This window comes from Kitasatospora sp. NPDC001132 (assembly GCF_053598415.1).
In genome coordinates this window covers 57,672-99,906 of the sequence record NZ_JBSFKF010000032.1, presented here as the reverse complement: position 1 = coordinate 99,906, position 42,235 = coordinate 57,672, and the positions used below count along the sequence as shown (strand labels likewise).

37 protein-coding genes, 1 tRNA gene and 1 pseudogene (1 of these 39 running past the window's edge) are annotated in these 42,235 nt (G+C 72.3%); 22 read left to right on the top strand and 17 right to left on the bottom strand.

Annotated features, from left to right (window positions below; all coding sequences use genetic code 11):
- Positions 1-155 (bottom strand): annotated as a pseudogene (locus tag ACWDBE_RS31465) (ABC transporter ATP-binding protein); the annotation flags it as partial.
- Positions 156-455: 300 nt separating this feature from the next.
- On the opposite strand from ACWDBE_RS31465, the gene ACWDBE_RS31460 reads away from it, so the two are divergent.
- From ACWDBE_RS31460 to ACWDBE_RS31450, 3 genes are all read left to right on the top strand, one after another.
- A tRNA-Leu gene (locus tag ACWDBE_RS31460) sits at positions 456-537 on the top strand.
- 138 nt (positions 538-675) lie between these two features.
- Positions 676-1,578 carry a Bax inhibitor-1/YccA family protein gene (locus tag ACWDBE_RS31455; RefSeq protein ID WP_449791190.1) on the top strand — a complete coding sequence of 301 codons (903 nt, stop codon included), beginning with the start codon at positions 676-678 and terminating at the stop codon, positions 1,576-1,578.
- 85 nt (positions 1,579-1,663) lie between these two features.
- Entirely contained in the window at positions 1,664-2,047 is a 384-nt protein-coding gene (locus ACWDBE_RS31450; RefSeq protein ID WP_449791189.1) for a hypothetical protein, read from the top strand.
- A gap of 101 nt (positions 2,048-2,148) precedes the next feature.
- Here ACWDBE_RS31450 and ACWDBE_RS31445 read toward each other — a convergent pair whose 3' ends face one another.
- The 3 genes from ACWDBE_RS31445 to ACWDBE_RS31435 all read right to left on the bottom strand — a co-directional run bounded on the left by ACWDBE_RS31445 (position 2,149) and on the right by ACWDBE_RS31435 (position 5,735).
- Positions 2,149-3,090 (bottom strand): hypothetical protein, encoded by a 942-nt coding sequence (locus ACWDBE_RS31445; protein WP_449791188.1) that lies wholly within the window; start codon positions 3,088-3,090, stop codon positions 2,149-2,151.
- Between the two features lie 290 nt (positions 3,091-3,380).
- Positions 3,381-4,601: an acetyl-CoA C-acetyltransferase gene (locus tag ACWDBE_RS31440; protein WP_392873885.1), complete on the bottom strand. Its 1,221-nt coding sequence runs from the start codon at positions 4,599-4,601 to the stop codon at positions 3,381-3,383.
- Between the two features lie 63 nt (positions 4,602-4,664).
- Positions 4,665-5,735: an SGNH/GDSL hydrolase family protein gene (locus ACWDBE_RS31435; RefSeq protein WP_449809672.1), complete on the bottom strand. Its 1,071-nt coding sequence runs from the start codon at positions 5,733-5,735 to the stop codon at positions 4,665-4,667.
- 218 nt (positions 5,736-5,953) lie between these two features.
- On the opposite strand from ACWDBE_RS31435, the gene ACWDBE_RS31430 reads away from it, so the two are divergent.
- The 3 genes from ACWDBE_RS31430 (at position 5,954) to ACWDBE_RS31420 (ending at position 9,732) form a co-directional block, all read left to right on the top strand.
- Positions 5,954-7,354 carry a cystathionine beta-synthase gene (locus ACWDBE_RS31430; protein ID WP_449791186.1) on the top strand — a complete coding sequence of 467 codons (1,401 nt, stop codon included), beginning with the start codon at positions 5,954-5,956 and terminating at the stop codon, positions 7,352-7,354.
- Positions 7,355-7,921: 567 nt separating this feature from the next.
- Positions 7,922-8,260, top strand: coding sequence for a hypothetical protein (locus tag ACWDBE_RS31425; RefSeq protein ID WP_392873876.1), 339 nt, complete (start codon positions 7,922-7,924; stop codon positions 8,258-8,260).
- A gap of 200 nt (positions 8,261-8,460) precedes the next feature.
- The gene (locus ACWDBE_RS31420) at positions 8,461-9,732 is read left to right on the top strand and encodes a L,D-transpeptidase (protein WP_449809671.1); all 1,272 of its coding nucleotides are present in this window, start codon (positions 8,461-8,463) and stop codon (positions 9,730-9,732) included.
- Positions 9,733-9,832: 100 nt separating this feature from the next.
- On the opposite strand, the gene ACWDBE_RS31415 is transcribed toward ACWDBE_RS31420, so the two are convergent.
- Both ACWDBE_RS31415 and msrA read right to left on the bottom strand, forming a co-directional pair.
- Positions 9,833-10,195 (bottom strand): cupin domain-containing protein, encoded by a 363-nt coding sequence (locus ACWDBE_RS31415; protein ID WP_449791183.1) that lies wholly within the window; start codon positions 10,193-10,195, stop codon positions 9,833-9,835.
- Positions 10,196-10,320: 125 nt separating this feature from the next.
- On the bottom strand, positions 10,321-10,986 hold the full coding sequence (msrA, locus tag ACWDBE_RS31410; protein WP_392874271.1) for a peptide-methionine (S)-S-oxide reductase MsrA: 666 nt from the start codon (positions 10,984-10,986) through the stop codon (positions 10,321-10,323).
- A gap of 232 nt (positions 10,987-11,218) precedes the next feature.
- Here msrA and ACWDBE_RS31405 point away from each other — a divergent pair, with 232 nt between their 5' ends.
- Positions 11,219-12,373 carry a cystathionine gamma-synthase gene (locus ACWDBE_RS31405; RefSeq protein ID WP_316526555.1) on the top strand — a complete coding sequence of 385 codons (1,155 nt, stop codon included), beginning with the start codon at positions 11,219-11,221 and terminating at the stop codon, positions 12,371-12,373.
- A 22-nt stretch (positions 12,374-12,395) separates the two neighbouring features.
- Here the strand turns inward: ACWDBE_RS31405 and ACWDBE_RS31400 are convergent, their stop codons facing one another.
- A complete protein-coding gene (locus tag ACWDBE_RS31400) occupies positions 12,396-12,878 on the bottom strand; it encodes a MarR family winged helix-turn-helix transcriptional regulator (protein WP_449791181.1) in 483 nt (160 codons plus the stop codon).
- A 122-nt stretch (positions 12,879-13,000) separates the two neighbouring features.
- Between ACWDBE_RS31400 and ilvA the strand changes: the two genes are divergently transcribed.
- From ilvA to ACWDBE_RS31385, 3 genes are all read left to right on the top strand, one after another.
- On the top strand, positions 13,001-14,212 hold the full coding sequence (ilvA, locus tag ACWDBE_RS31395) for a threonine ammonia-lyase (RefSeq protein WP_449791180.1): 1,212 nt from the start codon (positions 13,001-13,003) through the stop codon (positions 14,210-14,212).
- 224 nt (positions 14,213-14,436) lie between these two features.
- Positions 14,437-15,498, top strand: a complete 1,062-nt coding sequence (locus ACWDBE_RS31390; protein ID WP_449791179.1) for an ATP-binding cassette domain-containing protein — start codon at positions 14,437-14,439, stop codon at positions 15,496-15,498.
- Between the two features lies 1 nt (position 15,499).
- Positions 15,500-16,357: an ABC transporter permease gene (locus tag ACWDBE_RS31385; RefSeq protein WP_449809670.1), complete on the top strand. Its 858-nt coding sequence runs from the start codon at positions 15,500-15,502 to the stop codon at positions 16,355-16,357.
- A gap of 95 nt (positions 16,358-16,452) precedes the next feature.
- Here the strand turns inward: ACWDBE_RS31385 and greA are convergent, their stop codons facing one another.
- Together greA and ACWDBE_RS31375 are read right to left on the bottom strand one after the other, a co-directional pair.
- Positions 16,453-16,953 carry a transcription elongation factor GreA gene (gene greA / locus ACWDBE_RS31380; RefSeq protein ID WP_316526550.1) on the bottom strand — a complete coding sequence of 167 codons (501 nt, stop codon included), beginning with the start codon at positions 16,951-16,953 and terminating at the stop codon, positions 16,453-16,455.
- Positions 16,954-17,298: 345 nt separating this feature from the next.
- The gene (locus ACWDBE_RS31375; RefSeq protein WP_449791176.1) at positions 17,299-17,712 is read right to left on the bottom strand and encodes a DUF4307 domain-containing protein; all 414 of its coding nucleotides are present in this window, start codon (positions 17,710-17,712) and stop codon (positions 17,299-17,301) included.
- A gap of 243 nt (positions 17,713-17,955) precedes the next feature.
- Between ACWDBE_RS31375 and mca the strand changes: the two genes are divergently transcribed.
- A complete protein-coding gene (gene mca, locus ACWDBE_RS31370; RefSeq protein ID WP_449791175.1) occupies positions 17,956-18,861 on the top strand; it encodes a mycothiol conjugate amidase Mca in 906 nt (301 codons plus the stop codon).
- 49 nt (positions 18,862-18,910) lie between these two features.
- Entirely contained in the window at positions 18,911-19,102 is a 192-nt protein-coding gene (locus ACWDBE_RS31365; RefSeq protein ID WP_355255494.1) for a hypothetical protein, read from the top strand.
- Between the two features lie 95 nt (positions 19,103-19,197).
- Here ACWDBE_RS31365 and ACWDBE_RS31360 read toward each other — a convergent pair whose 3' ends face one another.
- On the bottom strand, positions 19,198-19,959 hold the full coding sequence (locus tag ACWDBE_RS31360) for a LuxR C-terminal-related transcriptional regulator (protein WP_449809669.1): 762 nt from the start codon (positions 19,957-19,959) through the stop codon (positions 19,198-19,200).
- Positions 19,960-20,493: 534 nt separating this feature from the next.
- On the opposite strand from ACWDBE_RS31360, the gene ACWDBE_RS31355 reads away from it, so the two are divergent.
- Positions 20,494-21,387 (top strand): LuxR C-terminal-related transcriptional regulator, encoded by an 894-nt coding sequence (locus tag ACWDBE_RS31355; protein ID WP_449791173.1) that lies wholly within the window; start codon positions 20,494-20,496, stop codon positions 21,385-21,387.
- Between the two features lie 50 nt (positions 21,388-21,437).
- On the opposite strand, the gene ACWDBE_RS31350 is transcribed toward ACWDBE_RS31355, so the two are convergent.
- The 3 genes from ACWDBE_RS31350 to ACWDBE_RS31340 are packed head-to-tail and all read right to left on the bottom strand — an operon-like array spanning position 21,438 to position 24,680.
- Complete coding sequence (locus tag ACWDBE_RS31350; protein ID WP_449809668.1) at positions 21,438-22,655, bottom strand: MFS transporter; 1,218 nt, start codon at positions 22,653-22,655, stop codon at positions 21,438-21,440.
- 1 nt (position 22,656) lies between these two features.
- Positions 22,657-24,219 carry a class I adenylate-forming enzyme family protein gene (locus tag ACWDBE_RS31345; RefSeq protein WP_449791171.1) on the bottom strand — a complete coding sequence of 521 codons (1,563 nt, stop codon included), beginning with the start codon at positions 24,217-24,219 and terminating at the stop codon, positions 22,657-22,659.
- Positions 24,216-24,680: an acyl-CoA thioesterase gene (locus ACWDBE_RS31340; protein ID WP_449791170.1), complete on the bottom strand. Its 465-nt coding sequence runs from the start codon at positions 24,678-24,680 to the stop codon at positions 24,216-24,218. Before ACWDBE_RS31340 ends, ACWDBE_RS31345 begins: the two co-directional genes overlap by 4 nt.
- A gap of 180 nt (positions 24,681-24,860) precedes the next feature.
- On the opposite strand from ACWDBE_RS31340, the gene ACWDBE_RS31335 reads away from it, so the two are divergent.
- Together ACWDBE_RS31335 and ACWDBE_RS31330 are read left to right on the top strand one after the other, a co-directional pair.
- Positions 24,861-26,471 carry an AMP-binding protein gene (locus tag ACWDBE_RS31335; RefSeq protein WP_449791169.1) on the top strand — a complete coding sequence of 537 codons (1,611 nt, stop codon included), beginning with the start codon at positions 24,861-24,863 and terminating at the stop codon, positions 26,469-26,471.
- 131 nt (positions 26,472-26,602) lie between these two features.
- Entirely contained in the window at positions 26,603-28,642 is a 2,040-nt protein-coding gene (locus tag ACWDBE_RS31330; protein ID WP_449809667.1) for a thioredoxin domain-containing protein, read from the top strand.
- Between the two features lie 157 nt (positions 28,643-28,799).
- On the opposite strand, the gene ACWDBE_RS31325 is transcribed toward ACWDBE_RS31330, so the two are convergent.
- Complete coding sequence (locus tag ACWDBE_RS31325; protein ID WP_392923894.1) at positions 28,800-29,732, bottom strand: hypothetical protein; 933 nt, start codon at positions 29,730-29,732, stop codon at positions 28,800-28,802.
- Positions 29,733-30,030: 298 nt separating this feature from the next.
- Between ACWDBE_RS31325 and ACWDBE_RS31320 the strand changes: the two genes are divergently transcribed.
- The 3 genes from ACWDBE_RS31320 to ACWDBE_RS31310 all read left to right on the top strand — a co-directional run bounded on the left by ACWDBE_RS31320 (position 30,031) and on the right by ACWDBE_RS31310 (position 32,696).
- A complete protein-coding gene (locus ACWDBE_RS31320; RefSeq protein ID WP_449809666.1) occupies positions 30,031-30,717 on the top strand; it encodes a papain-like cysteine protease family protein in 687 nt (228 codons plus the stop codon).
- Positions 30,718-30,725: 8 nt separating this feature from the next.
- A complete protein-coding gene (locus tag ACWDBE_RS31315) occupies positions 30,726-31,616 on the top strand; it encodes a hypothetical protein (RefSeq protein WP_449809665.1) in 891 nt (296 codons plus the stop codon).
- A 420-nt stretch (positions 31,617-32,036) separates the two neighbouring features.
- A complete protein-coding gene (locus ACWDBE_RS31310; RefSeq protein ID WP_449809664.1) occupies positions 32,037-32,696 on the top strand; it encodes a hypothetical protein in 660 nt (219 codons plus the stop codon).
- On the opposite strand, the gene trhA is transcribed toward ACWDBE_RS31310, so the two are convergent.
- Complete coding sequence (gene trhA / locus ACWDBE_RS31305) at positions 32,667-33,341, bottom strand: PAQR family membrane homeostasis protein TrhA (RefSeq protein ID WP_449791164.1); 675 nt, start codon at positions 33,339-33,341, stop codon at positions 32,667-32,669. The genes ACWDBE_RS31310 and trhA overlap by 30 nt on opposite strands.
- A 284-nt stretch (positions 33,342-33,625) precedes the next feature.
- Here trhA and ACWDBE_RS31300 point away from each other — a divergent pair, with 284 nt between their 5' ends.
- The gene (locus ACWDBE_RS31300; protein WP_449791163.1) at positions 33,626-35,452 is read left to right on the top strand and encodes a phosphoenolpyruvate carboxykinase (GTP); all 1,827 of its coding nucleotides are present in this window, start codon (positions 33,626-33,628) and stop codon (positions 35,450-35,452) included.
- Between the two features lie 187 nt (positions 35,453-35,639).
- Here ACWDBE_RS31300 and ACWDBE_RS31295 read toward each other — a convergent pair whose 3' ends face one another.
- Positions 35,640-36,854, bottom strand: a complete 1,215-nt coding sequence (locus ACWDBE_RS31295) for a pyridoxal phosphate-dependent aminotransferase (RefSeq protein ID WP_392873777.1) — start codon at positions 36,852-36,854, stop codon at positions 35,640-35,642.
- Between the two features lie 231 nt (positions 36,855-37,085).
- Between ACWDBE_RS31295 and ACWDBE_RS31290 the strand changes: the two genes are divergently transcribed.
- On the top strand, positions 37,086-37,838 hold the full coding sequence (locus tag ACWDBE_RS31290) for a prepilin peptidase (protein ID WP_449809663.1): 753 nt from the start codon (positions 37,086-37,088) through the stop codon (positions 37,836-37,838).
- A gap of 240 nt (positions 37,839-38,078) precedes the next feature.
- On the opposite strand, the gene ACWDBE_RS31285 is transcribed toward ACWDBE_RS31290, so the two are convergent.
- A complete protein-coding gene (locus ACWDBE_RS31285) occupies positions 38,079-39,686 on the bottom strand; it encodes a chitinase (protein WP_449791160.1) in 1,608 nt (535 codons plus the stop codon).
- A gap of 400 nt (positions 39,687-40,086) precedes the next feature.
- Here ACWDBE_RS31285 and ACWDBE_RS31280 point away from each other — a divergent pair, with 400 nt between their 5' ends.
- On the top strand, positions 40,087-40,881 hold the full coding sequence (locus ACWDBE_RS31280; RefSeq protein WP_392873769.1) for an isoprenyl transferase: 795 nt from the start codon (positions 40,087-40,089) through the stop codon (positions 40,879-40,881).
- Positions 40,882-41,138: 257 nt separating this feature from the next.
- Positions 41,139-42,235 carry the 5' portion of a PhoH family protein gene (locus tag ACWDBE_RS31275; protein WP_449791159.1) on the top strand. It continues 238 nt past the right edge of the window, so 1,097 of the gene's 1,335 nt are visible here — the first part of the coding sequence; the start codon lies at positions 41,139-41,141; its stop codon lies off the right edge, out of view.

The window sequence follows — 42,235 nt, the reverse complement described above, 5'->3', positions numbered from 1 at the left end:
CCCATGATCGCGGTGAACTCGCCCTGGGGGAAGACGACGCTGACGTTGTCGAGGGCGACGACGCGGGTCTCCCCCTCCCCGTAGACCTTGTTCAGACCGGTGGCTCGGGCGGCCGCCAGGCCGGTGTGGACGGCGGTTGCGGTCGGCGTGGTCACGGGGGCTCCTTGTGCTCGTCGTACTCGTGGACTTGTACCTCCATGTTCCGCGACGTGATCATGGTTTCGCGTCGCTCCGCCGGACGGTTGGCCCTACCACCGCTGGGCGTACGGGAGGGGTTGGCCCCTCCTCCTGCGGTATGACGTGGACCCTGATGCGGAATGGATGGCCGGAACGGATATCCTTCGTGGCCGAATCCCGGACAGATCGTCAGATGGCAGGGAAACATGACAACTTCCGGGGCTGGGAACATGCGAAAGGGTGAGTCGGGAGACTAGGCTCAGGGTGGTTTCGCAGACGCCCGGATGGTGGAACGCAGACACGGGCAGCTTAAAACTGCTTGGCCGCGAGGCCGTGCCGGTTCGAGTCCGGCTCCGGGCACCGATCACTCGGCGGGGGCGCGACGGCGTCCCCGCCGGTCATTGTTCACGGATCCTCCTCGCGGCGTATCCCGGAATTTTTGCCAAGCCATTACCCTTGTGCGAGGGCGGTGCAGTGCCGCCACGGAGGGAATGAGCAATGAGAAGCAGCAACCCGGTCTTCTCGCGGGAGGGGTCCTTCACCCGCGACGCCGGCTACGCGGGGTTCGGTACCACCGCGCAGGCCGGGAGCCCGCACGGCCAGAACCCCTACGGCCAGAACGCGTACGGCCAGAACCCGTACGCGGGTACGCCCTACGCCCAGCAGCCGCACGGCCAGGGCCCGATGACCGACGAACAGCTCTACGAGCTGTACAACGGTCCGTCGGCCGGCCCCGGCGCCACCGGGCGGATGACGCTCGACGACGTGATCGCGCGCACCGCCATGACCCTGCTGACCGTGGTCGGCGCCGGTGCGGTGGCCTGGTTCACGCTGCCGTTCAAGAACTTCGGCTTCGCGGTCGGCGCCTCGCTGGTCGCCATGATCGTCGGTCTGGTCGTCCAGTTCCGGCAGAAGATCAGCCCCGCGCTGGTCCTGGCCTACTCGGCGTTCCAGGGCTTCGCGCTGGGCGCCGTCACCCACGTCCTCAACACCATCTGGCCGGGCATCGCGATCCAGGCGGTGCTGGGCACGGCGGCGGTCTTCGGGGCGACGCTCTACGTCTACAAGAGCGGGCGGCTGCGGGTCAGCCCGAAGTACACCCGGATCGGCATCGCGATCGGCCTGGGCTTCTCGGGTCTGCTGCTGGTCAACTGCATCGCGTGGGCGTTCGGCGGCGGAGTCGACACCTGGTCGGGCCCGCTGGGCGTCGGCATCGGCCTGATCGGTGTCGCCCTCGGCGCGTTCTACCTGACGCTCGACTTCAACGAGATCGAGCGGGCCATCGCCGGCGGCGCCCAGCAGGAGGAGTCCTGGCGGGCCGCCTTCGGGCTCACCTTCTCGCTGGTCTGGATCTACTTCGAGATGCTGCGCCTGATCGCCAGCCTTCGCGGCGACGACTGACGGTCCCTTCCGCCGAGCACACTGCCGCCGGGCCCCGGAGCCACTCGCTCCGGGGCCCGGCGGCTTTTCGCCTACGCTCCTACCCATGCATGACGTGGAGCCCCTGGACGTGAATCCCCTGGTCGAAGCCGCCGAGTCCCTGGCGGATCGTTTCCGCTCGCTGCCGCAGAGCAAGCTGCTGGGCGCTGTGCCGGGGTACGCCTCGCGGGCGGCGGCCGTGCTGGAGCTGGCGCGGCGGCTGGCCGGCCTGGCGCTGGCCGCGGAGGAGGAGGAGCGGCGGGAGTTCCCGGATGCCGGGGCCTTCGCCGTGGGGGACCAGCTGGCCGTCGCCGCGCACGACCTGGCGGCCGCGCTCGCGGCGCTGCCCCGGGGGGCGGAGGTCGCGCTGCCGGACGGGCCGGTGGCGGCGGCCGAGGTGCTGGCCGGGGCGGTGGACGCGGTGCGGGAGGCGGCGGCGCTCTGCGGCTGAGGCCCCGAGGACGCGCCCACGCCGAAGGCCGGCCGGATCGGTAACCCCATGACCCGGCCGGCCTTCGGCGCGCTGCGTGCTGGTGATCCGGTGAGTCGCCGTCAGATGCTGGCGACCACCCGGTCGGCGAGCACGTAGACGGCCTCCTCCTCGGTGGAGAAGGTCAGCGAGTACGAGCCGGAGAAGCGCGAGCCGCCGAGCAGCCGGACGTGCTCGCCGGCGCGGACCGCGTCGATCAGCCGGTAGGCGGCCTCCCGGTCGCCCGGGGCCACGCAGAGGGTGGTGCCGTCGGCGAAGGCGTAGACGTCCAGGGTGCCCAGCGGGCCCGGGCGGACGTCGATCAGGGCGACCGCCTCCTCGGCGAGGGTGGCCAGCCGGCTGTCGGTCCACTCCCGGGACGGCGCCTGGCTGGGCACGAAGTCGGGGTGCGAGGGGTGGCGGCGCGGGTCGGGCATGGCGACCGGGGCTTCCTCGACGGCCGGGTCGGCGTCCAGCAGCCCGGCCTCCAGGCCGGTGGCCAGCAGGTCGGCCTCGCGGCGGGCCCGGGCGTCCTTGGTCTCGCCGACCGGGTGGCCGGGGCGCAGCGGCAGGCCGCCCTCGGTGCCGGGCTCGGCGGGGGCGGTGCCGCCGCCCTCGTTGATCAGGTCCTCCAGCGCGGAGCGCAGCGCCTCGCCGAACTCCGGGTCCATCGTCCCGGCGTTGTCGACGGCGTCCTGCGGGCCGGTGGGGCGGGGGAAGAAGAGCGGCCACTCGTCGGTGCCGGAGAACGCGCCGGAGAACGGCGAGTCGAACAGCGGCGCGTCCTCGGCCGCGCGGGCCTCCTGCTCGGCCCAGAACGCCCGGGCCTCGGTGATCTCCCGCTCACGGTCGGCGGCGAGCGCCTCGGTGACGGCCCGGCGTATCGCGGCCTCGTCCACCGGGGCGGCCGCGGTCGGGGCCGCGGCCTGCGCGTCCAGTCGGCGGGAGAGTCCGCGGAGGTGGAGCAGCACGGCGGTCGACACGGTGATCAGGATCAGTAGCAGGACGGTGTAGACGGCGCTCACGGAACGTACTCCTAGCGAGGAGCGGAACGGGGTTACGTGTCCACACTGCCGCATGCGGGGCTGTTACCGCAGTGGCGAATGTCCAATTCGTCCAGGACTTTCGCTCTTGTCCCCAAATTGTTAGGTAACACCGTTCTACGCAGTGGAGTTGATCCGCTCCGCAGTGTCGATTTCCGGGCGGAAAACGAAAGAATTGAGGGCCGGATCGACCTCGCGGTGTGATCCGGCCCTCAATTACGCTGCGTCACTCCAAATGGGTGGTCCAGACCCTTCGGAGGGTGTCCGGGGGGTCAGCTGAGGCGTTCGATGACCATCGCCATGCCCTGGCCGCCGCCGACGCACATGGTCTCCAGACCGAACTGCTTGTCGTGCCACTGCAGCGAGTTGATCAGGGTGGTGGTGATCCGGGCGCCGGTCATGCCGAAGGGGTGGCCGACCGCGATCGCACCGCCGTTGACGTTCAGCTTGTCCAGGTCGACGCCGAGGTCGCGGTAGGAGGGGATCACCTGGGCCGCGAAGGCCTCGTTGATCTCGACCAGGTCGATGTCGTCGATGGTCAGGCCGGCCCGCTTGAGCGCCTGCTTGGAGGCCTCGACCGGGCCGTAGCCCATGATCTCGGGGGAGAGCGCGCTGACGCCGGTGGAGACCACCCGGGCGAGCGGGGTGATGCCGAGCTCGCGGGCCTTGGTGTCGGACATGATGACCAGCGCGGCCGCGCCGTCGTTCAGCGGGCAGCAGTTACCGGCGGTCACGGTGCCGTCGGGGCGGAACACCGGCTTCAGGCCGGCCACGCCCTCCAGGGTGACGCCGGCGCGCGGGCCGTCGTCCGTGCTGACCACGGTGCCGTCCGGGAGCGTCACCGGGGTGATCTCGCGCTCCCAGAAGCCGGCCTTGATGGCGGCCTCGGCGAGGTTCTGCGAGCGGACGCCGAACTCGTCCTGCTCGGCGCGGGTGATGCCCTTGAGCGCGGCCAGGTTCTCGGCGGTCTGGCCCATCGCGATGTAGGCGTCCGGCAGCAGCCCGTCCTCACGCGGGTCGTGCCACTCGCCGCCGCCCTCCTCGGCCCGCTTCTTGGTGCGCGCCTGGGCCTCGTCGAAGATCGGGTTCATGGTGCCGGGCAGGCCGTCCGAGGTGCCGTTCACGCTGCGCGAGACGGTCTCCACGCCGGCCGAGACGAAGACGTCGCCCTCGCCGGCCTTGATCGCGTGCAGCGCCATCCGCGTGGTCTGGAGCGAGGAGGAGCAGTAGCGGGTGATGGTGGCGCCGGGCAGGTAGTCCATGCCCATCTGGACGGCCACGATGCGGGCCAGGTTGTGGCCCTGCTCGCCGCCGGGCAGGCCGCAGCCCAGCATCAGGTCGTCGATCTCGCGCGGGTCGAGCTGGGGCACCTTGGCCAGGGCGGCCTGGATGATGTGGGCGGTCAGGTCGTCCGGGCGGACGTCCTTGAGCGAGCCCTTGAAGGCCCGGCCGATCGGCGAACGGGCGGCGCTGACGATGACGGCTTCGGGCATGACGGGCTCCTCGCTGGGTGACGGCGGACCTGACGTCCGGGAGGAAAGTTACCGCCTGGTAGATCAGGCGTCACCCGTACCAGCGTGTGAGCTGGCCGACGTGTTCCCGGGGGTCGTACCGGCCTCCTTCCCGCCCTCCGGGCCGGGCGGGCCGATCCGCAGCCGGTGCCTCAACTGGGCCCAACGGCGGCCCGCGCCCTCCGCCAGTACGGCCGCCACCTCGGTGCCCTCCCGGTCGGCCGCCGCGGCCGCCGCGACCGCGACCGGCAGCACCGAGGTGCCCGGGACGGCCGCGGCCGGGCGCTCCTCCTCGGGCCAGAGTCCGAGCGTGGCGCAGACCGAGGGCAGCAGCGCCATCGCGGCGGTCGCGTAGCCCTGGGCCGAGGGGTGGTAGCGGTCGGCGGCGAACATCTCCGGGCGCGCGGCGAACTCCGGGCCCAGCAGCGATCCCAGCGAGACCGTCCGACCGCCCGCCTCCACCACCGCGATGGTCTGCGCGGCGGCCAGCTGCCGGCTCAGCCGGCGGGCCACCCAGCGCAGCGGCGGCCGCACCGGCTTGATCGTCCCGAGGTCGGGGCAGGTGCCCACGACCACCTCGCAGCCGTTGGCGTGCAGGGCGGCGACGGCCTCGCCGAGCTGGCGGACGGCCAGTTGGGCCGGGCTGTGCCGGGTCACGTCGTTCGCGCCGACCATGATCACGGCGACGTCCGGGTGGTGCGGCAGCGCCTGCTCCAGCTGGCCGGAGAGGTCGGCGGAGCGGCCGCCGGAGCGGGCCACGTTGACCAGCCGCACCGGGCGCTCGGCCACCGAGGCGAGGCCGGCGGCGAGCAGGGCGCCCGGGGTCTCGCCGGAGCGGGCCACGCCCAGGCCGGCGCCGGTGGAGTCGCCGAGGACGGCCAGCACGAGCGGGGCCTGGGGGCCGACGGTGCGGTCGGCGAAGGCGTCCCCGTAGACGCCGTCGGCCCTGGGCGGTTGGGTCTCCAGGACCCCGATGGCCTGGATGGCGAGCTTGCTCTCGGTCAGCAGCAGGCCGACCAGGCCCACTCCGAGCAGGCCGAGACCGCCGCCGCCGTAGGCCGCCGCGGTGGCGATCCGACGGGCCACCCGGGCCCGCGAGTCCCGTGCCCCTGGCATCCGGTGCCCCCTTCACGCGCTCCTGCCGGCCCCCCCACGGAGGCACGGCGCTGCCTGCACAGCGCTCTTACCCGCGCGGGGGGCGGGATTACCCGGGGCGCCGAAGGGGGTGGGCCATTGGGGGAGGTGTGAAAGAGGGGAGCCGAGGGACGGGTGCCACGCCCTAGGCTTTGCAGTACCGAAAAGCAGTCGCACGCCCACAGACCGGGAGGACCCCCGTGCGGTACCACAACTCGATCATCGACCTGGTCGGCAACACGCCGCTGGTCAAGCTGAACAAGGTCACCGAGGGCATCAGCGCGACAGTGCTGGCGAAGGTCGAGTACTTCAACCCCGGCGGCTCGGTCAAGGACCGCATCGCGATGCGCATGATCGAGGCCGCCGAGGCCTCGGGCGCCCTCAAGCCCGGCGGCACCATCGTCGAGCCGACCTCCGGCAACACCGGCGTCGGCCTGGCGATCGTGGCCCAGCAGAAGGGCTACAAGTGCATCTTCGTCTGTCCGGACAAGGTCTCGACCGACAAGATCAACACCCTGCGCGCGTACGGCGCCGAGGTGGTCGTCTGCCCGACCGCCGTCGCCCCGGAGCACCCGGACTCCTACTACAACGTCTCCGACCGCCTGGTCCGGGAGACCCCGAACGCCTGGAAGCCGGACCAGTACTCCAACCCGGAGAACCCGGCCTCGCACTACCACTCCACCGGCCCGGAGCTGTGGGAGCAGACCGAGGGGAAGATCACCCACTTCGTGGCGGGCGTCGGCACCGGCGGCACCATCTCCGGCACCGGCAACTACCTGAAGGAGGCCTCCGGCGGCAAGGTCAAGGTGATCGGCGCCGACCCGGAGGGCTCGGTCTACTCGGGCGGCACCGGCCGGCCGTACCTGGTCGAGGGCGTCGGTGAGGACTTCTGGCCGACCGCCTACGACCGCAACGTCGCGGACGAGATCGTCGCCGTCTCCGACAAGGACTCGTTCCAGATGACCCGCCGCCTGGCCAAGGAGGAGGGCCTGCTGGTCGGCGGCTCCTGCGGGATGGCCGTGGTGGCCGCGCTGGAGGTGGCCAAGGAGCTCGGGCCGGACGACGTCGTGGTGGTGCTGCTGCCGGACGGCGGCCGCGGCTACCTGTCGAAGATCTTCAACGACGACTGGATGGCCGACTACGGCTTCCTGCCCTCGTCCACCGACGAGGCGCACATCGGCGAGGTGCTGGCCCGCAAGGAGTCCATGGAGCAGGGCGGCGTCCCGCAGTTCGTCCACATGCACCCGAACGAGACGGTCTCCGAGGCGGTCCGGGTGCTGCGCGAGTACGGCGTCTCGCAGATGCCGGTGGTCTCCCCGGGTGCCGGGCACCCGGACATCATGGCCGGCGAGGTGATCGGCTCGGTGGTCGAGAAGCTGCTGCTGGAGGGCATCTTCGCCAAGGAGATCGAGCTCACCGACACGCTGGACAAGGTGATGTCCAAGCCGCTGCCGGTGGTCGGCTCGGGCGAGACCGTCACCAACCTGATGACCGTGCTGGAGAAGGCCGACGCGGCCGTCGTGCTGGTCGAGGGCAAGCCGCAGGGCATCGTCACCCGCCAGGACCTGCTGGGTTTCCTGACCGGTCGCGGCCAGCACTGACCCGGCGTCACCGCCGGCCGCCGTCCGTTGCCCCGTCGCTCGCCGACCGCTGCCCCGCCGCCGTCCGTCGCCGATGCTCCGTCACCGCCGTCCCGCCGTGGACGGATGCGGAGGATTCGTCCACGGGAGAAGTGGTACACCGGCGTCACCTGCCCGCAGCACGTGGTTAACAAGGCTCGGGCATCGTGGTGGTCAACGGCAGGACGCCGAGTGAGGCGACGGCAACCGTCCGGGAGCGGCTCCCCGGCGACCGCGGTCGGCTCCGGACACACCGGGCGAGCCTGACCCGGCCGCTGTGTCCTCCGCCGTGGGAGGCGCCGTCGTCCCGCCCCTGCCCGGCCCCGGCCGGCTGACAGGGTGCGGCGGTTCCCGCGGCAGCACCGCGCCGCACGGCGCGTGTCCCCGTGGCTCCCGGGTGGGGGAGCCCCGGCGGGGAACGGTGGGGCCGGTCCTTCTCCGAGGGACCGGCCCCTTCCGTTCGCGCCGTTCGCGCCGGGCGCGCGGGGTGTGCTCCGGGCGGCCGCCCGCGCACCACGCCGGGCGCGGTCGTCCCGTACGCTCGCACGCATGACCAGCACTGAAACGACCGACCAGGACACCCCGCGCTACGTCCGGGTCAAGATCGAGCTCATCGCGGAGATCACCGACGAGGGCGCGCTCAAGGCGGCCGCCCTGGAGGCGGTCACCGCGGACGAGTACCTCGACGACGAGGAGCGCGCCCAGTCCGTCGAGGCCATCGAGGTGGACCCGTCGGGTTCGCTCGCCCACTTCATCGACCCGGTCGCGCTGCTCGGCGACGTGCCCGGTGTGGAGCTCGCCTCGGCGACCTGGGAGTCGGCGCAGACCGAGTTCGACCCGGACAGCGAGGAGTGGGACGAGTACCAGGTGGACGAGTCCGCCGAGTAGGACGAAGCCGTCGGGTGACGGCGCCCGCCGCCATCACACGTGAACGCCCGGTCCGCCTCGCGGGCCGGGCGTTTCGTCCCTGTTCATCGGGAAGTTGGGTCATCTCATACGATCGCTTACCCTTCGGTGTTGGAACCGTGAACGGGTGGATTGCGTTTCTGTATCCGTAATGCCCGGGATGATCAGCAGGGAGACGCGACGTGACGGCACGGGAAGGTCAGGGGCGGGCGGCCGGAAGCGGCTGGAGCCGGCGCGGGGTCCTCGCGGGACTGATCGGCGCGCCCGTACTGCTGCTGGCGGCCTGCAACGACAACAGCGCCAGCGGTGGCAGCGGTGGCAGCGGCTCGGGCGGTTCGGGCGGCGCCCCGAGCGGCGCGAGCAGCAGCGCCCCCAAGACCTCGGCCGCGGTCATCACCGTCACCCCGGCCGACGGCGCCGCCTCCGCGAGCTTCAGCGAGCCGGTCAAGGTCACCGTCGCCAACGGCACCCTGAGCAGCGTCAAGGTCACCGACACCACCGGCAAGGAGCTGGCGGGCCAGCTCTCCGCAGACGGCACCGGCTGGACCTCGGCCACCGCCCCCGCCAGCGGTACCAAGTACACCGTCGCCGCCACCGCCTTCGACAAGGACAAGCTGGAGGCGGACTCCAACGCCGTCTTCACCACGGCGACCCCGGCCAACACCTTCGTCGGCTACTTCACCCCCGAGGACGGCTCGACGGTCGGCGTCGGCATGCCGGTCTCGATCAACTTCAGCAAGCCGATCACCGACCGCAAGAGCGTCCAGCAGGCGATCACGGTCATAGCCGAGCCGGGCGTCGAGATCGTCGGTCACTGGTTCTCCAGCACCCGGCTCGACTTCCGGCCCCAGGAGTACTGGGCCAAGGGCACCAAGGTCACCCTCAAGCTCCGGCTCAAGGACGTCGAGGGCGCCAAGGGCGTCTACGGCACCCAGTCCAAGGACGTCAGCTTCACCATCGGCCGCGCCCAGACCAGCGTCGCCGACCTCGCCACCAAGAAGCTCACCGTCACCACCGACGGCCAGGTCAGCGCGGTCTACAAGATCTCCGGCGGCTCGCCCGAGCACACCACCTGGGGCGGCAAGATGGTGATCTCCGAGCAGTACACCCAGACCCGGATGAACTCGCAGACCGTCAACCTGGGCAGCGAGTACGACATCGCGGACGTGCCGCACGCCCAGCGCCTCAGCACCTCGGGCACCTTCATCCACGGCAACTACTGGTCCTCGCCGTCGATCTTCGGCAGCCAGAACACCAGCCACGGCTGCATCGGCCTCCAGGACACCAAGGGCGCCCAGGACAGCGGCGCCGACGGCTTCAAGTTCTACAAGTCCTCGATGGTCGGCGACGTGGTCGAGGTCGTGAACTCCGGCGACAAGACGGTCGCCCCGGACAACGGCCTGAACGGCTGGAACATGAGCTGGTCCGCCTGGAAGGCCGGCAGCGCCGTCTGACCCCGCCGGACCCCGGTACGAAAGACTCCCCGGGTGGGACCGGACCTCACGGCCGACCCGGGGAGCGGGACCGGTGCGAAACGGCGGAGCCCGGTGCCGCTCAGGGCTTCGCGTAGTCCGCGAAGCCTTGCCAGTCGACGATCACACAGGCCTCCGGGCCCACCGTCCAGGCGTCGTGCCCGGGCGGGCAGAGCATGAAGTCGCCGGGGCCCACCTCGCACTCCCGGCCGTCGTCCATGACGATCTTCATCCGGCCGGAGACCACGTACCCGGCGTGGGCGGCCTGGCAGCTGTCGGTCTTGGCGATCGGCTTGACGTGCTTGGACCACTGCCAACCCGGCTCGAACACGGCCCGGCCCACCGGGCCGCCGTCCAGGTTGACCAGCCGCAGCTCCCCCGTGCCCTCCTCGAAGGGGCGGACTTCCTCGGGATCGTCGAAGTTCCGTCGGTAGGGACCGGACATGGCGCACTCCTCTCCCGTGCGGCCGGCCCGGCCACCAGAGGGTGGCCGGGCCGGCCCCGTCGGCCCTTCCAGTCTGCGCCCGGATCAGGGACCGGTCACTTTGAGTGGCCGCTCCCGGGAGAGGGTCAGCCCTGGGTGCGGGCCACGCCGATCGGGCAGGAGGCGCCGGTACCGCCCAGACCGCAGTAGCCGTTGGGGTTCTTGGCCTCCGACAGGTACTGCTGGTGGTACGGCTCGGCCGGGAAGAACGGGCCGGCCGGGGCGATCTCGGTGGTGATCGGACCGTAACCGAGCGCGGTCAGCGACGGCTGGAAGGCGTCCCGGGTGGCCGCGGCGGCCTCGGCCTGGGCGGGGGAGTGGGTGTAGACGGCGGAGCGGTACTGGGTGCCGACGTCGTTGCCCTGGCGGTTGCCCTGGGTCGGGTCGTGGGCCTCCCAGAACGTCTTCAGCAGGCGCTCGTAGGAGATCACGGCCGGGTCGTACACCACCCGGACCGCCTCGGTGTGCCCGGTCAGCCCGCTGCACACCTCCTCGTACGTCGGGTTGGGGGTGTGGCCGCCCTGATAGCCGACCAGCGTCGTCCAGACGCCGGGCAGTCGCCAGAAGGTGCGTTCGGCGCCCCAGAAACAGCCCAGCCCGAAGTCGGCCACCTCCAGGCCCTGCGGGTACGGGCCGGGCAGCGGGTGCCCGAGCACGGTGTGCGGCTCGGTGAGGGTGAAGGCCGGGGAGGGCCGGCCGGGCAGCGCCTGGTCGGCGGGGACGAGCGAGGTCTTGTGGCGGTTGAACAGCACGGCCTGCTCCAGCGGGTCGGGGAACCTGGCTCAGTGTGCAACGCGCACGGCCGCCCCCGGATTCCGGAGGGCGGCCGTACGGGCCGTTCGGGCCCGCCGCGCGGAGGCCGGGAGACCGGGGGCCTCGCGCACCCGCGGTTCCGGCCCGCCGCGCACCCGCTCCCACCTGCGGGTTCGCCCCGCTTCCCGGTTCGGGCAGGCGTGACGGCATTCGCCCATTAGGCTCGGACCCATGACCGAGCACCAGCTTCCTCAGGGCTTCGAGACTCTCGCCATCCACGCGGGTCAGGAAGCAGACCCCCAGACCGGGGCCGTCGTCACGCCGATCTACCAGGTGTCCACCTACAAGCAGGACGGGGTGGGCGGCCTGCGGGGCGGCTACGAGTACAGCCGCAGCGCCAACCCGACCCGCACCGCGCTGGAGGAGTGCCTCGCGGCACTGGAGGGCGGCGCTCGCGGCCTCGCCTTCGCCTCCGGCCTGGCCGCCGAGGACACCCTGCTGCGCACCATCCTCAAGCCGGGCGACCACATCGTGATCCCCAACGACGCCTACGGCGGCACCTTCCGGCTGTTCGCCAAGGTGCTGACCCGCTGGGGCGTCGAGTTCTCCGTGGCCAACACCCAGGACCTGGCCACCGTCCGCGAGGCGCTGCGCCCCAACACCCGCGCGGTGTGGGTGGAGACCCCGTCCAACCCGCTGCTGGGCATCACCGACCTGGCCGCGCTCGCCGAGATCGCGCACGGCGCCGGCGCGCTGCTGGTGGTCGACAACACCTTCGCCAGCCCGTACCTCCAGCAGCCGATCTCGCTCGGCGCGGACGCGGTCGTGCACTCCACCACCAAGTACATGGGCGGCCACTCCGACGTGGTCGGCGGTGCGCTGGTGCTGGCCGACGCGGCCCTCGGCGAGGAGGTCGCGTACCACCAGAACGCGATGGGCGCCGTCTCCGGCCCGTTCGACGCCTGGCTGGTGCTGCGCGGCATCAAGACGCTGGGCGTCCGGATGGACCGGCACAGCGCCAACGCCGAGAAGGTCGCCGAGCTGCTGGCGAGCCACCCGAAGGTCAGCCAGGTGCTCTACCCGGGCCTGCCCGAGCATCCCGGCCACGACATCGCGGCCAAGCAGATGAAGGCCTTCGGCGGGATGGTCTCGTTCCGGGTCGCCGGCGGCGAGGAGGCGGCCGTCGAGGTCTGCAACCGCGCGCAGCTGTTCACCCTCGGTGAGTCGCTCGGCGGCGTCGAGTCGCTGATCGAGCACCCGGGCCGGATGACCCACGCCTCGGCGGCGGGCTCGCCGCTGGAGGTGCCGTCCGACCTGGTGCGCGTCTCGGTCGGCATCGAGTCGATCGACGACCTGCTGGCCGACCTCAAGCAGGCGCTGGGCTGAGCCCGTACGGGGCCGCGGCCCCTCACTGCCCCTGCTGGTCCGCCGTGTACGACTCCATCGCGAGGTTGAAGCGGGCCAGCAGGGCGCAGAACACGCGCTGCTCCTCCGGCGGCCAGCCGTCCACCAGGCGGCGCGTCAACTCGGCCCGGCCGTCGCGGACTTCGGCGAGCCGGTCGAGGCCGCGCGAGGTCAGCGCGAGCCGTACGGCCCGGCGGTCGGCCGGGTCCTGCACCCGGCCGACCAGCCCGGCCGTGACCAGCGGGGCGACCTGGCGGGTCACCGTGGAGGAGTCCACCCCCAGCGACTCGGCCAGCGCCTTGACGTTGGCCGGCCCGTGCCGCTGCAGCCGGTCGAGCAGCAGGTAGGCGGCCCGGTCCAGGGCCCCGACCCCGCCGCCGGAGGTCCGGACCTGTTCCATGCGGCGGGCGAACACCGCCAGCTGGTACTGGAGTTGGGTGTGCACGGGGTCGGTGCGGTCGGTGGCCTGGGGCGAGGTCGTCGTCATCGCGGCTCACGATCGTCGTGCGGTGAGGAAGGCTCAGGAGCAGCAGGGTACGCGGGCCGGGCGGGCCCGGGAACAGGCCCGGCATTCCGGATCACCGTCGGCCGCGCCCGTAGTCTGGCGCCATGCACACCTGGCCGATCACCCTCGACGACGTCCGCGGCGCCCAGAAGATGCTCGCCGGGGTAGCCCGGGTGACCCCGATGGAGGGCAGCCGGCACCTCTCCGGGCTGATCGGCGCGCCGGTCCACCTGAAGTGCGAGAACCTCCAGCGCACCGGGTCCTTCAAGCTGCGCGGGGCGTACGTGCGGATCGCGGGACTCTCGCCGGTGCAGCGGGCCGGCGGGGTTGTGGCGGCGAGCGCCGGGAACCACGCCCAGGGCGTGGCGCTGGCGGCCTCGCTGCTCGGCGTGCGCTCCACGGTGTTCATGCCGGTCGCGGCGCCGCTGCCGAAGGTCGCGGCCACCCGCGACTACGGCGCCGACGTGCGGCTGCACGGCGCCACCGTGGACGAGGCCCTGCGGGCGGCGCAGCAGTACGCGGACGCGACCGGCGCGGTGTTCATCCACCCCTTCGACCACTGGGACGTGGTCACCGGCCAGGCGACCGTCGGGCTGGAGATCCTGGAGCAGTGCCCGGAGGTGCGGACCATCCTGGTCGGGGTGGGCGGCGGCGGGCTGCTCGCCGGGATCGCGGCGGCGGTCAAGCCGCTGCGGCCGGACGTGCGGGTCATCGGGGTGCAGGCGGCCGGCGCGGCCGCGTACCCGCCCTCGCTGGCGGCGGGGCGGCCGGTGTCGCTGGAGCACTTCGCCACGATGGCGGACGGGATCATGGTCGGGCGCCCCGGCGACATCCCCTTCGAGGTGGTCAACACGCTGGCCGACGGCATCCGCACGGTCTCCGAGGACGCGCTGTCGCGGGCGCTGCTGCTCGGACTGGAGCGGTTGAAGCTGGTGGTCGAGCCGGCCGGGGCGGCCCCGATCGCGGCGCTGCTGGAGCGGCCGGACTCCTTCGAGGGCCCGGTGGTGGGGGTGCTGTCCGGCGGCAACATCGACCCGCAGCTGATGCAGCGGGTGCTGCGGCACGGGCTGGCGGCGGCCGGGCGCTACCTGTCGCTGCGGGTGCGGCTGGCGGACAAGCCGGGTGCGCTGGCGGACCTGCTGGCCGTGCTGACCAGGGTGGACGCCAACGTGCTGGACGTGGCGCACGTGCGGATCGACCCGCGGCTGGGGCTGACCGAGGTCGAGGTGGACCTGCACCTGGAGACCAAGGGGCCGGAGCACTGCGCGCTGGTGGTCGGGGAGCTGCGGGACGCGGGGTACGTGGTCTCGGGCTGAGTTCCGTGCCGGACTCCATGCCGCACTTCGGCCGGGCTCCGTCCCGCACGCCGTTCCGCGTCCGGTCCTGGGCCCCGTCCCTTGACGCGATATATCGCGTACTGGAAGACTCGCGATACATCGCGTTCGAGTCCCACGGGTCGAGAATCGGGTCGCCCGTGTGCCCGGAAACGGGGCAGGGTGGGACAGATCGCCCCATACGTCCGAGGAGATGAGGCAAGGCCATGGCGCCAGCCATCCAAGCCGAGAACCTGGTGAAGACCTTCGGCGACGTACGAGCCCTGGACGGGGTCAGCCTCGACGTCCCCGAGGGCACGGTGCTCGGGCTGCTCGGCCCCAACGGCGCCGGGAAGACCACCACCGTGCGGGTCCTCACCACCCTGCTCCGCCCCGACTCCGGCCACGCGGTGGTCGCCGGGGTCGACGTGCTCAAGCACCCCGACCGGGTCCGCAGCCTGATCGGCCTGTCCGGCCAGTACGCGGCGGTCGACGAGTACCTGACCGGCTTCGAGAACCTCACCATGGTCGGCGAGCTCTACCAGATGAGCAACCGCGCCGCGAAGGCCCGCGCGCTGGAGCTGCTGGAGTGGTTCAACCTCACCGAGGCCAAGGACCGCACCGCCAAGACCTACTCGGGCGGCATGCGCCGGCGCCTGGACCTCGCCGCCGCGCTGGTCGTCCGGCCGCCGGTGATGTTCCTGGACGAGCCGACCACCGGTCTCGACCCGCGCAACCGGCTCGCGCTCTGGGAGGTCATCGAGACGCTGGTCGAGCAGGGCACCACGCTGCTGCTCACCACCCAGTACCTGGAGGAGGCCGACCGGCTCGCCCACGACATCGCGGTGGTCGACCAGGGCCGGGTGATCGCCCGCGGCACCGCCGACCAGCTCAAGGCGCAGATCGGCGGCGAGCGGATCGAGGTCGTGGTGCACCGGCCCGGCCTGGTCGGCGACGCCGTCGCCGCGCTGTCCGGCTACGCGCTGAGCGAGCCGACGGTGGAGAGGAACACCCGCAGGATCACCGTGCCGATCAGCGGCGGCGCCCGGGTGCTCGCCGACGCGATCCGCGAACTGGACTCCCGCGGGATCGAGATCGACGACATCGGGCTGCGCCGCCCGACCCTGGACGACGTCTTCCTCACCCTCACCGGCCACGTCGCCGAGGAGCGGTCCGAGGAGGAGGGCGGCGCCGACCGCAAGGCGCGCGGCCGGGGCCAGGGCGGCCCGGGTGGGCCGGGCGGGCCGGAGCCGGACAAGCAGGCCGTCGCGGCCGGGAAGGAGAGCTGAGATGAGCACCGCCACCGAGCACGCCATCGGCCCGGCGATGCCCGGGCAGCGCCGGGGGATCGTCGCCGCCCTGCACGACTCCTGGGTGGTCGCCAAGCGCAACCTGCGCAGGATGACCCGCATCCCGGAGATCGTGGTCTTCGGGCTGATGCAGCCGGTCATGTTCGTGCTGCTGTTCTCGTACGTGATGGGCGGGGCGATCAAGATCCCCGGCACCGACTCCAGCTCGGACACGTACATCCAGTTCCTGATGGCCGGCATCTTCGCCCAGACCGTCACCTTCGCCGTCGCCGGCGCCTCGGCGGGCATCGCGGAGGACATGAGCAAGGGGCTGGTGGACCGGTTCCGCTCGCTGCCGATGGCCCGGTCCGCGGTGCTGGTCGGCCGCACCCTGGCGGACCTGTGCCAGACCGCGTTCATCCTGGTGGTGCTGGCGATGGTCGCGCTGCTGGTCGGCTGGCGGATCCACGACGGCCTGCTCAACGCGCTCGCCGCCTTCGGCCTGCTGCTCCTGCTCGGCTACGCCTTCTCCTGGATCGGCGCGCTGATCGGCCTGTCGGTGCGCAGCCCCGAGGCGGCCACCTCGGCCGGGCTGATCTGGCTGTTCCCGCTGACCTTCGTGTCCAACGCCTTCGTGCCGGTCACCTCGATGCCGGGCTGGCTCCAGGGGATCGCGTACTGGAACCCGTTCAGCGCCACCGTGCAGGCCTGCCGGGTGCTGTTCGGCAACCAGGTCGGGCCGGTGGACAGCGCCTGGCCGATGCAGCACGCGGCGCTGGTGTCGGTGCTGTGGTCGGTCGTGATCACCGCGGTGTTCTCCTGGCTGGCGGTGCGCAAGTACCGCTCCTCCACCGCCTGACCGGGCGCCGCCCGGAACGGCGCGCCCGGAACGCCTGAGGGCGGCCGCGGAAGTGCTGGACTTCCGCGGCCGCCCTCGGGTCGTGTGCGGCCGGATCAGCCGGCGTGCGGCACGACCTTGACGATCTTCACCATGGCCGGCTTGCCGTTCGGCAGCTCGTAGGTGGCCTCGTCGCCGATCCGCTTGCCGTCGATGGCGCGGCCCAGCGGGGACTGCGGCGAGTAGACGTCCAGGTCGTCGGCGCCCGCGACCTCGCGGGAGGCCAGCAGGAACTCCATCAGGTCGTCCTCGTCGCCGTCGAAGGCGACCGTGACGACCATGCCCGGGGCCACCACGCCCGAGTCGGCCGGGGCCTCGCCGACCTTGGCGCGCTCCAGCAGCTGGGTCAGCTGGCGGATGCGCAGCTCGTACTTGCCCTGCTCCTCCTTCGCCGCGTGGTAGCCGGCGTTCTCCTTGAGGTCCCCCTCCTCGCGCGCCGCCTCGATCTTCTGGGCGATCTCGATGCGCCAGGGCCCGGTCAGGTGGTCCAGCTCGGCCTTGAGCTGGTCGTAGCCGGCCTGAGTGAGCCAGGTCACGTTCTCACTGGTCTGGGTCACGGGTGCTCCTCGTAGGTGCTGGGGCTGTGCTGAGGGTGTGAGTCGTCAGCAGGGGTCGGTGGTGATATCGGTCTCAACTACAAAGCAACGCCCGCTCCCGTACCATCCGGTGCGGAAGGGGCGAAACCACGAGCCTAACAAGTCCTGCTGACAAGCGGGAGGGGCGTTCACGCGTCGTTGACGGTGGCGTTGCGCCGCGGTGTACGGCAATGGAGTGCGGGACCCTCTACGGATGCCCGCTCTCCGGATCGGATATGCGTGCCGCCGGAGGCGGGTGCGCCGCCCGGGGCGCACTGTCCGGCCCGGGCGCGGCGCCCGGCGGGGGCGCGCTGCCCGGCGGGACCACTACTTGGTCGGGGTGCAGCCCAGCAGCTCGGCGGTGGTGCCGCGCGAGGTGGTGCGCAGGGTGACCACCGCGTCGTAGCTGGAGCCGGCCGCCGGGACCGGGAAGTCGGCCACCCCGACCACCCCGTGGTCGTCGCCCTGCGAGCGCACGGTGCAGGTGCCGGCCTGCCCGTCGCCCTTGCGTACGGTGAGGTGCAGCTGGACCTCGGAGTCGGAGAGCACCTGGAAGGTCGGCACCGAGCCGTTGATCTTCGACTCGCGCAGCATGTAGGAGCCGCCCAGCCAGGCGATCAGGCCCAGGCCGAGCACGCCGCAGACCGCGCCGATCACCTTCAGGCGGCGGTCCGAGTCGCGGTCGCCGCCGCGGCCGTATCGCCCCTCGGGCAGACCGGTGGCGGTGGTGTCTGCACTCATCGGACTCCGTCCTCTCCTGGGGGAGGGGCCGCGCGGGTGGTGCGGGGGAATGCGACGCTCCTCCAGTCCGTCACTATAGGAGGGGCACGCCCGCGGCCGGTCCGGCGGGGGCAGGGCTCGGCCGCGCCGGCGACGTTCCGCGGCCCGGCCCCGCGGCGACGCGGTCCCGAAGTGAGCGGTTCGTACGGTGGGCAGACCCGGACTTCGCGGAACGCCCGACAAGTGTGGAAGGAACGCAAGGCGTTGACTGAGCAGTTGCGACTGATGGCGGTGCACGCCCACCCGGACGACGAGTCCAGCAAGGGCGCGGCCACCATGGCCATGTACGTCGAGCAGGGCGTGGACGTGCTGGTGGCCACCTGCACGGGGGGCGAGCGCGGGTCGGTCCTCAACCCCAAGCTCCAGGGGGACCGGTACGTCGAGGAGAACATCCACGAGGTGCGCCGCAAGGAGATGGACGAGGCGCGGGCGATCCTCGGCGTCAAGCAGGCCTGGCTGGGCTTCGTGGACTCAGGCCTGCCCGAGGGGGACCCGCTGCCGCCGCTGCCCGAGGGCTGCTTCGCCCTCCAGGACGTCAAGGAGGCCGCGGAGCCGCTGGTCCGGCTGATCCGCGAGTTCAAGCCGCAGGTCATCACGACCTACGACGAGAACGGCGGCTACCCGCACCCGGACCACATCATGACCCACAAGATCACCATGCTGGCCTTCGACGCCGCGGGCGACCCGGACGCCTACCCGGAGGCCGGCGAGCCCTGGCAGCCGCTCAAGCTGTACTACAACCACGGCTTCCCGATGGGCCGCATCCGGGCCCTCCACACGTACCTCACCGAGCACGGCCACGAGTCGCCGTACGGCGAGTGGATCGAGGGCTGGGAGAAGAGCGGCCGCAAGGAGCGCGAGATCACCACCCGGGTCCGCTGCGACGACTGGTTCGAGACCCGCGACCGCGCGCTGATCGCCCACGCGACCCAGATCGACCCGGACGGCCCGTGGTTCCGCGTCCCGCTGGAGGTCCAGCGCGAGGTCTGGCCCACCGAGGACTACGAGCTCAGCCGTACCCTGGTCGACGTGGACCTGCCGGAGGACGACCTGTTCGCCGGCCTGCGCACGCCCACCCTGGCGGCCGAGGCCGCCGACACGCGCGACTGAACCACCCCCCGATGGCCCGGCTCCCCGTGAGCCGGGCCACCATAGAGATATGAGTGCCTCCGTGAACCTCGTCCACCTCGCCGCTGACCTCGCCGTCGACGACGCCAAGGTCACCCCCGGCCTCCTCGGCTTCGTCGTCTTCGCCGCCCTCGGCGTCGCGACCTGGTTCCTGGCCAAGTCGATGAACCGGCAGTTCAAGAAGGTCGACTTCGTCGAGCAGCCGGAGGCTCCGAAGGAGTGAGCCGACGGGCCGGTCCCACGGGGCCGGCCTTCGGTCCGCCGGATTCGGCCCGGCCCGCCGTCGGGCGCGCGGCGCCGGTCAGGCCGCCGCCTCGGTCAGGCCGCCGCGCCGATCAGGCCGAGTTGGGCCGCCCGCACGCCGGCCTGGAACCGGGAGCCCGCGTCGAGCCGGGTGAGCAGGGCGGCCACGTGCCGACGGTAGGTGCGCACCGACAGGCCCAGCTCCCGGGCGGCCCGCTCGTCGGTGTAGCCCTGGCTGATCGCCTGTAGGACGCGCACGGAGCATTCGTCGGCCGTCCAGCCCCGGTGGTCGGGCACGAGGCCGGTGGACTGGGTCCAGACGGCGTCATGGAGGAGGGAGATGGCTCGGACGGCCTCCCGACCGGAGATCACGGTGAGTGGCGCGTTGCGCTCCGAGGCCAGCAGGCCGACCAGGCCGTCGGTGATCACGGCGGTGGGCAGCCCGCAGGGGGAGACCCGGATCTGCGCCCCTGCGGTGGCGAGCTCGGTCAGTTTGGCCAGCGCCTCCTCGTCCTGGAGCAGCGTGCCGGTGACGAGCATCCTGACCTCACCTCCCCGGGCCAGGAGTTGGGTGTGCAGCCGGTCCAGGAGCGGGTCGTTGAACTCGTGCGGCCCGTCGGCGTAGCTGCTCTGGGCCCTGACCACGCGGTGGCCGCACTGCTGGATCAGGCGCGCTGCGACCGAGCGGGCGTCCTCGGGGGCCGCGTCGGGGCGGAGGCCGTACGCCACGCCTCCGGAGAGCCGGCCGGCCATCTCCGCCACCTGCAGTGCCAGGTCGCGCAGCGCCGGCAGGGTGGGAGAGCTGAGGTTCTCTAACGACTGCCCGATGCTGGTCAAGTGCCTCTCCGCGGGTCCGTATGGCCGAGCTCGTCCGGGCGCGCGCGGCGGCCCGGCGGTCGGCGGTGGTGGGGAGCAACGGTCGGACGCGCGGGGGCTCGGGCGGGCGCGACCTCCGGGCAGTCCAAGGCCGGCCACCGCGGCGAGGGGTGCGGGGCCGGTCCGGTCGGCGCTGTCAGTCCCCGCCGAGGTCCGGGGGTGGCGAGCCCGCGGACGTGGTCAGGACGTCGACCAGGGCAGCTGCGAACACCTGGCGGACGATTCTCATGACGGTCCCCCCTCAAGTCCTTCTCGTCGTCGGTTCGTGATCGACCGCAACCACTCCAGCATGCCCAGCCACAGGCGCCATTTCCCATCCGCCTGGGCTATCTTCTTTCGGCCTGCACATATCCGCCAGGGGGACGGCACGTGTCAAATCGGGAAGTTCCGGGCGTGGTTCGTGCGCCGCTCGGCGAATCCGCCGAAATCCTCTACGACTTCACGCTCCGGCAGTCCTCTCCGCCGACTCTCGCCGAGGCGGGGCACGATCTGAACTTGACTGACAGTCAAGTCAAGCTGGCAGTAGCGGAATTACTCAGGCTGAAGCTGCTACGGGCCGGTGCCGCCGATGTCGGTCGGCTGGTGGCGGTGCCCCCGGAAGCCGCCCGCATCCGGATGCTGGCACCGGTGCTGCAGGATCTGGCGCGGCGGCAGCGGGAGGCCGACCGGCTCTGGTCCACCTACACCGGCCTGGTGGCCGCCTACCAGGAGAAGGTGCTCCGTGGTGCCCGGTCGTCGCCGATCGAGCCCGTGCTGGGTGTCGGCGCCGCGCGTGGCGTGATAGCCGAGCTCGCGGCGGCGAGCCGACGCGAGGTGGTCGCCTCCCAGCCCGGCGGAGCCCGGGACCAGGAGGCCCTGGCGGAGTCGTTGGAGCGCGCCGATGAACTCCTGGCGCGCGGCGTCAAGCTGCGCACGCTCTACCAGCACCCCGCCAGGCACAGTCAGCCCACGCTGACCTTCGTCGAGCACGTGACCGGCCAGGGCGCGGAGGTGCGGACCACCAGCAACGACTTCGCGCGCCTGATGATCTTCGATCGGACGGTCGCGTTGATCGAGCTGCGCGACGATCCGCTGAGCGCGGCGGTGGTACGCGATCCGAGCGTGGTCGACTTCATGTACGCGGCCTTCGAGTTCGCCTGGTCGAGTGCGCTGCCGCTGTCCCCCGGCTACGACCGCAGCATGGTGGAGATAGCGTCGGACGACACCAAGGCGATGATCATCAGCCTGCTGGTGGACGGAGTCGACGATCGCGCGATCGCCCGCCGCCTCGGGATCTCCATGCGCACCTGCCAGCGCCACATCTCCGAGATCATGCGGCGGCTCGGCGCGAAGAACCGGCTGCACGCCGGCTACCTCCTGCACCAGCTGCAGGACCGCGAGATCCACTGACGGGTGTTCCGGGTGGGACCCACCCGACCGGCAACCGGTCCGGCGCCCCGTCATCCGCGGGCGCGGGCGACCGGGACGATGCAGAGCAGGGCGATGGCCGTCACCGCGGCGGTGAAGACGGCGGCGGTGACGAGCAGGGTGGTGGCGCCGAGCAGGAGGCCGGTGCCGACCACTGGCAGGGACAGCCCGAGGTAGGCCGAGGTGAAGTAGCCGGAGACCAGTCGGCCGGCCTGGTCGGGGCGGGCGTTGGCGGAGAGCAGGGCCAGACCGGAGCGGAAGGCGAATCCGGCGGCCCCGCCGGAGACGGCCGCCCCGACCAGGAAGAGCGACAGCGAGACGGCCGGGATCGCGGCGACGACCGACACCAGCCCGGCCGGGAGGACGGCCATGCCGGCGATGACGCCCGTCCGGGGTGCGACCCTGCTGCCCCAGACCTGGGCCAGCGCGGCCGCCGTGAAGGCGGTGCCGGGGGCGACGCCGACCATCAGGTGGTTGGTGATGTGCAGGCCGTCCCGGAGGAACGTGCCGGCCAGGGCGGCGAACAAGCCGAGGGTCGCGAACGGGCCGAGCGCGGCGAGCGCGGAGTAGGCGAACGCCGACCGGTGTTCGGCCGGGATGCGCAGGCGCTGCGGGCGGAGGGGGACCGGGCCGACGGCGCGGACGACGGTCTCCGGCAGCGCGAGCACGGCGAACCCGGGCAGGAGCAGGGCGGCCAGCGCCAGGTACGGAAGGAGCATCGGGCCGGGGCCGTACTGGACGAGGACGCCGGAGAGCATCGGTCCGATGCCGAGGCCCGCCATGTTGGTCGCCGAGGCTACCAGGGCCGCCTTGCGCCGGTCGGCCAGCAGCTCGCCGAGGTAGGCCGTCGCCGCGCCGGAGGACAGGCCCACGGCGAAGCCGCACAGCAGCCGCCCGCCCAGGATGCCGGGCAGGGTGGGCGAGACGGCGAACAGGGCGCAGCTGAGCAGGCCCAGACAGAGGGCTGCCAGCAGGATCGGGCGGCGCCCGATCCGGTCCGACATGCCGCCGAACAGCAGCAGCGTGCAGAGCGTGCCCAGTGCGTAGGTGGAGAACACCGCCGTCACCAGCAGCGGGGTGAGCCCGAGCTCGTGCGCGTAGAGCGGATAGACCGGGGTGGGCACGGTGGCGCCCGCGATCAGGGCGCCCATCAGCCAGGCCACGGCCCAGGCGGCCCGGGGCCGTCGGCTGGGGGTTGGGATGCCCGCGGGGGTTCCCGGCCCCGATCGGAGGGTCTTCTCAACCGCCATGTCAGGCTTGTCCGTGAGCTCCGTCGGCGGTGTAGGACCGGCGCATCGCCCGCTTGAGGGCCTTGCCGGTCACGCCGGTGAACTCCTCGCTCCCCTTGACGAGGATCCGGTCGGCCGGCAGCAGGGCGGCGGCGGTCAGGGTCTCGTTGATCCGCGTCAACAGCCCGTCCAGGTCGGCGGCCGGGTCGGCGGGTTCGACGGCCAGCACCAGCTCCCCGGTGTCCTCCGACTTCACCAGCGAACAGTCCTGCAGCTCGGGGAAGTTGCGCAGGATCAGCTCCTCGGTCTGGGTGCTGTAGACCGTGCCGCGGCTGGTGGTGATGGCGTCCGTGGTGCGGTCGACGTGGTAGAAGCGGCCGTCCTCGTCGCGGAAGGCGAAGTCACCGGTGAGCCAGTAGCCGCGCACCCGGTTCTTCTCGCTGAGCAGCGAGTTGTTCCAGTAACCGGCCGTCACCGTCGGCGACTTGAGGCCGAGCCGGCCGACCGCGAACGGGCCCAGCGGTTCGTCCCGGTCGTCGAAGACCTGGGCGTCTATCCAGGCGAACGGACGGCCTATGCAGCGGCCGTAGCGGTCGCTGGTCGGCGTGTGCACCTGGCGGAACATGGCGAAACCGAACTCGGACGAGCCGAAGTTGTCGATGAACAGGGACCCGGGCTGCCGCTGCCCCGAGCGGTCCGTGTGGTTGCCGAGCGCGACCAGCTTGCGGATGTGCTGCTCGTGGTTGGCGTCGCCGGTGCACATCCAGTACGAGATGGAGGCGAAGTCCGCCGGGTCCGGGTCCAGTCGGCAGAGGTCGACGAAGACCTTGGGGAATCCGACCACCAACTGCGGGCGGAAGGTGGCGAACCGCTCGACCAGCCGCTGCGGGGAGCGCTCGGTGGCGAGCATGACGTCCAGGCCGCGCAGCACACCGGACATCAGCACCGAGATCGCCGAGGCGTGGCTCTGCGGCAGCACGGACAGGATGCGCTCGCCGAGGTCCGCGTCGGCCTGCTGCCTGATGCCGAAGAAGAAGCCGAAGTGGTTGAACTGCACGGCCTTCGGCACGCCGGTGGTGCCGGAGGTGTGGGCGATCAGCACCGGGTCGTTCTCGGTGTGCTGGAAGTACGCGACCTGGTCCGGCGAGTACGGGTCCGCCTCGTAGTACGGCAGGTCCAGCGCGTCCTTGGCGAGCCGCTCGGGGTCCGAGACCACGGCCACGGCGCCGACCCGCCGGATGAAGGCGCGGGCGGTCTCAGGGTCCAGCGAGCTGTTCAGGAAGACCGGGATCGCTCCGAGCTTGTTCAGCGCGATGTAGTGGATCAGGTACCGCACGCTCTCGTCGAGGAAGACGGCCACCGGATCCTTGGCCCGGATGCCGTCGTTGTGGAAGCCGGCCGCCACCCGGTCGGTCAGTTCGTCCAGCGCGTTCAGGGTGAACCCGTGCACCTGCTCGCCGTCGAGCGTCAGGTACGGCACGTCCAGTTCGATCCGGCTCTGCGCGGCGCCTCGGGTCGCGGCCGCGGCCAGACGGAAGAGGTTCCCGGCCCCGAGTCGGGGGTCGTCAAGCAGACCACTGCTCATTCTTCGCTGTCGCCCCTCGTCGCGAGCCAGTGCCGCAGGCCGGCCTGGATGTCGTCAGGAATGGGAACGGCCCGGTGCGTCTCCAGGGAGGTGAACACCAGGACCGTCTTGAACCGCGCACGCACCTCGCCGGCCTCGGTGCCGCGGTACTCGTAGCCGATGGTGAGCGACTTGGTGCCGATCCGCTCCACCGCGAGCTCCAGCGTCAGGCTGTCGCCGAGGCGGCTGGGTGCGAGGAAGTCGCACTCCAGCCGGACGGTCGGCACGCCGAGCAGGCGCTTGGTGAACAGGGCGGCGTAGTCGACGCCGAGGCAGCCGCTGAACCAGGCCTCCTGGACCTCGTTCAGCAGTACCAGGTACTGCGGGTAGAAGACGATGCCGGCGGGGTCGCAATGGTGGAAGAAGATCCGGCGTTCCAGGCGGAACCGCCGGCCTTCCGGTTCTTGACTGGCCGGCTGCATGACCGCGTCTCCTTCTCCGAGCTCGATCTTCGCTGCCACTCTCACCCGGCTCCCGGCGACCCGGCTCGCGGCTGGCAGGAAGTTGCCATTCCCCGCCCGTGCCGCTGGCAGGAAGCGGTCGAATCGAATGCCTGATCGCTCCCGGACCCGAGGGTGGATCGTCAAGTCTCCGGAGGAGCCATGGACGCATCGATCCCATCCGCGCACGTCGACACCTTCGCCCGCGACCGTCTTCCGCCGGTCGAGGAGTGGCCCGAGATCCTCGTCGACCTGCCCGAGCTGCGTTACCCGCCGCGTCTCAACTGCGCGGCGGAGCTGCTCGACGGGACGATCGGCCGGTTCGGCGGGGACCGGCCCTGCCTGTTGGACCAGGCGGGCACGGTGTGGTCCTACGACCAGGTCGCCGAGCTGGTCAACCGGACGGCCGAGGAGCTGGTGCACGGCCACGGCCTGCGGCCGGGCAACCGGGTGCTGCTGCGCGGGCCCAACTCGCCGTGGCTGGCGATCTGCTGGCTGGCCGTGATGAGGATGGGCGGCGTCGCCGTCACCACGATGGCCCTGCTGCGCGCCGTCGAGCTGCGCGAGGTGATCGCCAAGGCCGAGGTGCGGTTCGCGCTGTGCGACGAGCGGTTCACCGAGGAACTGGAGCTCGCGGCCGGGGACGACCTGACCGTGGTCCGGTACGACGTGCACGACGGCGGCGAGCTCGGGCGGCAGGCCAAGGCCCGTACGGGCGTGTTCCCGGCCGTGCCGACGGCCGCCGACGACGTGGCGCTGATCGCCTTCACCTCGGGTACCAGCGGTGTGCCGAAGGCCACCGTGCACTTCCACCAGGACGTGCTGGCCATCGCGGACACCTTCTCCGCCCGGGTGCTGCGGCCCGAGCCGACCGACCTCTTCGCCGGCAGCCCGCCGCTGGGCTTCACCTACGGGCTCGGCGGTCTGCTGATCTTCCCGCTGCGCGTGGGCGCGGCCAGTCTGCTGCTGGAGGAGACCACGCCGGACAAGCTGTTCCGGGCGGTGGCCCGGCACCGGGTGAACGTGCTGTTCACCTCGCCCACGGCCTACCGCCGGGTCCTGGACACGCTGGACGACTACGACCTGGCCAGCCTGCGGCTGTGCGTCTCGGCCGGCGAGACGCTCCCGCTCGCGACCTGGCAGGCCTTCGAGCGGGCCACCGGGCTGCGGCTGGTCGACGGCATCGGCTCCACCGAGATGCTGCACGTGTTCATCTCGGCCGCCGACGAGGACATCCGGCCGGGCGCCACCGGCCGGGCGGTCCCGGGCTTCCGCGCGCGGGTCGTGGACGAGAGCGGGGCCGAGGTGCCGGACGGAGTGCCGGGCCTGCTGCAGGTGAAGGGCCCGACCGGCTGCCGCTACCTGGCGGACCCCCGCCAGCGAGCTCAGGTGCGGGACGGATGGACGCTCACCGGTGACGTCTTCATCAAGGATGCCGACGGCTACTTCTGGTTCCAGGCGCGCTCCGACGACATGATCGTCAGCTCGGGCTACAACATCGCCGCGCCCGAGGTGGAGAACTCGCTGTTGCGGCACCCGGCGGTCGCGGAGTGCGCGGTGGTGGGCGTGCCGGACCCGGGGCGCGGCGAGATCGTCAAGGCGTACGTGGTGCTCGCGGCCGACCACCAGCCGGGAGAGGAACTCGTCGCCGCACTGCAGTCCTTCGTCAAGAGCGACATCGCGCCGTACAAGTACCCGCGCGCGATCGAGTTCACCGCCGACCTGCCGCGCGGCAACACCGGAAAGCTCCTGCGCAGCGCCCTGCGGAAGTGAGCCGCACGGGGGAGCCCGACCGGGGCGACCCCCGTCCACCGGGCGATGGCGCTTGAGCGGACAGCGGCCGAGCGGACGGACACGCGTGGGTTCCGCCGTCGGGCTCGGGGCGCTGTGAGAGGCTGGGGCGCATGAACCGGTTGGCTGGTGTGACCTCGCCGTATCTGCTTCAGCACGCCGACAATCCGGTCGACTGGTGGCCCTGGGAGCAGGCGGCCTTCGACGAGGCGCGGCGGCGCGGCGTGCCGGTGCTGCTGTCGGTCGGCTACGCGGCCTGCCACTGGTGCCATGTGATGGCACACGAGAGCTTCGAGGACGCCGAGCTCGCCGAGTACCTCAACGAGCGGTTCGTCGCGGTCAAGGTGGACCGGGAGGAGCGGCCCGACGTCGACGCCGTGTACATGGAGGCGGTGCAGGCCGCGACCGGGCAGGGCGGATGGCCGATGACGGTGTTCCTCACCCCCGACAAGGAGCCGTTCTACTTCGGCACCTACTTCCCGCCGCGGCCCCGGCACGGCATGCCGTCCTTCCGGCAGGTGCTGGAGGGCGTGGACGCCGCCTGGCGGGACCGGCGGCAGGAGGTCGGCGAGGTCGCCGGACGGATCCGGGCCGAGCTGGCCGAGCGGGCCGCCGTCTACTCGGCCGGCGCCCACCACCCGCCCGGCGAGGCCGACCTGCACCATGCGCTGGTGACCCTCAGCCGGGACTTCGACCAGAACCGCGGCGGCTTCGGCGGCGCGCCCAAGTTCCCGCCGGCCATGGTGCTGGAGTTCCTGCTGCGCCACCACGCCAGGACCGGCTCGGAGGCGGCGCTGGAGATGGCCGTCCGCACCGGCGAGGCGATGGCCCGCGGCGGCATCCACGACCAGCTCGGCGGCGGCTTCGCCCGGTACGCGGTGGACGCCGGCTGGGTGGTGCCGCACTTCGAGAAGATGCTGTACGACAACGCGCTGCTGCTGCGCGCCTACCTGCACCTGTGGCGGGCCACCGGATCGGGCCTCGCCCGCCGGGTCGCGCTGTCCACGGCGGACTTCCTGCTGCGTGAACTCCGCACGCCCGAGGGCGCGTTCGCCTCGGCGCTGGACGCCGACAGCCTGGACGAGGAGACCGGGCAGTCCGCCGAGGGTGCGTACTACGCGTGGGAACCCGGCCAGTTGGTCGACCTGCTGGGCCCCGCCGACGCGGCCACCGCCGCCCGGCTGTTCACCGTCACCGCCGAGGGCACCTTCGAGCACGGCACCTCGGTGCTCCAACTCCTCTCCGACCCCGAGGACTTCACCGAGTACGAGACGATCCGGGCACGGATGGCCGAGGCCCGGACCGCCCGGCCCGCCCCGGCCCGGGACGACAAGGTGGTCGCCGCCTGGAACGGCCTGGCCATCGCCGCGCTCGCCGAGACCGGCGCACTGCTGGACCGCCCCGACCTGGTCGAGGCCGCCGAACGCGCCGCCGACCTGCTGCTCGCCGTCCACCTCACCCCCGAAGGCCGGCTGCTGCGCACCTCCCGGGACGGTCGGCCCGGCGCCAACGCCGGTGTGCTGGAGGACTACGCGGACACCGCCGAGGGCTTCCTCGCGCTGTACGCCGTCACCGGCGAGGCCTCCTGGCTCCAGCTCGCGGGCGGCCTGCTCGACACCGTTCTCAAGCACTTCACCGACGAGGCCTCCGGCGCGCTCTACGACACCGCCGACGACGCCGAGGAGCTGATCCGCCGCCCGCAGGACCCGACCGACAACGCCACCCCGTCCGGCTGGACGGCCGCCGCCGGCGCGCTGCTCACCTACGCCGCGTACACCGGCTCCGACCGGCACCGCACGGCCGCCGAGCGGGCTCTCGGCGTGGTCGGCGCGCTCGCCGGCCGGGCACCGCGGTTCATCGGCTGGGGCCTCGCCGTCGCCGAGGCGCTGCTCGACGGGCCGCGCGAGGTCGCCGTGATCGGCCCGGACGGCGACCCGGCCACCGCGGCGCTGCGGCGGGCCGCGCTGCTCGGGACGGCGCCGGGGGCGGTGGTCGCGGTCGGCGCGCCCGGGGAGTCCGAGGTGCCGCTGCTGGCCGACCGGCCGCTGATCGGCGGGGCGCCCGCGGCTTACGTCTGCCGGCACTTCGCCTGCGACGCCCCGACCACCGATCCGGCGGCGCTGGCCGAGAAGCTGGGCACGGCGGTCGAGTAGGCACATCCTTGGCGCACCGGTCCGGACCTGGTCCACCATGGGCCATGACCTGGACCTTCGGCACCTCACTCGACGAGTTCCGCGACCGGGCGGGCGCCTTCCTGGCCGCCCGCCCCGCCGAGAACACCGTCCTGCTCACCATCGCCCACCGGCTCCCTCACTCCCAGTCCCAGCGGATGCCCAGCAGGCACGGCCGCAGCGCCGTCGCGACCAGGTGGACGCAGTGGTGGCCGTCGAGGGTGAGCTCCTCGGTCTCGTACGGGGCGGCGCCGGGGGAGTGGAGGGCGAAGCGGTGGCAGCGCACGGGGAGGGCGGCGGGGTGGAAGGTGACCTGGAGGACGTACTGGCCGGCGCCGGCGTTGAAGCCGCGGACGTACTCGCAGCTGGGCTCGGGGGAGGGGGCGTCGTCGAAGCCGTAGCCGAGCAGGTGGGTGTCGCCGGCGCGCAGGCGGCGGTCGAGGAGGAGTTCGGCGGCGAGCAGGTGGTGGGCCTGGTCGCGGCGGATGCGGCCGGGGCGGCAGTTCTCCTCGGCGCGGACGCCGACGCGGGTGATGTCGCTGCCCGGGTCGCCCTGGTAGAGGGCGAGGTAGCGGTCGATGCCGTCGCGGTGGGCGCGCAGGGCGTGCTGGGAGTCGCGGCGGGCGAGCTGGCGGTCGGGGCCGACCCGGATGCGTTCGATGTGGGTGATGGTGTGCAGCCCGGTGTCGCGCGGACCGGCGAGGGTGGCGAGCAGGCCGTCGACGGCCACCGCGGGGGAGATGAGGTCGCGGTAGGGGCGGACGGGCGGGCCGGTCGGGGCGGGGTCGGCGGCGCGGCGGGGGCCGAGCAGCCGGGTGAGGGAGTGTTCGGGCAGGTCGAGGACGTCCTCCAGGGCGGCGACGGCGCGCAGTGACTCGGCGCGCTCCGGTCGGCGGCGCCCCTGCTGCCAGTAACTGAGGCTGGTGAGGCCGACGTTGACGCCGCGCAGCGCGAGGTGGCGGCGGACGCGGTGCAGGGCGAGGCCCCGGGTGGAGATCGCGGTGCGCAGGGCGAGGTGGAAGGGGCCGGTGCGCAGGGCGGCGGCGAGGTCGGCTGGGTCGCTCTTGTGGATGGCGGCCTCCTGGGGGCGGGGCAGGGTCCGGCTCGGGGACGGTTCGGGGAACGGTTCGGGACGGACCGGCTTTTGACCGTGAATATTCACATCGGTGCGGAGGTTTGTCACCGGTGCTGGCCTGCTGCGCGGGGGTTTCGCGGGCGCCGTTCACATCCGCGCCCGTCCGTTCACACCTCGGTCCTGGCCCCCCGAGAGCCGTTGACCCGTACCTGACGAGAGGCGATGCTCGGGGCGCGATCCGGACCGCGCCCCCACACGGCACCTCGCTCCACTCGTGCAAGGAGGCACTTCCCCCATGCCAGTTCCACGAATACGGCTGCGCCGCGCGGTCTCCGTGCTCGCCCTCGGCGTGCTGGGCCCCGCGCTCACCGCCGCGGTGGCCGCACCCGCGCTCGCCGCCCCCGCCGCACCCGCGACCGCCGCCCCGGCCGCGCACCAGGACCGGGCCGCCCACCAGGTCCGCCAGGCGGCCGCGCCCGGCAGCACGGCCGACCTGGCCGGCACCTACAAGAAGCTCAACATCACCATGCAGCAGCAACAGCAGACCAACTGGTGCTGGGCGGCGAGCGGGAACACCATCGCCACCTGGTTCGGCTACAACTACAGCCAGAACCAGTTCTGCAACGCCGCGTTCGGCCGGGCCGCCAACTCCTCCTGCCCCAACAGCCAGGCCACGCTGGCCGATGTGCAGAACGGGCTGAACCGGGTCGGGATCAACCCGGGCTCGTACGTCAACGGGTACCTGAACTACGGCACCGTGCAGTCCGAGGTGAACGCCGACCGCCCGATCGAGACGCGCATCCAGTGGAGCTCGGGCGGCGGCCACATGCACGTCCTGTACGGCTACGACACCGGGAACAACTGGGTCTACTGGGGCGACCCGTGGCCCTCCAACTACCGCTACAACTGGGCGGACTACTGGTACTACGTGAACAACTCCACGTTCTCGTGGACCCACTCCCTGTACCGGATCGGCGCGTGAGGGCGACCATGACCGAGACCACGGGCCGCCGTCGGGCCGCCACCACCGTCACCGTCGTCGCCGCCGCCCTGCTCACCGCCGGCCTCGCGTCGGCGCTCGCCCCGGCCGCGTACGCGGACTCCCCGTCCGCCCCGGACCCGGTGCCCGCGGCCGAGCTGGCACAGGCCCGCAGCGCGGTCCAGGACCCGGCCGTCCTCGACAAGGTCGGCCACTTCTTCGCCCGCAAGGGCGTCCCGCCGACCCGGCAGCTGACCATCGGCGCCGCCGAGGAGGCCCGGGCGGCGAGCGCGGCCGCGCCGCGGCTGGCCGGCGACACCGTGCCGGTGTACCTCCTGGACCCCGGTTTCGTTGCCGGCACCCCGGGCGCACCGGTGGCGAAGGCCGAGTTCACCGCCAGCAAGGTGGTCGCGGCGGACGGGCAGAGCGCCTCGGTCTGGACCGTCCGGCAGGGCGGGGCCTGGAAGGTGGTCAACATCGCCTCGGGCGGTGACGAGAGCGACTACGCGGCGAAGGCGGCGGGCAGCGGCGGCGGCACCGCCTTCCGCGAGCCGCAGGTCAACGCCTGGTACGTGCTGCGCGACGGCCGGGTGCTGCCGCTGGACGACGAGGCCCTGCGCTCGGTGGGCGCGGACGGGGTCACGCTGGCCGCGTACCAGCAGCTCGTGCACCAGCGGTACGGGGACAAGCTGCCCGGCTCGGCGTACGACCGGGCGGGCGGGGGCGGCGGCTACGAGGCGGACACCGCGGCTCGGCCCGAGGCGGTGTCGCCGCCCGTGGCGGAGGCCGCGGGCGACGGTTCGCCGCTGCCGGCCGTGACGGCGGTGGCCGCCCTGGGTGCCACCGCGCTGGTGGGCGCGGGCGCCGTGCTGCGGCGGAGGACGGGCGTCCGACGGGGCTGACGGCGGGCGGGGCCCGGTCGGTCGGGCCGGGCTCCGCTGCCCGCCGTGCATGCCGTACACACACGTCGGCCACGCGCGCGTAAGAGAACAGCGGGAGTGTCGGACCCGGCTCTCGACCAGGCGGTCGAGGGCCGGGTTCGGCGTTCCCGGGGAGGCCTTGGGCGGCCCCGGTTCCGGCCGCCGGCCCGGGTGGGGCGGCAGGGCTCGGCCACGCTCCGTGATGTGTCCTGGAAGTGCTGCTTCCGCACGAGGAATTGACGCAACGTTGATCTGTCGTTCGCCGCCCCTGTGCAGTCGACCATGACTGAGGGTAGATACCATGTGGCAATCGGTCAGTGCTGGCCGACGCGTGCCGAGAGCGGAGAAGAGGTGGGGCGGCGGGAGCCGACCACGAGCCCGGCACCGGGAAAGGGGACCGAGGTGGCCGACGCGGACGACAAGCAGATGAGCGCCCAGGTGTGGGGCTCGGCGGTGGTGGTGGGATCGGCGCTGGCCGTGGTCGCGGCCTATCTGATCAACGGCGCCCGGCTGGTCCTGGCGGTCGCCGGGATCGAGACCGTGTTGCTCATGGTCCACGTCGCCCGCCGCTGGCGCGCCCTGCACGGCGGGTCGGCCCCGGTCCGGCACCGCCCGCACCGCGGCACCCCGGACGCCGCGCACTGCGAGCGCTGCCGCCGGGCCCGCGAGGCGCTGGACGCCCGGGAGGCGCGGGCCCGTTCGGCCGGCGCGGTCCGGCGCTCCGGGTCCGCGACGTTCCCGACCCCGCCCGGCGGGCCTGGCGAGCTTCACCGGTCGTCGCCCGAGCCCTCCCGGGAGTCGCACGGCGAGCTCCACCGCGCGCACGGGGAGCCGCACGGCGCGCACGGCGAGCTGCACCACGCGCACGGGCTGCTGCAGGACGGGGGCCCGCAGTCGGAGCCCGGTGGCGCCGACCACCCGGCCTACTCGCGCCGTCCGCAGATCCGGGCCCCGTACGAGCGGCCCTGGACGGCGGAACGGGCGGCCGGCCGGTCCGTGGACCGTTCGACCGCCCGTCGGGGTGCGCCGGGGTCAGCCGGCCGCGCTGTACGCCACCAGTGAGACGCCGACGTACTGGACGATGAACGCGCCCAGGGTGAAGGCGTGGAACACCTCGTGGAACCCGAACCAGCGCGGTGAGGGGTTGGGCCGCTTGAGCCCGTACACCACGCCGCCGATGCTGTAGAGCACCCCGCCGACGATCATCAGCACCAGGACGGCGACGCCGCCGGTGCGCAGGAAGTCCGGCAGGAAGAAGGCGGCGGCCCAGCCCAGCGCGAGGTACACCGGCGTGTACAGCCAGCGCGGCGCGCCGACCCAGAACACCCGGAACGCGATCCCGGCCAGCGCGCCGCCCCAGACCGCCCAGAGCAGCAGCTGCTGGGCGGCGCCCTCGAGCAGCAGCATCGTGAACGGCGTGTAGGTGCCGGCGATGATCAGGAAGATGTTCGCGTGGTCCAGCCGGCGCAGCACGGCGTCCCCGCGCGGTCCCCAGTCGAAGCGGTGGTACACCGCGCTGACCCCGAACAGCAGCCAGGCGCTGACCGAGTAGATCGTGCAGGCGATCTTGGCGGGCGTGGAGTCGGCCAGGCAGATCAGCACGATCCCGGCGGCCACCGTGGCGGGGAACATCCCGGCGTGCAGCCAGCCGCGCCACTTCGGCTTGCTCTCCGTGAGTGCACTCTCCGCGAGCGCAGCAGCAGTCATGCGCAGCATGCTACCCGCTACCTACGGATCCGTAGGTTACTGACGCGTAGGAAGTGGCGATCATCACTGTTGGACGTTTTGGAGTAATTGAAGTGTGGCGCCGCGCACTCCGTCCGGGGCTCGGGTGGCGGGTTACTCACCAGTAATCATACTGGCTGTAGTAAAAGATGCGTCAATTTCGACGCTTCGCCGCGTTCCGGTCGTGGGTCCGGAGCTACGCTGCAAGCACCCTCAGACCCCCGCGACGCCGTCTCCTCGCCGAGATGGCGTGAAACGGAGCGATCGTGTCGTACGAGATCTCTGCTCTCAGCGCATCCGCGCCCACCCGCCACAAGCAGCTGCTCGCTTGGGTGAGCGAGATCGCCGAGCTCACCCAGCCGGACCGCATCGAGTGGTGCGACGGTTCCGACGAGGAGTACCAGCGCCTCGCGGACCTGCTGGTGGCTCAGGGCACCTTCAAGAAGCTCAACGAGGAGAAGCGCCCCAACTCCTACTACGCCGCCTCGGACCCCACGGACGTGGCGCGCGTGGAGGACCGCACCTTCATCTGCTCCGAGCAGGAGAAGGACGCCGGACCGACCAACAACTGGAAGGCCCCCGCCGAGATGCGGGAGCTGTTCCAGGGCGAGCAGGGCCTCTTCCGCGGCGCGATGAAGGGCCGCACGATGTACGTCGTGCCCTTCTCGATGGGCCCGGTCGGCTCCCCGCTGGCCGCGTACGGCGTCGAGATCACCGACTCCGCCTACGTCGCCGTCTCCATGCGCGTGATGACCCGCATGGGTCAGGCCGTGCTGGACCAGCTCGGCGAGGACGGCGACTTCGTCCGGGCCGTGCACACCGTCGGCGCCCCGCTGGCCGAGGGCGAGGCGGACGTGCCGTGGCCGTGCAACACCACCAAGTACATCTCGCACTTCCCGGAGACCAAGGAGATCTGGTCCTTCGGCTCGGGTTACGGCGGCAACGCCCTGCTCGGCAAGAAGTGCTACGCGCTGCGCATCGCCTCGACCATGGCCCGCGACGAGGGCTGGCTGGCCGAGCACATGCTCATCCTGAAGCTCACCCCGCCCAACGGTGAGGCCAAGTACGTCGCGGCCGCCTTCCCCTCGGCCTGCGGCAAGACCAACCTGGCCATGCTCCAGCCGACGGTCCCGGGCTGGAAGGTCGAGACGATCGGCGACGACATCGCCTGGATGCGCTTCGGCGCCGACGGCCGCCTGTACGCCATCAACCCCGAGGCCGGCTTCTTCGGCGTCGCCCCCGGCACCGGCGTGGACACCAACGCCAACGCCATCGACACCCTCTGGGGCAACACCGTCTTCACCAACGTCGCCCTCACCGACGACGGCGACGTGTGGTGGGAGGGCCTCACCGAGGAGCCCCCGGCGCACCTGACCGACTGGCGCGGCAACGACTGGACCCCCGAGTCCGGCACCCCGGCCGCCCACCCGAACGCCCGCTTCGCCGTCCCGGCCGCGCAGTGCCCGACGATCGCCCCGGAGTGGGAGGACCCGGCGGGCGTGCCGATCTCGGCGATCCTGTTCGGTGGCCGCCGCGCGACCGCCGTCCCGCTGGTGACCGAGTCCTTCGACTGGCAGCACGGCGTCTTCCTCGGCGCCAACATCGCCTCCGAGAAGACCGCCGCCGCCGAGGGCACCGTCGGCGAGCTGCGCCGCGACCCGTTCGCGATGCTGCCGTTCTGCGGCTACAACATGGGTGACTACTTCGCCCACTGGCTGAAGGTCGGCGCCCAGGCCGACGCCGCCAAGCTGCCGAAGATCTACTACGTCAACTGGTTCCGCAAGGACGCCCAGGGCAAGTTCGTCTGGCCCGGCTACGGCGAGAACAGCCGCGTGCTCAAGTGGATCGTCGAGCGCCTGGAGGGCACCGGCGAGGGCGTCGAGACCCCGATCGGCGTGCTGCCGACCGTCGAGGGCTTCGACCTCGGCGACCTGGACCTGTCCAAGGAGGACCTCGACCTGCTCTTCACCGTGGACGCCGACATCTGGCGCCAGGAGGCCGCCCTCGTGCCGGCCCACCTGGAGACCTTCGGCGACCACACCCCGAAGGAGCTGTGGGACGAGTACCGGAACCTCGTCGCGCGTCTCGGCTGAGCCTGAGCCTCAGCCGCGAGAGAGGCGGGCGCGCGGCACGAACCGCGCGCCCCGCCGAGCGGCAGGACGGCCGGAGTTCCGCCGGGCGATCTTTCCCCGACCAAGGAGATCGCCCGGGCCGGAGCTCCGGCCGTAGTGTTTTCGCGGATGCGGCCGGTGAGGTCCGTCCGCGGCCGGAAGCGACCGTCTACTGCTGGACGTAACCGCCGAGGAAGTCGCCGATCCGGGTCACCGCGTCGGTGATCTCCTCCGCCCGGGGCAGCGTGACCAGCCGGAAGTGGTCCGGCTCGGGCCAGTTGAAGCCGGTGCCCTGGACCAGCAGGATGCGCTGGGAGCGCAGCAGGTCCAGCACCATCCGGGCATCGTCCTTGATCTTGTGGACCTTGGGGTCCAGCCGGGGGAAGGCGTACAGCGCGCCCTTGGGCTTGACGCAGCTGACCCCCGGGATCCGGTTCAGCAGCTCGTACGCGGCGTCGCGCGAGGCGTGCAGCCGGCCGCCGGGCAGCACCAGGTCCCGGATCGACTGCCGCCCGCCGAGCGCGGCGGCCACCGCGTGCTGCGCGGGCATGTTGGCGCACAGGCGCATCGAGGCGAGCACGGTCAGGCCCTCGATGTAGCTGCGGGCCCGGTGCCGGTCGCCGGACAGCACCATCCAGCCGGAGCGGAAGCCCGCGACCCGGTACGCCTTGGACAGTCCGTTGAAGGTGACGCAGAAGAGGTCCGGGGCCAGGGTGGCCAGCGGGACGTGTTCGGCGTCGTCGTAGAGGATCTTGTCGTAGATCTCGTCCGCGTAGACCACCAGGTCGTGCCGGCGGGCGATCTCCGTGATGCCCTCCAGCACCTCGCGCGGGTAGACCGCGCCGGTGGGGTTGTTCGGGTTGATCACCACGATGGCCCTGGTCCGGTCGGTGACCTTGGACTCGATGTCGGCGAGGTCCGGGTACCACTCGGACTGCTCGTCGCAGCGGTAGTGCACCGCGGTGCCGCCGGCCAGCGAGACCGAGGCGGTCCACAGCGGGTAGTCCGGGGCCGGGACGAGCACCTCGTCGCCGTCGTCCAGCAGCGCGGTCATGGCCAGCTGGATCAGTTCGGAGACGCCGTTGCCGAGGAAGACGTCGTCGACGCCCAGGCCGTGCAGTCCGCGCTCCTCGTAGTGCATGACCACCGCGCGGCGGGCGGAGAGCAGACCCTTGGAGTCGCCGTAGCCGTGGGCGTCGGCGAGGTTGCGCAGGATGTCCTGGAGGATCTCCGGGGGCGCCTCGAAACCGAAGGTGGCCGGGTTGCCGGTGTTGAGCTTGAGGATGCGGTGGCCCTGTTCCTCCAGCCGCATCGCCTCGTCGAGCACCGGGCCGCGGATGTCGTAGCAGACATTGGCGAGCTTGCTGGACTGGATGACCTGCATGTCCGCCTACTTTAGGGGTACGGCGGGCCCGTGCGGCGGGCCTTTGGAGGCGTGCTTCCGAGGGCCTGAACGGCCCCCTTGGATCGGCAGGCGGGGGTGGCGGGCGGCCTTCCGAACCAGCAGTCGAATGTCCGGAATGCTCCTGTACGCGAGGGGCGCCGGCGTACTCCCGCGCGGAACGAGACGGACGGCACACCGTCCGGGCGCCCCGCGCGGGAGGATGTGCCCGACGTGTCGGTCGAGGAGGTCGAGGTGGGGGGTGCGTCGATGGTCCCGGTCGTGCCGGTGGCGGTGCTGGTCGGTCTGCTGGCGGCCGCGCCGCTGCGCGGGCTGATCGCCCGGTTCGCGGTGCCGGAGGGCGAGCCGTGGTGCGACGGCTGCCCGGCGTGCGGCCGCGCGGTGCGCCTGCTGCCGCCGACCGGGCGCTGCCCTGGCTGCCGGGAGCGGCTGGGCGCCGGCCCCTGGGCGGTGGAGGGCGTCGCGGTGGCGGTCGCCGTCGCGGTGGCGTACGCGGCGGACGGGCTGGTGGTGGTGACCCTGGCGCTGGCCTGGGCGGCGACGCTCGGCGTGGTGCTCGGCTTCGTCGACGCGCGGGTGCGCCGGCTGCCGTACCGGCTGACCGTTCCGCTGCTCGGCGGGGTGACGGCGCTGCTGCTGGCGGCGGCGCCGAGCGCGGGGCCCGCGGTGGCGCTGCGCTGCCTGCTGGCCGCGCTCGCGGTCGGGGGCGTGCTCGAACTGGCCGTCTGGCTGGGCGCGTTGGGGCCCGGGGACTCCCCGCTCGGGCTCGCCCTGGGCGGGCTGCTCGGCTGGTACGGCTGGTCGGTGGCGCTCGGCGGGCTGTTCGCCGCGATGGTGCTCGCCGGGCTGTGGGGCACCTTGCGGGCCGCCGCCGCGCTGGCCCGCCGCCGTCCGGTGCGCGGACTGGACGTCCCGGTCGGCCCGTTCCTGCTGCTCGGGGCGCTCGTCGCGGTCCTCGCGCGGTGAGCGCGCGCCCCTCGGCGCCGGACCCGGCAGCGCCCCCGCGACCTGTGGACGGGACGGCGGTGACGGCGGTGACAACGGGACGGCGGTAATAAGGGGAGAACGGAAGGGCCCGCCGCACCGGTCGGTGCGACGGGCCCCGCCGCCGACGCGCAGGCCCCACCCTCAAGGAGCGCCGCGCCGGGGGGAGTTGAGCTCTGGTGACGGTGGCCGCGGCCGTGAGCCGACCGCGGCCGAGCGCCGTTACGGCATCTTGTGGACGAACGGGCCGACCGCGTTGGAGAAGGCGTTGCCGTTGTTGACGTCCCAGTTGGTCGACCAGGTCATCGCACCGCGGATGGTCGGCCACTTGGCCGGCGGCACGAAGCTGCCGCAGTTGTTGCCCGTGGCCAGGCAGTCCAGCGCGTTGTTCACCACGGTCGGCGAAACGTAGCCGCCGCCCGCCGCCTTGGTGGAGGCCGGGACGCCGATGCCCACCTGGTCCGGCCGCAGCCCGCCCTGGATCTGGGTGCAGACCTGCGAGGTGATGAAGTCGATGGTGCCCTGGGTGTAGACCTTGCCGTCGCAGCCGTTCATGCCACCCGAGTTGTAGAACTGGGTGTTGACGACGGTGAGGATGTCCTTGGTCTTCAGCGCCAGCTGGAAGTAGGCGCCGGAGGTGTTGTACATCCCGATGGTCTCGGGGGCCATGGTCAGGACGAAGCCGGGGCCGACCTTGGCCTGCAGGGCGTGCAGCGCGTCGCCGAGCGGGCCGGCCTGGACGCCGTTCTCCAGGTCGACGTCGATGCCGTCGAAGCCGTAGTCCTTGATGATCGCGTAGGCGCTGTCGACGAAGTTGGCGCCGGCGGTGGCGTCCCCGACGGTGATCGCGCCGTTCTGGCCGCCGATGGAGAGGATGACCTTCTTGCCAGCCGCCTGCTTGGCCTTGATGTCGGCGCGGAACTGGGCGTCGGTGTAGCCGCCGAGCGCCTTGGACAGGCCCGGGTCCAGGGTGAAGCTGATCGCGCCGGTCCTGGTCGGCACGGCGTCGGCGAAGGACACCGCGATGATGTCGTAGGCGCTCTGGACGTCGCCCAGCCGCTGCACGGTCGAGTTGTTGTCGAAGTTCTGCCAGTAGCCGGTGACCACGTGGGCGGGCAGGCCGGTGGCCGGCGGGGTGGTGCCGGTCGGCGTGGCGGTGGGGGTCGGCGTCGCCGTCCGGGTGGGCGTCGCGGTGGGGGTCGGGCTCGCCGTCTGGGTGGGTGTCGCGGTTGCCGTGGGGGAGGCGGTGGCCGTCGGCGTGGTGGTGGGGGTCGCGGTCGGCGACGGGGTGCCGGTGCCGCCGGGGCCGACCAGCGCGACGTCGTCGGCCAGGTAGGCGCTCTGGCCGTACCAGCCGTGCAGGTAGACGGTGACGCTGGTGGCGTTCGCCCCGGTGGTGAAGGTGGTGGACAGCTGGTTCCAGCTGTTCTGGTTCGACCAGGCGGACGGGTCGGTACCGCCGGTGCCGCGCGCACCGAGGTAGACGTACGGGCCCTGGACCCAGGCGCTCAGCGTGTAGCTGGTGTTGGGCAGCACGCTGACGGTCTGGGTGCACTCGGCGGTGTCGCCGGCGCCCGGGGTGGCCTGGAGCGCGCCGGTGCCGGAGTGGACCGGGGAGGAGACCGTGGTCGCGGCGCCGGTGCAGGTCCAGCCCCCGAGGCCGCCGTCGAAGCCGCCGTTGCCGACCAGGTTGCCGACCGCCGCGCTGGCACCGCCGGCGAAGAGGGCGAGGCCGCCGCCGGCCAGGGCGAGGGCGGTGGCACCGGCCGCGACGGCCGGGAGGGGGCTGCGCCGGCGCTTGTGCGAGGACTGGTTCAGCGTGCGGGCCATGGGGCGACGCTCCTGGGGGAGGAGCGGCCGCCGCGGTGGGGGGCGCGGCGGCCGCGTGTGGGGGAGGGGAGGTCCGAAGTGAGCCTGCGGGGCGGAGCCGGAGGATCGTTCCGTCCCGGATCAAAAGCTGGACTAGACCATTGCTGGTCGTCAAGCATCGGAAGGACGGCTTACGGTTCCGTTAAGGATTCGGAGACCGTTCCGTGTCCGCGCCCCCGGGGCCGCGCGACGTGCCCTTCGCCCGTCCGGACGATCCCCGACACGCCCGTCGGGACAGACTTCGCACAGGACCGTGACAAGACCGCTACCTGGGGCTTTACCGTGCACCTGCCCGCCGGAGTAGGCTGCGCCGGGGGGCGGTGACGCACCAGATGCAACGAGCAAAGAGGGGCCGGCAAACATGGGTCTGCGCGATGTCGTCGAACGGACGCCTGGGCTGCGCACCATGCTCGGAGGGATGTACGGGCTCTACGGCCGGCGGGTCGAGGTCCACCTCGCGAGCACCCCGCGCCACATCGGCGTGATCCTGGACGGCAACCGCCGCTGGGCCAAGGCGGCCGGCGGCTCCACCGCGTACGGCCACCAGCGCGGCGCCGACAAGATCAGCGAGTTCCTCGGCTGGTGCGACGAGACCCACGTCAAGGTCGTCACCCTCTGGATGCTCTCCACCGACAACCTGGACCGGCCGGCCGACGAGCTCGTCCCGCTGCTCGGCATCATCGAGGACACCGTCACCGGACTGGCCGCCGCCCGCCGCTGGCGGGTCAACCCGGTCGGCGCGTTGGACCTGCTGCCGCAGCACACCGCCGACGTGCTCAAGCGGGCCGCCGAGCAGACCGCCGACATCGACGGCATAACGGTCAACGTCGCGGTCGGCTACGGCGGTCGGCACGAGATCGCCGACGCCGTCCGCTCGCTGCTCCAGGAGCAGGCCGGGCGCGGCACCTCGATCGAGGAACTGGCCGAGATCCTGACCGTCGAGCACATCGCCGAGCACCTGTACACCCGTAACCAGCCCGACCCGGACCTGATCATCCGCACCTCGGGCGAGCAGCGGCTGTCCGGCTTCCTGCTCTGGCAGAGCGCGCACAGCGAGTTCTACTTCTGCGAGGCGTACTGGCCGGCCTTCCGCAAGGTCGACTTCCTGCGCGCGCTGCGCGCGTACGAACAGCGCAACCGCCGGATGGGGTTGTAGTCCCGGCGGCTCCGCCGGCCCCGGCGCGGCACCTCGGCCGGCCCCGGCCCTCCGGAGGAAATGACCGCCGTAGGCCTGGCCTACCCGGCGCCCGCGCGAGGCCAAACGTTCACCGGCAATGATCCGTCAGTTCGCCGGGCGCGCGAATGCACCGTTCCCCGCCTGGGAATACTCCAGTCAGTCCGGCCCCGAGGCCACCGGGGCAGCGGGGGCCGGCTTGCCGCGGATGACGCAGGGTCATCCGCTCTGGAGGCCTAGTGGTCAGTTCCAAGAGCCGCCGGACACCAGACCGGCGCACGTACGTTCTCGACACCAGCGTGCTCCTGGCGGACCCGCTCGCCATGACCCGCTTCGAGGAGCACGAGGTCGTCCTCCCGGTGGTGGTCGTCACCGAGCTCGAGGCCAAGCGGCACCACCCGGAGCTGGGCTACTTCGCCCGCCAGGCGCTGCGACTGCTCGACGACTACCGCATCCGCCACGGCCGGCTGGACGAGCCGATCCCGGTCGGCGAGCTCGGCGGCACCATCCGCGTCGAGCTCAACCACTCCGACGTGTCGATACTGCCGGTCGGCTACCGCGCCGGCGGCGGTGAGGCGGACACCCGGATCCTCGCGGTCGCCCGCAACCTCCAGGCCGAGGGCTACGACGTCACCGTCGTGTCCAAGGACCTGCCGCTGCGGATCAAGGCCAGCTCGGTGGGCCTGCTGGCCGAGGAGTACCGGGCCGAGCTGGCGATCACCTCGGGCTGGACGGGCATGTCCGAGCTGCACGTCCCGGCCGACCAGGTGGACGCGCTGTTCTCGGCGGGCCACGAGGCCGGGGTGGACGTCGACGGGGCCGCCGAGTTGCCCGTCCACACCGGACTGGTGCTGACCTCGGAGCGCGGCCGCGCGCTCGGCCGGGTCACCGGCGACGGCCGGGTGCGGCTGGTGCGCGGCGAGCGCGAGGCGTTCGGGCTGCGCGGGCGCAGCGCCGAGCAGCGGGTGGCGCTGGACCTGCTGCTCGACCCGGAGATCGGGATCGTCTCGATGGGCGGCCGGGCCGGCACCGGGAAGTCGGCGCTGGCGCTGTGTGCGGGGCTGGAGGCGGTGCTGGAGCGGAGGCAGCACCGCAAGGTGATGGTCTTCCGGCCGCTGTACGCGGTCGGCGGGCAGGAGCTGGGTTACCTGCCCGGCACCGAGGCGGAGAAGATGGGCCCCTGGGCGCAGGCGGTCTTCGACACCCTCTCCGCGGTCACCACCCCGGACGTGATCGAGGAGGTCATCTCCCGCGGGATGCTGGAGGTGCTGCCGCTGACCCACATCCGGGGGCGCTCGCTGCACGACGCCTTCGTGATCGTGGACGAGGCGCAGTC

Excerpts from the sequence above, each read along its gene's own strand:
- ACWDBE_RS31455 (WP_449791190.1), top strand. The coding sequence starts at position 676 with ATGAGAAGCAGCAACCCGGTCTTCTCGCGGGAGGGGTCCTTCACCCGC.
- ACWDBE_RS31450 (WP_449791189.1), top strand. The coding sequence starts at position 1,664 with ATGCATGACGTGGAGCCCCTGGACGTGAATCCCCTGGTCGAAGCCGCC.
- ACWDBE_RS31440 (WP_392873885.1), bottom strand. The coding sequence starts at position 4,601 with ATGCCCGAAGCCGTCATCGTCAGCGCCGCCCGTTCGCCGATCGGCCGG.
- ACWDBE_RS31435 (WP_449809672.1), bottom strand. The coding sequence starts at position 5,735 with ATGCCAGGGGCACGGGACTCGCGGGCCCGGGTGGCCCGTCGGATCGCC.
- ACWDBE_RS31425 (WP_392873876.1), top strand. The coding sequence starts at position 7,922 with ATGACCAGCACTGAAACGACCGACCAGGACACCCCGCGCTACGTCCGG.
- ACWDBE_RS31415 (WP_449791183.1), bottom strand. The coding sequence starts at position 10,195 with ATGTCCGGTCCCTACCGACGGAACTTCGACGATCCCGAGGAAGTCCGC.
- ACWDBE_RS31405 (WP_316526555.1), top strand. The coding sequence starts at position 11,219 with ATGACCGAGCACCAGCTTCCTCAGGGCTTCGAGACTCTCGCCATCCAC.
- ACWDBE_RS31400 (WP_449791181.1), bottom strand. The coding sequence starts at position 12,878 with ATGACGACGACCTCGCCCCAGGCCACCGACCGCACCGACCCCGTGCAC.
- ilvA (WP_449791180.1), top strand. The coding sequence starts at position 13,001 with ATGCACACCTGGCCGATCACCCTCGACGACGTCCGCGGCGCCCAGAAG.
- ACWDBE_RS31390 (WP_449791179.1), top strand. The coding sequence starts at position 14,437 with ATGGCGCCAGCCATCCAAGCCGAGAACCTGGTGAAGACCTTCGGCGAC.
- ACWDBE_RS31385 (WP_449809670.1), top strand. The coding sequence starts at position 15,500 with ATGAGCACCGCCACCGAGCACGCCATCGGCCCGGCGATGCCCGGGCAG.
- ACWDBE_RS31375 (WP_449791176.1), bottom strand. The coding sequence starts at position 17,712 with ATGAGTGCAGACACCACCGCCACCGGTCTGCCCGAGGGGCGATACGGC.
- ACWDBE_RS31365 (WP_355255494.1), top strand. The coding sequence starts at position 18,911 with ATGAGTGCCTCCGTGAACCTCGTCCACCTCGCCGCTGACCTCGCCGTC.
- ACWDBE_RS31350 (WP_449809668.1), bottom strand. The coding sequence starts at position 22,655 with ATGGCGGTTGAGAAGACCCTCCGATCGGGGCCGGGAACCCCCGCGGGC.
- ACWDBE_RS31345 (WP_449791171.1), bottom strand. The coding sequence starts at position 24,219 with ATGAGCAGTGGTCTGCTTGACGACCCCCGACTCGGGGCCGGGAACCTC.
- ACWDBE_RS31340 (WP_449791170.1), bottom strand. The coding sequence starts at position 24,680 with ATGCAGCCGGCCAGTCAAGAACCGGAAGGCCGGCGGTTCCGCCTGGAA.
- ACWDBE_RS31335 (WP_449791169.1), top strand. The coding sequence starts at position 24,861 with ATGGACGCATCGATCCCATCCGCGCACGTCGACACCTTCGCCCGCGAC.
- ACWDBE_RS31330 (WP_449809667.1), top strand. The coding sequence starts at position 26,603 with ATGAACCGGTTGGCTGGTGTGACCTCGCCGTATCTGCTTCAGCACGCC.
- ACWDBE_RS31320 (WP_449809666.1), top strand. The coding sequence starts at position 30,031 with ATGCCAGTTCCACGAATACGGCTGCGCCGCGCGGTCTCCGTGCTCGCC.
- ACWDBE_RS31315 (WP_449809665.1), top strand. The coding sequence starts at position 30,726 with ATGACCGAGACCACGGGCCGCCGTCGGGCCGCCACCACCGTCACCGTC.
- trhA (WP_449791164.1), bottom strand. The coding sequence starts at position 33,341 with ATGACTGCTGCTGCGCTCGCGGAGAGTGCACTCACGGAGAGCAAGCCG.
- ACWDBE_RS31295 (WP_392873777.1), bottom strand. The coding sequence starts at position 36,854 with ATGCAGGTCATCCAGTCCAGCAAGCTCGCCAATGTCTGCTACGACATC.
- ACWDBE_RS31285 (WP_449791160.1), bottom strand. The coding sequence starts at position 39,686 with ATGGCCCGCACGCTGAACCAGTCCTCGCACAAGCGCCGGCGCAGCCCC.
- ACWDBE_RS31280 (WP_392873769.1), top strand. The coding sequence starts at position 40,087 with ATGGGTCTGCGCGATGTCGTCGAACGGACGCCTGGGCTGCGCACCATG.